The sequence below is a fragment of the Actinomadura bangladeshensis genome (assembly GCF_004348335.1).
GTDB classification, from domain to species: domain Bacteria; phylum Actinomycetota; class Actinomycetes; order Streptosporangiales; family Streptosporangiaceae; genus Spirillospora; species Spirillospora bangladeshensis.
In genome coordinates this window covers 1-41,398 of the sequence record NZ_SMJW01000041.1, presented here as the reverse complement: position 1 = coordinate 41,398, position 41,398 = coordinate 1, and the positions used below count along the sequence as shown (strand labels likewise).

40 protein-coding genes, 3 tRNA genes and 1 pseudogene are annotated in these 41,398 nt (G+C 72.8%); 16 read left to right on the top strand and 28 right to left on the bottom strand.

Translation table 11 applies throughout. The features are described 5' to 3' along the window. Nucleotides 1-448: alpha-amylase family glycosyl hydrolase (locus E1284_RS10995; RefSeq protein ID WP_243714396.1), on the bottom strand; the 448-nt coding region annotated here is incomplete at its 3' end. 637 nt (nt 449-1,085) lie between these two features. Between E1284_RS10995 and E1284_RS10990 the strand changes: the two genes are divergently transcribed. After that, entirely contained in the window at nt 1,086-1,406 is a 321-nt protein-coding gene (locus tag E1284_RS10990; RefSeq protein ID WP_131938927.1) for a hypothetical protein, read from the top strand. A gap of 3 nt (nt 1,407-1,409) precedes the next feature. Next, entirely contained in the window at nt 1,410-2,267 is an 858-nt protein-coding gene (locus tag E1284_RS10985) for an STAS domain-containing protein (RefSeq protein WP_131938926.1), read from the top strand. A gap of 16 nt (nt 2,268-2,283) precedes the next feature. Here the strand turns inward: E1284_RS10985 and E1284_RS10980 are convergent, their stop codons facing one another. From E1284_RS10980 to E1284_RS10950, 7 genes are all read right to left on the bottom strand, one after another. Continuing rightward, complete coding sequence (locus tag E1284_RS10980; protein ID WP_131938925.1) at nt 2,284-4,404, bottom strand: alpha-1,4-glucan--maltose-1-phosphate maltosyltransferase; 2,121 nt, start codon at nt 4,402-4,404, stop codon at nt 2,284-2,286. 201 nt (nt 4,405-4,605) lie between these two features. Then, the gene (locus tag E1284_RS10975) at nt 4,606-5,349 is read right to left on the bottom strand and encodes a copper homeostasis protein CutC (RefSeq protein WP_131938924.1); all 744 of its coding nucleotides are present in this window, start codon (nt 5,347-5,349) and stop codon (nt 4,606-4,608) included. Then, on the bottom strand, nt 5,346-6,287 hold the full coding sequence (locus tag E1284_RS10970) for an asparaginase (RefSeq protein WP_131938923.1): 942 nt from the start codon (nt 6,285-6,287) through the stop codon (nt 5,346-5,348). Before E1284_RS10970 ends, E1284_RS10975 begins: the two co-directional genes overlap by 4 nt. A gap of 9 nt (nt 6,288-6,296) precedes the next feature. Beyond that, the gene (locus E1284_RS10965; protein WP_131938922.1) at nt 6,297-7,151 is read right to left on the bottom strand and encodes an amino acid ABC transporter permease; all 855 of its coding nucleotides are present in this window, start codon (nt 7,149-7,151) and stop codon (nt 6,297-6,299) included. Beyond that, the gene (locus tag E1284_RS10960; protein WP_131938921.1) at nt 7,148-7,792 is read right to left on the bottom strand and encodes an amino acid ABC transporter permease; all 645 of its coding nucleotides are present in this window, start codon (nt 7,790-7,792) and stop codon (nt 7,148-7,150) included. Before E1284_RS10960 ends, E1284_RS10965 begins: the two co-directional genes overlap by 4 nt. A gap of 11 nt (nt 7,793-7,803) precedes the next feature. After that, nucleotides 7,804-8,739, bottom strand: coding sequence for a glutamate ABC transporter substrate-binding protein (locus E1284_RS10955; protein ID WP_131938920.1), 936 nt, complete (start codon nt 8,737-8,739; stop codon nt 7,804-7,806). 53 nt (nt 8,740-8,792) lie between these two features. After that, nucleotides 8,793-9,521, bottom strand: a complete 729-nt coding sequence (locus tag E1284_RS10950; RefSeq protein ID WP_131938919.1) for an amino acid ABC transporter ATP-binding protein — start codon at nt 9,519-9,521, stop codon at nt 8,793-8,795. A gap of 116 nt (nt 9,522-9,637) precedes the next feature. On the opposite strand from E1284_RS10950, the gene E1284_RS10945 reads away from it, so the two are divergent. After that, entirely contained in the window at nt 9,638-10,795 is a 1,158-nt protein-coding gene (locus E1284_RS10945) for an ROK family protein (RefSeq protein WP_207923683.1), read from the top strand. Between the two features lie 12 nt (nt 10,796-10,807). On the opposite strand, the gene E1284_RS10940 is transcribed toward E1284_RS10945, so the two are convergent. Then, entirely contained in the window at nt 10,808-11,164 is a 357-nt protein-coding gene (locus tag E1284_RS10940) for an STAS domain-containing protein (RefSeq protein ID WP_131938918.1), read from the bottom strand. Nucleotides 11,165-11,497: 333 nt separating this feature from the next. Between E1284_RS10940 and E1284_RS10935 the strand changes: the two genes are divergently transcribed. The 3 genes from E1284_RS10935 (at nt 11,498) to E1284_RS10925 (ending at nt 14,347) form a co-directional block, all read left to right on the top strand. Continuing rightward, on the top strand, nt 11,498-11,773 hold the full coding sequence (locus E1284_RS10935; protein ID WP_131938917.1) for a sulfurtransferase TusA family protein: 276 nt from the start codon (nt 11,498-11,500) through the stop codon (nt 11,771-11,773). Nucleotides 11,774-11,871: 98 nt separating this feature from the next. Next, complete coding sequence (locus E1284_RS10930) at nt 11,872-13,341, top strand: flavin-containing monooxygenase (RefSeq protein WP_131938916.1); 1,470 nt, start codon at nt 11,872-11,874, stop codon at nt 13,339-13,341. A gap of 1 nt (nt 13,342) precedes the next feature. Beyond that, a complete protein-coding gene (locus E1284_RS10925) occupies nt 13,343-14,347 on the top strand; it encodes a transglutaminase-like domain-containing protein (protein ID WP_131938915.1) in 1,005 nt (334 codons plus the stop codon). Between the two features lie 22 nt (nt 14,348-14,369). On the opposite strand, the gene E1284_RS10920 is transcribed toward E1284_RS10925, so the two are convergent. Then, complete coding sequence (locus E1284_RS10920) at nt 14,370-14,984, bottom strand: FMN-binding negative transcriptional regulator (protein WP_131938914.1); 615 nt, start codon at nt 14,982-14,984, stop codon at nt 14,370-14,372. Nucleotides 14,985-15,035: 51 nt separating this feature from the next. Here E1284_RS10920 and E1284_RS10915 point away from each other — a divergent pair, with 51 nt between their 5' ends. Then, nucleotides 15,036-15,992, top strand: a complete 957-nt coding sequence (locus E1284_RS10915) for a DNA polymerase domain-containing protein (RefSeq protein ID WP_131938913.1) — start codon at nt 15,036-15,038, stop codon at nt 15,990-15,992. Nucleotides 15,993-16,029: 37 nt separating this feature from the next. On the opposite strand, the gene E1284_RS10910 is transcribed toward E1284_RS10915, so the two are convergent. Further along, on the bottom strand, nt 16,030-17,244 hold the full coding sequence (locus E1284_RS10910) for a cytochrome P450 family protein (RefSeq protein WP_131938912.1): 1,215 nt from the start codon (nt 17,242-17,244) through the stop codon (nt 16,030-16,032). A gap of 308 nt (nt 17,245-17,552) precedes the next feature. Continuing rightward, nucleotides 17,553-18,401 carry a PaaX family transcriptional regulator gene (locus tag E1284_RS10905; RefSeq protein ID WP_131938911.1) on the bottom strand — a complete coding sequence of 283 codons (849 nt, stop codon included), beginning with the start codon at nt 18,399-18,401 and terminating at the stop codon, nt 17,553-17,555. 153 nt (nt 18,402-18,554) lie between these two features. Here E1284_RS10905 and E1284_RS10900 point away from each other — a divergent pair, with 153 nt between their 5' ends. From E1284_RS10900 to E1284_RS10885, 4 genes are all read left to right on the top strand, one after another. Then, on the top strand, nt 18,555-19,463 hold the full coding sequence (locus E1284_RS10900) for an SDR family NAD(P)-dependent oxidoreductase (RefSeq protein ID WP_131938910.1): 909 nt from the start codon (nt 18,555-18,557) through the stop codon (nt 19,461-19,463). Beyond that, nucleotides 19,460-20,356 carry an amidohydrolase family protein gene (locus E1284_RS10895; RefSeq protein ID WP_131938909.1) on the top strand — a complete coding sequence of 299 codons (897 nt, stop codon included), beginning with the start codon at nt 19,460-19,462 and terminating at the stop codon, nt 20,354-20,356. The genes E1284_RS10900 and E1284_RS10895 overlap by 4 nt, the downstream gene beginning before the upstream one ends. After that, complete coding sequence (locus E1284_RS10890; protein WP_131938908.1) at nt 20,353-20,805, top strand: MaoC family dehydratase; 453 nt, start codon at nt 20,353-20,355, stop codon at nt 20,803-20,805. Before E1284_RS10895 ends, E1284_RS10890 begins: the two co-directional genes overlap by 4 nt. Nucleotides 20,806-20,948: 143 nt before the next feature. Beyond that, nucleotides 20,949-21,749 carry an IclR family transcriptional regulator domain-containing protein gene (locus E1284_RS10885; RefSeq protein WP_131938907.1) on the top strand — a complete coding sequence of 267 codons (801 nt, stop codon included), beginning with the start codon at nt 20,949-20,951 and terminating at the stop codon, nt 21,747-21,749. Here the strand turns inward: E1284_RS10885 and E1284_RS10880 are convergent. Genes E1284_RS10880 through E1284_RS10860 form a run of 5 tightly spaced genes read right to left on the bottom strand, consistent with a single transcriptional unit; the run spans nt 21,736 to nt 25,898 of the window. Next, a complete protein-coding gene (locus E1284_RS10880; protein WP_131938906.1) occupies nt 21,736-22,692 on the bottom strand; it encodes a quinone oxidoreductase family protein in 957 nt (318 codons plus the stop codon). The genes E1284_RS10885 and E1284_RS10880 overlap by 14 nt on opposite strands. A 4-nt stretch (nt 22,693-22,696) precedes the next feature. Then, a complete protein-coding gene (locus E1284_RS10875; RefSeq protein WP_131938905.1) occupies nt 22,697-23,059 on the bottom strand; it encodes a hypothetical protein in 363 nt (120 codons plus the stop codon). Beyond that, entirely contained in the window at nt 23,056-23,919 is an 864-nt protein-coding gene (locus E1284_RS10870; protein WP_131938904.1) for a DODA-type extradiol aromatic ring-opening family dioxygenase, read from the bottom strand. Before E1284_RS10870 ends, E1284_RS10875 begins: the two co-directional genes overlap by 4 nt. Next, nucleotides 23,912-24,730 carry a citryl-CoA lyase gene (locus E1284_RS10865; RefSeq protein WP_131938903.1) on the bottom strand — a complete coding sequence of 273 codons (819 nt, stop codon included), beginning with the start codon at nt 24,728-24,730 and terminating at the stop codon, nt 23,912-23,914. Before E1284_RS10865 ends, E1284_RS10870 begins: the two co-directional genes overlap by 8 nt. After that, nucleotides 24,723-25,898 carry a CaiB/BaiF CoA transferase family protein gene (locus tag E1284_RS10860; RefSeq protein WP_131938902.1) on the bottom strand — a complete coding sequence of 392 codons (1,176 nt, stop codon included), beginning with the start codon at nt 25,896-25,898 and terminating at the stop codon, nt 24,723-24,725. The genes E1284_RS10865 and E1284_RS10860 overlap by 8 nt, the downstream gene beginning before the upstream one ends. A gap of 210 nt (nt 25,899-26,108) precedes the next feature. Here E1284_RS10860 and E1284_RS10855 point away from each other — a divergent pair, with 210 nt between their 5' ends. After that, nucleotides 26,109-27,545 carry an amidohydrolase family protein gene (locus tag E1284_RS10855; RefSeq protein ID WP_424923482.1) on the top strand — a complete coding sequence of 479 codons (1,437 nt, stop codon included), beginning with the start codon at nt 26,109-26,111 and terminating at the stop codon, nt 27,543-27,545. Between the two features lie 48 nt (nt 27,546-27,593). Here the strand turns inward: E1284_RS10855 and E1284_RS10850 are convergent, their stop codons facing one another. From E1284_RS10850 to cobO, 6 genes are all read right to left on the bottom strand, one after another. Continuing rightward, nucleotides 27,594-27,872, bottom strand: a complete 279-nt coding sequence (locus E1284_RS10850; RefSeq protein WP_131938901.1) for a DUF6295 family protein — start codon at nt 27,870-27,872, stop codon at nt 27,594-27,596. Between the two features lie 11 nt (nt 27,873-27,883). Then, on the bottom strand, nt 27,884-28,627 hold the full coding sequence (locus E1284_RS10845) for a dienelactone hydrolase family protein (RefSeq protein ID WP_131938900.1): 744 nt from the start codon (nt 28,625-28,627) through the stop codon (nt 27,884-27,886). A 69-nt stretch (nt 28,628-28,696) separates the two neighbouring features. Continuing rightward, the gene (locus tag E1284_RS10840; protein WP_131938899.1) at nt 28,697-29,533 is read right to left on the bottom strand and encodes an undecaprenyl-diphosphate phosphatase; all 837 of its coding nucleotides are present in this window, start codon (nt 29,531-29,533) and stop codon (nt 28,697-28,699) included. Between the two features lie 160 nt (nt 29,534-29,693). Continuing rightward, complete coding sequence (locus E1284_RS10835; protein ID WP_131938898.1) at nt 29,694-33,023, bottom strand: serine hydrolase; 3,330 nt, start codon at nt 33,021-33,023, stop codon at nt 29,694-29,696. Next, the gene (locus tag E1284_RS10830) at nt 33,020-34,141 is read right to left on the bottom strand and encodes a 5-methyltetrahydropteroyltriglutamate--homocysteine S-methyltransferase (protein WP_131938897.1); all 1,122 of its coding nucleotides are present in this window, start codon (nt 34,139-34,141) and stop codon (nt 33,020-33,022) included. The genes E1284_RS10835 and E1284_RS10830 overlap by 4 nt, the downstream gene beginning before the upstream one ends. Before the next feature lie 154 nt (nt 34,142-34,295). Further along, the gene (gene cobO / locus E1284_RS10825; protein ID WP_131938896.1) at nt 34,296-34,898 is read right to left on the bottom strand and encodes a cob(I)yrinic acid a,c-diamide adenosyltransferase; all 603 of its coding nucleotides are present in this window, start codon (nt 34,896-34,898) and stop codon (nt 34,296-34,298) included. A 499-nt stretch (nt 34,899-35,397) separates the two neighbouring features. On the opposite strand from cobO, the gene E1284_RS10815 reads away from it, so the two are divergent. After that, nucleotides 35,398-36,243 (top strand): LLM class F420-dependent oxidoreductase, encoded by an 846-nt coding sequence (locus E1284_RS10815; RefSeq protein ID WP_131938895.1) that lies wholly within the window; start codon nt 35,398-35,400, stop codon nt 36,241-36,243. Nucleotides 36,244-36,301: 58 nt separating this feature from the next. Here the strand turns inward: E1284_RS10815 and E1284_RS10810 are convergent, their stop codons facing one another. Continuing rightward, nucleotides 36,302-37,549 carry an extracellular catalytic domain type 1 short-chain-length polyhydroxyalkanoate depolymerase gene (locus E1284_RS10810; protein ID WP_341770390.1) on the bottom strand — a complete coding sequence of 416 codons (1,248 nt, stop codon included), beginning with the start codon at nt 37,547-37,549 and terminating at the stop codon, nt 36,302-36,304. Nucleotides 37,550-37,804: 255 nt separating this feature from the next. Here E1284_RS10810 and E1284_RS10805 point away from each other — a divergent pair, with 255 nt between their 5' ends. The 3 genes from E1284_RS10805 (at nt 37,805) to E1284_RS10795 (ending at nt 40,788) form a co-directional block, all read left to right on the top strand. Next, the gene (locus tag E1284_RS10805; RefSeq protein ID WP_131938894.1) at nt 37,805-38,374 is read left to right on the top strand and encodes a TerD family protein; all 570 of its coding nucleotides are present in this window, start codon (nt 37,805-37,807) and stop codon (nt 38,372-38,374) included. Between the two features lie 7 nt (nt 38,375-38,381). Further along, on the top strand, nt 38,382-40,043 hold the full coding sequence (locus E1284_RS10800) for a TerD family protein (protein ID WP_131938893.1): 1,662 nt from the start codon (nt 38,382-38,384) through the stop codon (nt 40,041-40,043). Nucleotides 40,044-40,161: 118 nt separating this feature from the next. Then, nucleotides 40,162-40,788 carry a TetR/AcrR family transcriptional regulator gene (locus tag E1284_RS10795; RefSeq protein WP_131938892.1) on the top strand — a complete coding sequence of 209 codons (627 nt, stop codon included), beginning with the start codon at nt 40,162-40,164 and terminating at the stop codon, nt 40,786-40,788. Between the two features lie 94 nt (nt 40,789-40,882). Here the strand turns inward: E1284_RS10795 and E1284_RS10790 are convergent. The 4 genes and pseudogenes from E1284_RS10790 to E1284_RS10775 all read right to left on the bottom strand — a co-directional run. Then, a tRNA-Val gene (locus E1284_RS10790) sits at nt 40,883-40,954 on the bottom strand. A 14-nt stretch (nt 40,955-40,968) separates the two neighbouring features. Then, nucleotides 40,969-41,039 (bottom strand) — tRNA-Cys (locus E1284_RS10785). A gap of 27 nt (nt 41,040-41,066) precedes the next feature. Then, nucleotides 41,067-41,139 (bottom strand) — tRNA-Gly (locus tag E1284_RS10780). Between the two features lie 44 nt (nt 41,140-41,183). Continuing rightward, a pseudogene (locus E1284_RS10775) lies at nt 41,184-41,398 on the bottom strand (CHAP domain-containing protein); the annotation flags it as partial.

Below are 41,398 nucleotides of genomic sequence, written 5' to 3'. Positions count from 1 at the left end.
TCCAGTTGGAGGACTCGGTGTCGACGAAGATGATGCGGGCCTCGGGGTAGCCGGTGTCGTCGTCGGCCCACATGTAGAAGTCCCCGAACGGCCCGTCCGGATCGGTCCGCGACGCCTGGAACCACGGGTGCTGGTCCGAGGTGTGGTTCATCACCAGATCCGCGATCACCCGGATACCGCGCGCATGCGCCTGCTCGATGAGTTCGACGAAATCCCCGAGTTCCCCGAAGTCCGGCAGGATGCTGGTGTAGTTCGCGATGTCGTAGCCGCCGTCTTTGAGCGGTGACTGGTAGATCGGCAGCAGCCACAGGCAGTCGATGCCCAGCCATTGCAGGTGGTCGAGTCTGGAGATCAGGCCGCGCAGGTCGCCGTAGCCGTCGTTGTTGGAGTCGGCGAAGCCCCGCACCGACACCTCGTAGAACACCGCCGTCTTGAACCAGTGGGGCATGCGCGGTGTGTCGTCGTCGAACGGGTCGGGGACGGCCCCGGCGGCGGGCGCCCCGCCCGGTGGCCGGCTCGCGCCGCGGGCGGCTGCGATGTCCGCCTCCGGCGTGGTGACCTCGTCGGACGTGCTGCTGCGGGCGGTGTTCTTCGGCTGGCCGTGCATGGGTCACCCCGGGTGTGTTGGAGACATCTAGATCAGCAATTCCCGTCGCCGGGGCGAGTGACGTTCGCGACAGGCAACCATCCGTAAAAGATTCAGTACGCACCGTGACCATCCGGTCGGTTTCGGGACCGCGGCGCCCCACCCGGCCGGACGTGCGGCGACCCGGCGCGGACGCGTTCCGCGCCGGTGCGGCATCGCGCCGCGGGGCCGTCCCGCGTCCGGACGGTCAGCCCCCGGGCGGGGCCGGGGAATGCGGCGGGAAAGTGGCGCAAAAACCCGGCCGTGCACGGCCCGTTCGCTGGCGCGGCGGCTTCCGAAGACTTGCTTCGCGACGGTTGTGTCATGTCCGTGTTTTTAGGTTCGTCGCTTTTTCTGTCGCAGGCCCCGGGTAGGTCATTTCCAAGCTCAGAACCCGCCTTACCGGCGGGTTCTGATCAGTTCGGACGGAAAGCGTCCGTCCAAAGCGATCGGAGGGACAGTGGAGCGCTGGGAGAAGTCGCCATCGGTCGTACCGACGCGCGATGAGCTCGTAGCGCGGCTGCGCGTTCGCTTCGCCGACATCCCGGCTGAGAACGTGCGCCGCTGCGTCGACGACCTGTGGTGCTGCTGCACCCATCTCGGGGTGCGGCCCGAGGAACGGACCATCGAGCGCCTCGCGGCGTCCCGGCTGACGGGCGTCGTGCGCGGCGGCCGGCCGCCCTATCCGGACGGCCGGACGGTGGCCAGACCGCCCGGCTCCACCCTGACCGCCCCGCCCCGGCCCGCGCGCGCGGCCGCCAGAACCCCGATCGGGATGTGACGTATGAAGGACACGACCGTGCCGGGCCTGAGCATCGAGACCCGGCGAGGGTTCATCGTGCTGAGCCTGCCCGCGCAGATCAGCTGGCAGAACTACGCGGGCATCCGCGAGGGCGTGAGCAAGGCCCTCGCGCTGGCCGCCGGGACGCAGGCGGGCGGCGGCCCCGCCCGGGGACGGCGGCGCACCTGCGTCGTCGTCGACTTCGGTGACGCGGTGCTGCTCGACGCGGCCGGGCTCGTCCTGCTGGCCCGCGCCGAGACGCGCGCGCAGCTGCTCGGCTGCCCGCTGCGCGCCGTGGTGCCCGCCCTGTCCGCGCACGTGCGGCGGGCGCTGCACCTGACGGGGCTGGCGCAGCTCGTCCCGGTGTTCCCGGACGTCGCGTCGGCGACCGGCACGCCCGTCCCGGCGGGGACGGCGCGCGATGTCGACACCACCCACGTGCTGGACGCGATCCGCGCCCTTCACCCGGGGGACGCCGGGCTCACCCCGACGCCGCCGGCGCCGTCCGAGCTGATGATCACCACGACGGGGGCCGGCGACGGGGACCACACGGTCGTGCACCTGTCGGGGGTGCTGGACGAGGTGACGGTGCCGCGGCTCGGGGAGACGCTGACGACGCTGGTCGAGGGCAACCTGCGGCACCTGATGGTGCGGATGCACGAGCGCCTCGGGATCCGCTGCGACCCGCTGCCGATCCTGCTCGGCATCCGCTGGCGGGTCGCCGCCGAGGGCGGCTGCCTGGCGCTGCCCGCGCTGCCGGCCCGGCTCCGCGAGATCATCGACCGGGAGGGCCTCGGCTCGGTGTTCACCGGCTGCCGGTCCATCGAGGACCGCCTGCTCGGCGGCGCCGGACCGGCCTGACGGCCCGGCCGCGGGCTCAGCTCCCGCTCGGGCGCCGCCGGTTCCGGGCGGGCCGCGGCGAGGCCCGGCGCGACCTCGCGGTCGTCCCGTCCGCCCCGGCCATGGTCCCGTCGGACCGGCGGCTCCCACCGGCCCGCACACGTCCGCCGTTCCGCTGGAACGTGAGGATGTGTGCGGGCCTCGTGCGCGGGTCGAGCCGGACGTAGTTGGCCTGGGTCCAGGTGTAGGTGGCGCCGTCGAGTTCGTCGGTGACGGTGTGGGGGTGGTGGGGGTCGTCGGGCAGGCCGAGGGCGGGCAGGTCGAGGTGGACGGTGGCTTCGCGGGGCTGGTGGGGGTTGAGGTTGACCACGGCGAGCACGACGTCGTCCATGTGGCGTTTGGAGAAGGCCAGGAGTTCGGGTTGGTCGATGTGGTGGAAGTGCAGGTTGCGGAGTTGCTGGAGGGCGGGGTGGGTGTTGCGGAGGGTGTTGAGCCGGGTGATCAGTGGGGCGATGGTGGTGGCGTCGCGGTCGGCGGTGTCCCAGTCGCGGGGCCGGTACTGGTATTTCTCCGAGTCGCGGTATTCCTCGCTGCCGGGGCGGACGGGGGTGTTCTCGCACAGTTCGTAGCCGGAGTAGATGCCCCAGGTGGGTGAGAGCAGGGCGGCGAGGACGGCGCGGATCTCGAACGCGGGCCGGCCGCCGTGCTGGAGGTATTCGTTGAGGATGTCGGGGGTGTTGGTGAACAGGTTGGGTCGCATGTAGGCGGCGGCGGGGCCGGTGAGTTCGGTGAAATATTCGGTGAGTTCGTCGGCGGCGTTGCGCCAGGTGAAGTAGGTGTAGGACTGGTGGAACCCGGTTTTGGCCAGGGTGTGCATCATGGCGGGGCGGGTGAAGGCCTCGGCCAGGAAGAGGACGTCGGGGTCGGTGGTGTTGATGTCGGCCAGGAGCCGTTCCCAGAACGCGACGGGTTTGGTGTGGGGGTTGTCGACGCGGAAGATCCGCACGCCGTGGTCCATCCAGTGGTGCAGGAGGCGTTTGACCTCGGTGTAGAGGCCGTCGGGGTCGTTGTCGAAGTTGAGGGGGTAGATGTCCTGGTACTTCTTGGGCGGGTTCTCGGCGTAGGCGATGGTGCCGTCGGCGCGGGTGGTGAACCATTCGGGGTGCTCGCGGACCCAGGGGTGGTCGGGGGAGCATTGCAAGGCCAGGTCCAGGGCTACTTCCAGGCCGTGGTCGGCGGCGTAGGCGACGAAGGCGTCGAAGTCTTCCAGGGTGCCCAGGTCGGGGTGGATCGCGTCGTGGCCGCCGTCGGGTGAGCCGATGGCCCAGGGGGAGCCGGGGTCGTAGGGGCCGGCGTCCAGGGTGTTGTTGGGGCCTTTGCGGTGGGTGGTGCCGATGGGGTGGATCGGGGGGAGGTAGACCACGTCGAAGCCCATGTCGGCGATCGCGGGCAGCCGTTTCATCGCGGTGCGGAAGGTGCCCGAGGTCGGCCCCCGCCGCCCCATCGGATCGAACGAGGCCCCTTCGGAGCGGGGGAAGAACTCATACCACGCCCCGTACAGGGCGCGCTGGCGGTGCACCACCAGCGGGTACCAGTCCGACACGGTCAACAGATCCCGCAGCGGATGACGCTCCAACACGTCCAGCACGGTCGGGGCACTGGCCGCGGCGAGCCGTTCGAGCACGTCCACGTCCTCGTCCGGCAGGAGCCGCGTGAGCCGGGTCAGGACGCGGCGGTCCTTCGCCGGCACCTCGCGCGCGGCCCGCGTGAACAGCGCCGCGCCCTCGGCGAGCATGAGTTCGACGTCCTGGCCGCGCGGCACCTTGATCTGCGCGTCATGCCACCAGTGCGCGATCGGATCGCCCCACGCCTCCACCCGGAACGACCACGACCCCAGCTCCGTCGGCGTCACCCGCGCCGACCACCGGTCCAGACCGACCCCGACCTCGGCCATCCGCTGCCCCGGCAGCTCCTCGCCATCGGGCGTCCGCAGCACCACCGCCGCACCCAGCATCTCGTGCCCCTCACGGAACACCGTCGCCGACACCTCGACCGTCTCACCCACCACGGCCTTCGCCGGCCACCGGCCACACCCCACCACCGGTGCCACGTCCAGGATCGGAATGCGACCGAGCTCGCCCTCCAGCTTCACCTGCATGTGCCCGCTCCCGCTCGTCGGCGCCGTCCCCCGTCTTCGGTCCCAGACATCCATGCCCCGTCCGCAACCCGCGGCCATCTCCGCCACCACAAGATCATGTAAAGAACTGCCGTGCCAGGGGGAGCGATGCCCCGAATGCGCGAGATCCCGGCAGGTCGCACCTGCCGGGATCTCGTCCCCCCCCGGGCCCGCTCGGCCGGGCTAGCCGGCCGCGCGGATGACCGAGTCGACGCCGGCGGCGGTCGTGACGAGCCGCCGGTACTCCGGCTGCCGCAGCTCGCCGCCCATGAACGGGTACGGGTTGCGGTGCACGGCCGGGCTCGGCTGCTCGCTCAGCGCGGCGAAGTGGATCTCGCGGGCGCCGGTCGCCGCGACGACCCGGGCCACGTTCCGGTCGGTGACGCCGCCGCCGGGCATGACGATGATGCGGTCGCCCGCGCGCCGCACCAGCTCGGCGATCAGCGGCGCGCCCTCCAGCACGCTCACGTCCTGCCCGGAGGTGAGGACGCGGTCGACGCCCAGTCCGATGAGCTCCTCCAGCGCGGCGAACGGGTCGGCGGCCATGTCGAAGGCGCGGTGGAAGGTGACGGGCAGGCCGCCGGCCGCCGCGAGGAGCCGCTCGACGACGGGCCGGTCGATCGCGCCCGCCGGGGTCAGCGCGCCGATCACCACGCCGTGCGCGCCGGCCTCGCGGATGAGCGCGACGTCGTGCTCCATCGCCGCGACCTCGTGCTCGTCGAAGATGAAGTCGCCGCCGCGCGGGCGGACGATGACGTTCACCTTGATGGACGACACGGCGGCGAGCGCCGCGCGGACCGTGCCCAGGGTCGGGGTGAGCCCTCCCTCGAACAGCGCCGCGCACAGCTCGACGCGGTGCGCGCCCGCCTTCTCGGCGGCGATGGCGCCCGCGACGCTGTCGATGCAGATCTCGTAGGTGAGGCTCACTGACGTCCTTCCTCGGTGGTGCGGATCTCGCCGACCGGGCGTCCGCCGCCGAGCACGGGGACGGCGCCCAGCGCGCCGGCGGGTCCGGTGTCGGCGCCGAGCGCGGCGAGCGCGCGCAGCGCGATGGCGGTGGTGGCGCGGGGGCTGCCGTCGATGACCTTCACCGCGACGGCGCGGCCATCGGCGGTCGCGGCGATGAACACGCCCTCCGCGCCGCCCTTGGCGAGGGTGCCGGGCAGCGCCCGCATGAACTCGGTGTTGGCGTGGCCGGTCCCGCCGACGTACTCGGGGTGGGCGCGCATGGCGTCCGCGACCGGGCGCGACCCCTCGGACAGGACGAGGGAGCGGGCGGCCCGCGCGAGACCGGTCAGCGTGAGGCCGAACAGCGGCGCGCCGCAGCCGTCCACCGCGACGGGCGCCGGCTCCTCGCCGGCCGCGTCCGCCATGACCTGCCGCACCGCCCGCTGGAGCGGGTGCGACGGGTCGAGGTAGGTGTCGACCGGCCAGCCGTTCGCGACGCAGGCGGCGAGCATGGCGGCGTGCTTGCCGGAGCAGTTCATCCGGACTCGCGATTCGCCCTCGCCCGCCCGGATGAGCGCGGCCCTCGTCGCCTCGTCCTCCGGCCAGGACGGCGGGCACCGCAGGGCGTCCACGCCCAGGCCGGCGTCCGCGAGGATCGCCTCCACCGTCTTGACGTGGAAGTCCTCGCCGGTGTGGCTGCCCGCCGCGATCGCGAGCCGCTCGCCCGCCAGCGGCGCGCCCGCCCACAGGCACGCCAGGGCCTGGAACGGCTTGGTGGTGGAGCGCGGCAGGACCGTCTCCTCCGGGTTGCCGCGCGCGTGGGCGAGGGTGCCGTCCGGGGCGAGCCCGGCGACGCTGCCGTAGTGGCGGCTCTCGGCGAAGCCGTTCCGGACGACCTCGGCCAGCACTTCGTACATCACTTTCCCTCAGGGTTTCGCGGTGGGGACGGCCTCGCGGACGGCCCGCGAGGGACGGGTGCGCTGCCGCGCCTCCAGCGTCCGCGCGAGCTTGGCCAGCGACGCGTTGATGACCAGGTAGATCAGCGCGACCACCAGGTAGGTCTGGATGAGCAGGTGGTTGTAGTTGGCGAGGACCTTGCCGCTGTAGAGCAGCTCGGCGTAGCTGACGACGTACCCGAGCGAGGTGTCCTTGAGCAGCCCGGCGGACTGGCTGACCAGCGACGGCAGCACCCGCCGCGCCGCCTGCGGCAGCACGATCAGCCGCATCGCCCGGCCGCGCGTCAGGCCGAGCGCGAGGCCCGCCTCCAGCTGGCCGCGCTCCACCGACCGGATCCCGGCCCGGAAGATCTCCGCGAACGCGGCGGCGTTGGACACCGACAGCGGCACGACGAGCTTCCAGAACAGCGGCAGGTCGACCCCGTACTTCGGCAGCGCGAACAGCACGACGTAGACCAGCAGCAGCGCCGGGATCGTCCGGACGATCTCGACATAGGCGGCGGCCGGGACGCGCAGCCAGCGCGACGGCGACACCCGCCCGAGCGCGAGCAGGATGCCCGCCGCCATCGACAGCGCGATCGACACGACCGCGGCGTACAGCGTGGAGCGCAGGCCCTCCAGCAGGTACCGCCACATGACCCAGGTGCCGTACGGGCGCCAGCGGTCGGCGGCGAGCTGGCCGTTGTCGGCGAACTGCCGCAGCGCGAGCGCGACGAGGACGGCCCCGGCGAGCACGGTCAGCGCGGTCGTGATCCGGATGCGCCGCCGGGCGCGCGGGCCCGGCTCGTCGAACAGCAGCCGCGCGGAACTCCCCTTGCCGCTCATCGCAGGATCGCCAGCTTCCGTTCCAGACCGCCGGTGACGAGGCCGAACACCCCCGACAGCGCCATGTACATCAGGCCCGCCGTCACGAAGATCCAGATCGGCTGGGCCTCGGCGAGGTTGACCTGGTTCGCGGCGGCGGTCAGCTCGACCACGCCGACCGCCGCCGCGAGCGCGGTGTTCATCAGCGTCATGATCGCGATGTTGCCGAGCGGCTGGACGACCGTCCGCAGCGCCTGCGGGAGGACGACCAGCCGCAGCGACTGGACGAACGTCAGCCCGAGGGCCCGGGCGGCCTCGCCCTGGCCGGCCGGCACCGCGTTGATCCCGGACCGGATCGCCTCGGCCGTGTACGCCCCCTGGTAGAGGGCGATGACGACGGCCGAGGTGGTGAACAGCCCGGCGATCACCCCGATCTCGGGGAGCCCGAACACGGCGATGACCAGCCAGACCAGCAGCGGGATGTTCTGCAGGACCTCGACGTAGGCCATCCCGGCGGCGCGCAGCACGCGCACCGGGCTGACCCGCATCGCGGCGACGAGGATCCCGGCGGCGAGCGCGCCGGCGAGCGACAGCAGCGTCAGCTCGACGGTGAGCAGCAGCCCGTCGCCGAACTCCCCGAGGTGGTCGGTGATGACGTCCATCGGAGGGGGACTTACTCCGAGCCGGGCGCGGAGCCGATCGCGGGCGGCTGCGGGGCCTCACCCTGGACGACCGTGCCGATCGAGTTCTTCCAGACCTTCGCCCACAGCCCCGACTTCTGGATCTCGGTGAGCCAGTCGTTGACGAACTGCTTCATCTGGGCGTCGCCGTGCTTGAGTCCGATCCCGTACGGGTCGCTGGTGAACGGCTTGCCCTGGATCTGGATGGACGGGTCCTGCTCGGCGGTCGCGAGCAGCACCGCCTCGTCCTGGACGTAGGCGTCGCCGCGGCCCTGCTTGAGCGCCTGGACGCACTCGGGGTCGCTGCCGAACGTGACGATCTTCGCGTCCGGGGCGACCTTCTTGATCGCCGGGATCGCCGGGGTGTTGGCGCCCGCGATGATCGTCTTGCCCTTGAGGTCGTCCGGGCCCGTGATGCCCGTCGTGTCCTTCTTGGTGGCGATGACCAGGCCGGAGCTGTAGTACGGCCCGGCGAACGCGACCTGCTCGGCGCGTTCCGGCGTGATGCTGTAGGTCTGGAAGACCACGTCCACCGTGCCGTTGGACAGCAGCGCCTCGCGCGTCTCGGACGCCGAGTTGACGATCTTCACGTTCGGCTTGCCGATGATGTACTTGGCGAGCAGCCGGCCGAAGTCGGCGTCCAGGCCCTCGACCTTCTTGGTCGCCGGGTTCTGCTGCGACAGCAGCGGGGCGTCCAGCGAACCGCCCACGACCAGCTCGCCGCGCTGCTTGATCTTCTCCATGGTGGAGCCGGCCGGGATGTCCGCCGCGACCGGCGCCGAGGCGAGCAGGTCGTCGGTCGCGCCGCCGCCGGCGCCGGGCACGGCCGAGTCGGAGTCGCCGCCGGAGCAGGCCGCCAGGCCCGTCAGCGACAGCGCGGCGACCGCGGCCACCGCCGCCCGCCGCAGCCCCGCAGGGGTACGCACCATGATCATCAACCTTTCTCGGGTGGCGCGCCATGGGCGGCGCGCCGGGGGTGCCACTAGTGGCTGAGGACCTTGGCCAGGAAGTCCCGGGCCCGGTCGGTGGCGGGGGAGTCGAAGAAGGCGGCCGGGGTGCCGGTCTCGACGACCTCGCCGTCCGCCATGAACACGACGCGGTCGGCGACCTTGCGGGCGAACCCCATCTCGTGCGTGACGACGACCATCGTCATGCCGTCGCGGGCGAGGCCGGTCATCACGTCGAGGACCTCGCCGACCATCTCAGGGTCGAGCGCGGACGTCGGCTCGTCGAACAGCATCGCCTTCGGCCGCATCGCGAGCGCGCGGGCGATCGCGGCGCGCTGCTGCTGGCCGCCGGACAGTTGCGCGGGCAGCTTGTCCGCCTGCTCGCCGATGCCGACGCGGTCGAGCAGCTCGCGCCCGCGCTCGTCCGCCTCGGCGCGCGACAGCCCGCGCACCCGCGTGGGCGCGAGCGTCATGTTCTGCAGGACGGTCTTGTGCTGGAACAGGTTGAACGACTGGAAGACCATGCCGACGTCGGCGCGCAGCCGGGCGAGGGCGCGCCCCTCGGCGGGCAGCTCCTCGCCGTCGATGCGGATCACGCCTTCGTCCGGCGTCTCCAGCCGGTTGAGGCACCGGCAGAGCGTCGACTTGCCCGACCCGGACGGGCCGATCACCACGACGACCTCGCCGTGCGCGACGTCCAGATCGACGTCGTGCAGGGCGGTGTGCCCGCCGAAGCGCTTGCTGAGGCCGCGCACCTCGATCATTCGGTCACCTACGATCCAACTTCCTTCGAAATCGAAGCCAAGTCGGACGATAGTTCGTCAAATCGATGTAAGTCAACGCGTTGCTGTACCAAGTTCGCGCATGCTATCTATCTGTGGTGCGCAACAAGGGAGACGACGGACCGGCGGCGCTCGTGCGGCTGGTGGCGACCGGCCGGGCGGAGTCGCGGGCCGAGCTCGCCCGGCTGTCCGGGCTCGCCGCCTCCAGCGTCTCGCTGCGGGTCGAGCAGCTCATCGCGGCCGGCCTGTTCGCCGAGGAGGGCGCCGGGGCCTCGCGCGGGGGCCGGCGGCCCCGCCGCCTCCGGCTCGCCCGGGAGGCGGGCGTCTTCCTCGTCGCCGACCTCGGCGCGCACCACGCCCGGCTCGCCGCCGCCGACCTCGCCGGGACGCCGCTCGCGGTGTCCGACCTCGCCTGCGACATCGCCGTCGGGCCCGAGGAGACGCTGACCGCGGTCACCCGGAGCCTGCGCGGCCTCGCCCGCGAGCACGGGCTGGCGGACGTCCCCGTCCGCGGCATCGGCATCGGCCTGCCCGGACCGGTCGACCCCGCGACCGGCCAGGTCGTCTCACCGTCCCGGATGCCGGGCTGGAACGACTTCCCCGTCCGCGACTTCGTGACCCGGCACGCCGGCGTCCCCGTCCTGGTCGAGAACGACGCCAACCTCATGGCCGTCGGGGAGCACCGCGCGTCCTGGCCGTCCCTGGACAACCTGATGGTCATCAAGCTCGGCAGCGGCATCGGCTGCGGCGTCATCGTGGACGGCCGGCTGCACCGGGGCCGCGGCGCCGCCGGCGACATCAGCCACGTGCGGATCCTGTCCGAGGCGACCGTCGACTGCTCCTGCGGCCACCCCGACTGCCTGGAGGCCCACGCCAGCGGAGCCGCGCTCGCCGCGTCCCTCGCCGGGCACGGCATCGCGGTGGAGCATCCGTCCGAGATCGTCGACCTCGTCGCCGACGGCGTCCCGCAGGCCACCAGCGCCGTGCGCACCGCGGGCCGGCTCATCGGGGACGTGCTGACCGGCCTCGTGAACTTCTTCAACCCGGACGCGCTCGTCATCGGCGGCAGCCTGTCCAACGCCGAACCGCTCGTCGCCACCATCCGGGGCGTCATCTACGAGCGCTGCCTGCCCCTCGCCACCCGCAACCTGGAGATCGCCACGTCCCGCGCGGGCCGCGACGCCAGCGTGCTCGGCGCGGGGCAGCTGATGCTGGAGAACTCCGACGCATGGATCGACCGCGTCCTCGAACGCTGACCAGGGCGCGGGTCAGCCGTGCGCGGCGATCGCCTCGCGCGCCGTCGTCACGTCCGGCGCGATCGCGACGCGGCGCTGCAGCCCGGCGACGTCGGACACCCGGCGGACGAGGCCGCGCGGCGGGAGCACCACCCACATGGGGACGCCGAGTTCGCTCGCCCGCATCTGCGACCGGGTGATGACGTTGAGCCCGTTGGAGTCGCAGAACGCGCAGTCGGTGAGGTCGAGGATCAGGGCCGGTGCCCCGGAGTCGAGGAGCCGAATGGCCTGCGCGAGGATCTCCTCGCCGTTGCTCAGGTCGACCTCGTCGGGGAACGTCAGCGTCCCGCAGGTCTGCGTGATCTCCACCCGCGCTGCTCCGAGATCCATGGTTCGCCCCAAAGTCGGTTTCCTCACCTGAGTGACAACGGGGGGTACTTCACTGCGACTGTAAGCGTTGATCCTGGACGAAACCTCAAAGGAAGGGTCAAGTCTAGGACGTCCCTCCCTCATATCGGGGACGGACGCGTTCCCTGGCGTTTCATCCTGTTCTGTCGCTTTTGAACGCCCGGATATCACGCCCACCTCCGGTGCGCCCGGGCGCCGTCCCGAGGGGGAGGGGAGGACGGTCGTGTGCCCCTGTCTGCTGATATGTCGTGGCAAAGCCCTATATTTCACCCTGTGGGCTGCCAGAACCGGGGTGTGAGTGAGCGGGGTGCGGGAGTGAGCGCGGAGCCGGTGGTGATCGACGGCGGCGACCGCTCCTGCGTGCGCCTCCTGCTGGAGTTGCGGGCGCATCTCGCGGAGCTCGCGCCCGGCACGGTCGTCCACCTGATGGCCGCCGATCCGGCGGCTCCCCTCGACCTTCCCGCATGGTGCCATCTGACCGGGCACGTCTACCTCGGCCCCGTCGCGCAGGCGCCGACCCCCACCTACGCCCTCCGGGTCAGCGCCGACCCCCGTCCCACGTCCCCGGAATCGCCCTGGCGGCCGCGCTGACCCGACGGCCGGGCGAGGTCGCCGGGGTCTCGTCCGCGGCACTATTGGCGGGTCGCCAATGAGAGGTTAGGGTGGCATGGGCGTTGAAGGGACGTGCCATGGGCGGACCGTCGGTCGCGATCGTGGGGAGCGGGTTCAGCGGGCTGGGACTCGCCATCGGCCTGAAGCGCGCGGGCCTCACCGGCTTCACCGTGTTCGAGCGGGCCGGGGACGTCGGCGGGGTGTGGCGCGAGAACACCTACCCGGGCGCCGCCTGCGACGCGCCGTCGCACCTGTACTCCTACTCCTTCGAGCCGAAGCACGACTGGTCGCGCAGGTTCGCGCCGCAGCCGGAGATCCTCGACTACCTGCGGGCGTGCGCCCGCAAGTACGGCGTCATGGAGCACATGGCGTTCGGCACGGAGATCACCGCCGCCGAGTTCGACGCCGGGTCCGGCCGGTGGACCCTGCGGACCGCCGGCGGGGAGACCCGCGAGGCGGACGTGCTCGTCTCCGCGTGCGGGCAGCTCAGCCGGCCGTCCGTCCCCGACATCCCGGGCCTGGAGTCGTTCGGCGGCACCGTCTTCCACTCCGCGGAGTGGGACCACGGCCGCGACCTCTCCGGACGCGAGATCGCCGTCGTCGGCAACGGGGCGAGCGCCGTCCAGTTCGTCCCGCGGATCGCGCCGGAGGCGGCCAGGCTGACCGTGTTCCAGCGCGAACCGCAGTGGGTGGGCTGGAAGTGGGACCGCCGCTACCCCCGCGCCCGGTCCTGGCTCAACCGCCGCGTCCCCGTCCTGCAGCGGCTGTCCCGGCTCGGGGTCTTCGTCTGGTTCGAGGTGCTGCTCAACCCGATGCTGATCTCGCCGCGCGGACGCCGGGTGCTGTCGGCGCACATCCGCGCGCTCTGCCGCACCACGCGGTGGTCGGTGCGCGACAAGGAGATGCGCAGGAACCTGACGCCCGACTACGAGCTGGGCTGCAAGCGCGTCCTGGTCTCCAGCGACTACTACCGCTCCCTCAACCTGCCGCACGTGGACGTCGTCACCAGCGCGATCGTCAAGGTCACCCCGGACGCGGTCGTCACCGCCGACGGGAGGTCGCATCCGGCCGACACCATCATCATGGGCACCGGCTTCCGGTCGCACGGCTTCGTCGCGCCGATGCGCGTCACGGGACTGGACGGCCGCGCGCTGGAGGACGCCTGGCGGGACGGGCCGCGCGCCTACCTCGGCCTGGCCGTCGCCGGTTTCCCGAATTTCTTCCTGATGTACGGGCCCAACACCAACGTCGGTTCCGGGTCGGTGGTACACATGCTGGAGAGCCAGATCGCCTACATCGTGCAGGCCGTTCGTGCGCTGCGCGACCCGGAGGTGCTGTACATGGACGTCCGCGAGGGCGTGCTCTCCGCGTTCGACGAGCGCCTCCAGCGCCGCCTCGGCCGGACGGTCTGGAACGCCGGCGGCTGCGGCAGCTGGTACCTGCGGGGCGACGGCCGCAACGCCAGCAACTGGCCGGGCTCGATGCTCGACTACCGCCGCCGCACCCGCCGCCTCGACCCGTCCGACTACCGCTTCGTGCAGCGCTGACATGGCCCGTGCCGCCGCTCACCCCCTGCTGCGCACGCTCGACGGCATCCTCGTCATCCCCCCGGAGCACCGCCGTCCCGACACCGGCCGGGCCGAGGCCGCCGCGATGCTCGCCTGCGACGACCGCACGCTGTCCGACCTGATCCGGCACGGGCTCCCGGCCACCGGCGACCGCGGCCGCGAACGGCTCGACTCCCGCGACATCTTCAACCTGGCCCTGTACTCCGGCTCCGGGCGCACCGGGATCGAGCGGGGCGTCGCGGCCGCCCTGGGCTGGACCCGCTCGTCCTGCGAGGACCTCATGGCGCCCCGCATGTCCCGGTTCGAGCTGCGGGTCGCCTGCGGCGCCCCCGACGGCTGCGCCCCCGGCGCCCGCAACACCCTCGCCCGGCCGCGGACCGGCGCGTACGGCGGGAAGGTCCGCCAGGTCCGCGCGCATCCGGCGGGCGCGGCGCGCAACGTCCCCGCCGGGACGTCGGCGACCGCCCGCGCGTCCGGCCCCGCGCTCACCCTGTCCGCCGTCCTGCGGACGGTCGGCGACTGCCCGGTGCTGCGCTCGCCCGCGCTCCGCGCGATCCTGCGCGAGTTCATGGGCGCGGAGCTGCGCTGGCTGCGCCTCCCCGAGGCGATGCGCAACGACGAGTCCCTCATCCCGCGCGGGTTCGCGAGCTGCGGCTCCGCCAGCCGCTACATCGCCCGCCTCTGCCGCGAGGAGGGCATCCCCGCGACGACGCGGATCGGCTGGCTGGTCGGCCTGCCCGACCTCGTGCACGCCTGGGTGGAGGTCGAGGACGAGGACGGCGCCACCAAGGTCATCGACCCGACGTTCGTGCTGCTCTCGGAGGTGGTCCCGGGCGCCAACCCGATGCTCCGCGACCCCGGCATCGCGTTCCGCACGAACCGCCTCATCCCGACCGCGCTGGGCGTGGGCGCCGACGTCGCGTCCCACACCTGCGCCGCCGGCCACGTCCCCCACGTCACCACGACTCTCGACCTGCTGGGCTGAGGGAGACGCGCCGGCGAGGGGGCTAGGCGTCGCGGACGGCCTCGGCCATCGTGGTGTCGCCCTCGGCCAGGTAGCCGTCCACGACCCCGGCGCGGTCGGCCTCCGGCCGGTTCTGGCTCATCTTCGCCTTGGCCTCGATCCGGGTGATGACCAGTTCCAGGCCGACGATCGCGCGCAACTGGCCCGCGATGTAGCTCGGCGGGGCGTCGTCCACCGACCACGAGGGTTCGCGGCCGCTCTCGTGGCGCTCGGTCAGGCGGCGCACCATCGACTCCACCCAGGCGGGGTCGTCGTGGACGACGAGCCGGCCGTAGACGTGCGCGGTCAGGTAGTTCCACGTCGGCACCGCGCGCCCGTGCTCGCGCTTGGACGGGTACCAGGACGGCGACACGTACGCGTCCGGGCCGTGCAGGATGAACAGTGACTCTCCGGCGGCGGGCTCGCGCCACTGGTCGTTGTTGCGGGCGACGTGCGCCAGGATCGCGCCGTGCTCGCCCGCCGACGGGTCGTAGAGGACGGGCAGGAACGTGGCGATGAGCCCCCGCGGCGTGCTCGTCACCAGGTCGGCCGCGTCGCACCCGGCCAGCAGCTCCCGGACCTCGGCGTCGCCTGCGGAGAAATGCGCCGGAACGTACATGGACGCGACGCTACACCCGGCGTTGTCGGACGCACGTGCGAAGGTGGTGGGGTGAGCGCCGAAGAGGAGCGTGCCGGGGTCCGGCTGACCAACCTGGACCAGCCCCTGTTCGAGGGGGCCGGCGCGACGAAACGCGACCTGGTCGACTACCTGGACGCCGTCGCCGGGCGCATCGTCCCGCAGCTCGCCGGGCGCCCGCTGTCGGTGATCCGCGTGCTGCGCGGCCAGAAGCCGTTCATGCAGAAGAACACCCCGAAGTACACGCCGGAGTGGGTGCGGACGGTGCAGGTGTGGGCGGAGACGTCCCGGCGCGAGGTGTCGTACGCGCTGTGCGACGACCGCCGCACGCTGCTGTGGTTCGCCAACCAGCGCGCCGTCGAGTACCACCCGCCGCTGTTCCGCGCGGACGCGCCCGACCGCCCCACCCACCTGGTCATCGACATCGACCCGCCGGGGGCGGACGCGTTCGGCGCCGCCGTCCGCGCCGCGCACCTCGTCCGGCGGGCGCTGGACGACTCCGGGCTGCGGGGCGCGGTGAAGACCAGCGGCGCCAAGGGCGTGCACGTGTTCGTACCGCTGGACGGCCGGACGCCCGCCGAGGACGTCGCCGCCGCCACCCGCGCGCTCGGCGTCCGCGCCGAACGGCTCGACCCCGGCCTCGCGACGACGGCGTTCATCCGCGAGGACCGGGGCGGCAAGGTGTTCCTCGACTCGACCCGCGCTGGCGGCGCGACCGTGGCCGCCGCCTACAGCCCGCGCATCCGCCCCGGCACGCCCGTCTCGTTCCCCGTCGCGTGGGACGACCTCGACGGCGTCGCCCCGGCCGACTTCACGATCAGGACCGCGCTCGGCGTCCTCGGCGACCGCGACCCGTGGTCGGAGCTCATGCCCGAACCGCAGGCCCTGCCCGCCGAACTGATCGAGCACGGGCACACGATTCCGATCGCGCGGGTCCAGGCCATGCACGAGGGGAAACGCCGGGCGAGGGCGCGCCGCGCCCCCGGCTGACCGATCCCGGTGAGCCGGGGAGAACGCGGCGGGAACCCTACGAATTCAACGTGACCGGCAGCGAGCGGTGGCCGTTGGAGATGAACGACTCGACCGGAGGCAGTTCCGGCGGATCGACCGCCAGCTCCATATCCGGGAAGCGCTCGAAAAGCGCGGGCAGCGAGATCTCGGCCTCCATTCGCGCCAGATGCGAACCGACGCAGAAGTGCACGCCGTGGCCGAAGGAGATGTGCTCCTTGTTCGCGCGCTCGACGTCGAACAGGTCGGCGTCGTCGCCGTGCAGGGAAAGGTCGCGCCCGGCGGCCGCGTAGGCGGCGAGGATCGCCTCGCCCTTCCCGATCGTGACGCCGTCGACGTCGATGTCCTCGACGGCGTAGCGGAGCGGCAGGTTCGCGACGGGCGCCTGCCAGCGCAGCGCCTCCTCGATCACCTCGGTCCACGGCACCCGGCCGGACCGGACGAGTGCGCGCTGCTCCGGGTGCGTCAGCAGCGCGGTGATCACCTGGTCGAGCAGGTTCACCGTCGTCTCGTGCCCGGCCGAGATCATCAGGATCAGCGTGTCGACCAGCTCGGTCTCGCTGAGCTGCGAGCCGTCCTCGTCGCGGGAGGAGATGAGGACGCCGGCCAGGTCGTCGGCGGGCTCGCGGCGCCGGAACGCGACGAAGTCCTGCAGGATGCCGTACATCTCCATCTGGTTGGCGACCGCCTCCTCCTGCGTCAGCGCCGTGTTGAAGATGCCGTCCACGCAGCGCCGCAGCGCCGGCCGGCTCGCGTCCGGGACGCCGAACAGCCGGCAGATCACCTCGATCGGCAGCGGGTAGGCGAACGCCTCGCGCAGGTCGGCGCGCCCGCCGGGGGAGGCGGCGAGCCCGTCGAGCAGGCCGGCGGTGATCCGCTCGACGTCCGGCCGGAGCACCTCGGTGCGGCGCGGGGTGAACGCGCGGGAGATGATCGCGCGGAGCCGGCGGTGCTCCTCGCCGTAGGCGGTGAACATGTTCTTCACCGACACCCACAGGCTGAGCGGCCATTCCTCGCCGACCTCGCCGCTGATCCATTTCGCCCAGTGCCGGTTCGGGTCCTTGGAGACGCGGGGGTCGGCCAGCAGCCGTTTGAGCTGCTCCTGGCCGGTGACCGCCCACGCGACGACGCCGCCCGGCAGTTCCACGGGCGTCACCGGGCCCCTGGCCCGCAGTTTCGCGGCCTCCCCCTGGACATCGCTGCCGGTCGGGTCGATGACGAGCGGATTCTCCATTGCGGCCCTTTCTGCGGACGCGTGGGAGCGCGCCCGTGAACGGGCGGCTCTCCGATGAGCACGGCGCCGATGACGAACTCGTACTGCTGACGAGCGCGGCGATGCAGCCAAAGTACGGTGCGCCGCGCCCGTCCGCTAGATCGTCTCGGCGACTCGCCCCGCGATTCCGCTTTTCGGCCATTCCATAAATGGCTGCGCGGAAATCCGCTGTGCGGATCTCGGCGGTCCCGGGATCGGCGTGCGTTCCGGCGGGGCATCCGCCGCAGGCCCGTACAGGTAGGACGCTGCGCGCCACCGCCGGGGCGGGTTCAGCGGCGCCCGGCGTCGTCGGCGAGGAGCCTGCCGAGCTGCGCGGCCGCGTCCGGTTCGAGGACGGCGAACCGCTCCCGGTACAGGGCGGTGGACGCGGCGGCGGGCCAGCCGTCCGGGAGGTGCTCGGCGGGCAGGCCGGGGTCGGTGCGCAGCAGCTGCAGCCAGTCCGCGCCGAGCAGGGTCAGCCGGGTCAGCGGGCGCCCGGTCCGCTCGCGGTCCGGCGTCCAGGTCGCGATGAACGCCTCGTGCTCGGCGCGGATCGCGTCGACGTCCCATGCCCGGCGCAGCAGCCGCGGCACGTCGGTGCCCTCGACCGGGACGGAGTAGAACGCGTCGGCCAGCTCGCCCAGCCCGGCGAACTCGGGCCCGTCGAAGATCGCGGCGATGTCGACCCGGCCGGGCGCGATCCACAGCCCGTCCCGCAGCCCGCCGAACCCGGCCCAGATCAGCCGGGCGCGGATCTGGTGCCGCAGGTCGCGGCGGCTCTCCGGCATCGAGTAGCTGAGCAGCGTCCACTCGCCGCCCGGATGGGTGAACGGCCGCGCGGAGCGGACCCGCGGCCTCGCCTCGCGCAGCAGCTCCTCCGCCCACGGGGTGAGCGAGAACCGGGCGGTGCGCCCCTCCCGGACGCGGGCGAGCAGCCCTTTGCGGGTCATCCTGGCGAGGGTGGCGCGGCCCGCCGCCTCCGCGACCCCGAGGTCGTCGAGCAGGTGCAGGAAGACCCGCGAGCTGATCGGCGGGTGGCCTCGGTCGAGGACGAGCGACCCGAGGAAGCTGAACAGCAGCTGCTGCGGAGCGCGCCGGCGCGGCCGTGCGCTCGTGGACGCGTCCAGGTCGGCGGTCATGCCCGTCCCTCCGTCGCCGTCGTCGCCATCGGGGGACATCACACCATGCCGCGCGGCCCTCCCGCTGTCACCAAGCTTATTCGATGAAATCTTGACGCACGACAAGGCTGAATCTAACTTCTAGGGAACGGAAGCGGATTCGGGAAGGTGGCAATGGAGCTGAACGGGAAGGTGGCGGTGGTCACCGGCGCCGGGCGCGGCCTCGGCCTCGCCTACGCCGCGGAACTGGCCCGCGCGGGCGCGGCCGTCGTGGTCAACGACGCGGATGCGGCCACCGCCGAGGCCGCGGCGAAGCAGATCGGCGACGCGGGCGGGCGGGCCGTCGCGCACCCCGCCGCGGTCGGCCCCGCCGAGACCGCCGACGCGCTCGTCGCGCGGGCGGTGGCGGAGTTCGGCCGGCTCGACGTGATGGTGACCAACGCCGGCGTCCTGCGCGACCGGGTGCTGTGGAAGATGACCGACGACGACTTCGACACCGTCGTCCAGGTCCACCTCCGGGGGACGTTCACCTGCGCCCGCGCGGCGGCGCGCCGGTTCCGCGAGCAGGGCGACGGCGGCCGGCTCATCCTGGTCGGCTCCCCGGCCGGGCAGCGCGGCAACTTCGGGCAGACCAACTACGCGGCGGCCAAGGCCGGGATCGTCGGCTTCGTCCGCACCTGGGCGATGGAACTGGCCCGCGCGGACGTCACCGTGAACGCGGTCGTCCCGGTCGCGGCGACCGCGATGACCGAGACGATCCCGGCGCTCGCCCCCTACGTCGAGGCGATGCGGCGTGGCGAGGAGATGCCGCCGTTCGCCCGCCGCGCGCTGGCGTTCGGCACGCCCGAGGACGCCGCCGGGCTGGTGGCCTTCCTCGCCTCGGACGCCGCGTCCGGCATCACCGGGCAGGCGATCGGGGTCGGCGGCGACCGGCTCTCGCTGTGGACGCACCCGACCCAGGCCGTCGCCGCCTACCGGGACGGCGGCTGGTCCGCCGCCGACATCGCCGCCGCCTGGCCCACGATTTTCGCCGAGCACCAGCAGAGCGTCGGAGAGAACCTGCCCCGGGAGCAGACCCGATGAGCGGGCTCGACCTGGACGCCCTGGAGGCGATCGACGTCCACGTGCACGTGGAGTCCGACCTGCACGGGCACCTGTCGCTGCCGGACGACTTCATGGAGGCGTCCGCGAAGTACTTCGGCGCGGACCAGAACCGGACGCCCACGATCGACGAGATCGCGTCCCACTACCGCGAGCGCCGCCTGGCCGCGGTCGTGTTCACCGTCGACATCGAGAACGCCACCGGGCATCCGGCGCTCTCCAACGAGGAGATCGCCGAGCGGGCCGCCGCGCACCCCGACGTGCTGATCCCGTTCGCGAGCATCGACCCGGCCAAGGGGCGCGCCGGCGCCCGGACGTTCCGCCGGCTGATCGAGGACCACGGGATGCGCGGCATCAAGTTCCACCCGTCCCTGCAGGGGTTCGCGCCCAACGACCGCAGCGCGTACCCGCTGCTGGAGGTCGCCGCCGAGCACGGCGTCCCGGCCCTGTTCCACACCGGGCAGACCGGGATCGGCGCGGGCATGCCGGGCGGCGGCGGCATCCGGCTCGGCCTGTCGAACCCGATGCTGCTCGACGACGTCGCCGTCGACGTCCCCGACCTGACGATCATCATGGCGCACCCGTCCTTCCCCTGGCAGGACGAGGCGCTCGCCGTCGCCACCCACAAGCCCAACGTCTACATCGACCTGTCCGGCTGGTCGCCGAAGTACTTCCCGCCGCAGCTCGTCCGGTACGCCAACGGCCTCCTGCAGGACAAGGTGCTGTTCGGCTCCGACTACCCGGTCATCACCCCGGACCGGTGGCGGCGCGACTTCGACGCGCTGGAGATCAAGCCGCACGTCCGTCCCAAGATCCTCAAGGAGAACGCCGTCCGGGCCCTCGGCCTCGGCGGCGGCAAGGAGAAGAAGGCATGAGCACGACCGTCGCGTTCGCGGACCTGAAGAGCCTGGCGGGCGGTTCGCTCGGCACGAGCCGCTGGCTGGAGGTGGACCAGGCCCGGATCAACACGTTCGCCGACGCCACCGGCGACCACCAGTGGATCCACGTCGACCCCGAGCGCGCCAAGGACGGCCCGTTCGGCGGCCCGATCGCGCACGGCTACCTGACGCTGTCGCTGGTCATCCCGCTGTGGACGGAGCTGCTCGACGTCACCGGCGTCACCACGAAGATCAACTACGGGCTGAACAGGGTGCGCTTCCCGGCCCCGGTCCCGGCCGGCTCCCGCATCCGCCTCTCCGGAACCCTCGCCGACGTGACGGACATCGCCGGCGGCGTCCAGGTCACCGCCGACCTGACCGTGGAGATCGAGAACCACGAGAAGCCGGCCTGCGTCCTCCAGGGCATCTTCCGCTTCCTCCGTTGATCTGCGGCGTGTTGTTGTTATGCGGGCCCGCATAACAACAACACGCCGCAAGTCAACGATGCGCGGGGGGCGTCCGGGGGCGGGCGGTCACTTGTCCGTATGATGGACGAATGATGGCGCGGCCGGCGGCGAGGGGATGATCGATGCCACGGGAAGGCACCGGACCGGATTTCATCGAGGCGCTGGCCCGGGGCCTGGAGGTCATCACCGCCTTCGAGGCGCGGCGGCCGGTCATGTCGCTCGCCCAGGTCGCGGAGGCGACCGGGCTGGCCCGGCCGACCGCCCGCCGCATCCTGCTGACGCTGCGGGAACTCGGCTACGTGCGGGCCGCCGACGGCGGCTACTCCCTGACCCCGCGCGTCCTCGACCTCGGCGTCGCCTACGTCCGGTCCATGGGCCTGTGGGACGTGGCCCGCCCGCACATGGAGCGGCTCGTCGCCCGGACGAACGAGTCGTGCTCCATCGCGCAGCTCGACGGGTCCGACATCGTCTACGTCGCGCGCGTCGCCGTCCCGAAGATCGTCGCGCTGGCGGTGCAGATCGGCACCCGGTTCCCGGCGCTGCAGACCTCGCTCGGCAAGGTGCAGCTCGCCGCGCTCGACCCCGCCGAGGTCGACCGGATCCTCGCCGAGCCGACCCGCTCCGGGCTGGAGCCGCGCGTCCACCTCACCAGGGCGGAGCGGGACGCGGAACTGCGCGAGGTGCGGGCGCGCGGCTGGGCGCTGACCGACGAGCAGCTCGCGCGCGGCATCCGCTCGGTCGCGGCGCCGCTGCGGGACGGCTCCGGCACGGTCATCGCGGGCATCAACGTCAACACGCACGCCGCCGAGACGCCCGTCGAGCAGCTCCTGGAGGAGCACCTCCCGCTGCTGCTGCAGACGGCGGGGGAGATCAGCGCCGACTTCGCCCGCCTGGAGACCGTCCCCCAGGTCACCGCGGGGTGAGGACGATCCGCCCCGCCGCCGTCCCCTCGCCCTGGCGCCGCCACGCCTCCGCCGCGTCCTCCAGGGGCACGGTCTCGTGGGCGACGGCCAGCCTCCCGGACGCGGCCTGCTCCGCGACGAACACGATCGACGCCGCGCGCTGCCCGGCCGACAGCTCGTTGTTGGTGTAGCCGAGCAGCCGCAGCGACTTCCCGCGGAGGGTGGCGGAGTCGATCGGGCACGTCTCGCCCGCCGAACTCCCGAGGTTGACGAGCCGCCCGCCCGGACGCAGCGTCCGCGCCGCCGCCGCCGCAGGGGCGCCGAACAGCGGATCGAGCACCAGGTCCACCGGCCCGTCGGCGGCGCCGGCGAACCGCCGGGCCAGCTCGCCGACGTCGCCGGTGTCGAGCGCGACGACCGCGTCCGCTCCGGCCCGCGCCGCCCGCGCCCGCGCCCGCGGCGACCGGGCGCCGGCGACGACCCGCCGCGCACCCGCCGTCCGCGCGAGCTGCACCGCGGCCTGGCCGACGACCCCGCCCGCGCCGAGCACGACCACCTGCTCACCGGCGGCCAGCTCGCCGCGCCAGGTCAGCGCCATGTGCGCGGCGACGGCCGACAGCCCGAGCGCCGCGAGCCGCACCGGGTCGACGCCGTCCGGCAGCTCGACGAGCGCCGCCTCCGGGACGGCCGCGACCTCGGCCATGCTTCCGTCGCCCGGCGCCATTCCGGCCGGGCTCGGGAACCAGACCGTCCGGCCCCCGGACGTCCCGACGCCCTGCACGCCCGGCACGTACGGCGTCGCGGGCGTCCCGAAGTAGGACGTGCCGCTCGCGCACAGCAGGTCGAGCGGCGTGATGGGTGCGGCGAGGACGTCCACCAGGACCTCCCCGCCGCCCGGCACGGGAGGCTTGCGCTCCGCCACCACGGGCGGACGTCCGCATTCCCTGATCTCCGCAGCGCGCATCGGCTCAGGTCGCGATGTCGGGGTAGGGCAGCGTGACGTGCGAGACCCGCCGCGCATACTCCAGCTGGAATCCGAGCGGCTCGTCGTAGTCGCGCTCGAACATCGCGATGAACAGCGTCAGCGTGAGGAACGGGTGCGCGCCCAGCTCGAACAGCTTCGGGTAGTCATGCCCGGCGAGCGCGGCCCGCTCCACATCGTCGAACTTCAGCCAGGTCGACGACTCGCCCCCATGGCAGTTGATGATCCGGTTGGCCTGTTCCTCCTCCCACCACGCCACGGTCGCCTCCGGCTCGTTCCGGTAGCGCTCGACCAGCTCAGGATCGCGGTCGACGGTGAAGAGGAACTTGTTCAACAGATACTTGCTCACTCGCCCGCTCCGTTCGGGTACCAGGTGAAGTAGGCCTCCATCGTGTGGAACAGGTCGTAGGTGTCGACGTAGTCGGCCTTCTTGCCTTCGCCCGCTACGCCCATCATCAGCATGAAGTCCATGAAGCCGTGGGTGGCGTTGCCGGGGGCGTGGAGGCTGTCGAGGGTGACCTCGGACAGGCAGCCCTCGATGTCGCCGGAGGAGATCCATTCGACGGCCTTCGCGTCGAACTCGGGGTCGGGGCCGTGCGGGCCGAACTGGCGCGGGCCGCCCAGTTCGAGGGACAGGTGGCCGGTGCCGATGACCGCGACGCGCTGGTTCCCCGGCCACGACTCCACCAGCTCCCGGATCGTCCGTCCGAGCTGCACGAACCGCTTGGGCCGCGGCAGGGGCGGGGCGAAGATGTTGGTGTAGACCGGGACGATCGGCAGGTCGTTCTGCGGACGCAGCGTGATGATCGGGCACGTGATCGAGTGGTCGATGCGCAGCTCGTTGGAGAACGCCAGGTCGAAGCCCGCGTCCAGGCCTTCGCGCAGCATGTACTCGGACAGGTCCTCCTGCCCGGTGAACAGCATGCGCGGCAGCCCGAACTCGCGTTCCTCGTTGTACCAGTTGGCGTCGTAGAACGGCGCCTTGCCGATGAGGAACTGCGGCATGTTGTCCAGCCACAGCTGGTGGAAGTGGTCGGAGCCGACCATGACCAGGACGTCCGGGCGGGCCCTCGTCAGCGTCTCGCGGAACGCCTCGATCTTGCGGACCCACTCGTCGGCGAAGTCGGGGCGGTCCTCGGCGGTCGCGGTGCTCGCGCGGTGGTAGAAGGGGTGGTGGGTCGAAGCGATCACAGCGACCAGTTCAGCCATGACGGTCCTCGGGGGTGTAGGGGTCGGGGGCGATGGACCGGTTGTTGAGGTCCACCGACAGGAAGATCTCGTTGCCGACGGGGTTGCGCAGCTCCTCGGCGAGCTGCCCGATGAGGCCGGCGGTGCGGGCGAGGAGCGCGAACCCGCGCAGCAGCTCCAGCGGCAGGCCGAGGTCGGCGAGCGCGGCGCCGCACACGCCGGCGCCGTTCAGCGGCAGCGTCCTGCCGAGCACCTCGGGGTGGACGCGGCCGATCGCGGCGAACAGCGACAGGTGCGGGCCGTACAGGTTCTCCTCGGTGGCGATCTGCATCAGCCGCGGGGTGCGGGGGTCGCCGTCCTTGTGGACGTGGTGGCCGAGGCCGGGGACGAACCGCTTCGCCTCCCGCTCCCGCTGGACGGTCCGCAGCGCCAGCGCGTCCCAGCCCGCGCCGTCGGACGGCAGGTCGCCGTCCACCGAGGTCAGGACGTCGTGCAGGAAGCGGCCCGTGTCCTCGGTGACGCCGAGGAACCGGGACCCGCCGCCCAGCAGCCCGGCGGCGAGCGCGCCCTGCACCGAGTCGGGTGCCGACAGGTACGTCAGCCTCGTCACGATCGCGGTCGGGGTGAAGCCGTGGTCGGCGAGCGCGGCGAGGACCGCCTCGAACACCCGCGTCTCGCCGGGCGTGGGCCGCCGCTGCGTCGCCAGCCAGAACGCCAGCTCGCCGAACCCCACCTCGCCCATCACGTCCCGCGCGAGGTCGCGGCCCAGCAGCGTGATCGCCTCCCGGCTGGACGCGCCCAGCGCGGTCGGGTACTCCGGTGTGTCAGCCACGGTCGTCCTCCTGCGGCTCCGACAGCCATTTACGCAGCTCGGCACCGTGTTCGTCCAGGTCCGGCGGCGGCAGCCGGTAGCACGCGGGCGTCTCGGAGAAGCGGATCGGGTGCCGGGTCGTCGGCACCGCGTGCTCGCCCTCGCCGACGACCACGACCGGGTCCAGCTCGAAGCGCTCGGCCATCGCGAAGCCGCCGTCGATCGTGTTGATCGGGCCGCTCGGCACGCCCGCGTCCACCAGCAGCTCGAACCATTCGACCGCGCCGCGCCGCTTCAGCCGCTCCACCAGGACCGGGCGCAGCTCGGCCCGGTTGGCGGTGCGGTCGGCGTTGGTCGCGAACCGCGGGTCGTCCGGGACGTCCGGGATGCCGAGCACCTCGCACAGCTTGCGGAACTGGCCGTCGTTCGCCGCGGTGACGATGAGGTCGTTGTCGGCGGTCGGCAGCGGCTCGTAGGGGAACACGCTCGGGTGCGCGTTGCCCATCCGGTAGGGGACGGTGCCGCCGGCGACGTAGGCGGAGCTGTGGTTGACGAGCCCGGTCAGCGCGGACGACAGCAGGTTCACCTCGACGAGCTGGCCCCGGCCGGTCGCGTCCCGGTGCCGCAGCGCCGCGAGGATGCCGATCGCGGCGTGGTTGCCCGCCATCACGTCGAACACCGAGATGCCCGCCCGGTACGGCGGGCCGTCCGGGTCTCCGGTGAGGCTCATCAGCCCGGAGATCGCCTGCACCATCAGGTCGTAGCCGGGGACCTTCCGCCCGGCGCCCGATCCGAACCCGGTGATCGAGCTGTAGACGATGCCGGGGTTGGCGACGCGGACCGAGTCGTAGTCGAGGCCGAAGCGGGCGAGGCCGCCCGGCTTGAAGTTCTCGATCAGGACGTCGGCGCGGCGCGCCAGCTCGCGGGCGGCCTCGGCGTCCCGCTCGTCCCGCAGGTCCAGCGCGATCGAGCGCTTCCCGCGGTTGACACCGAGGTAGTAGGTCGCGGCGTCGCCGCGCGCGGGCGGCGTCCAGGTGCGGGTGTCGTCGCCCTTCGGGCCCTCCACCTTGACCACGTCCGCGCCCAGGTCGGCCAGCAGCATCGTCGCGTAGGGGCCGGCGAGGATCCGGGAGAAGTCCGCCACCAGCACCCCCGAGAGCGGCCCGCCGCGCGTGGTGTCGTCAGTCATCCGGCTCCCTTGCTCATCGCTTGCGCGCATGTTCGTCCGTTCAACGGACATTCGTCCGTCACTGCGATTCTGGCACGTCCATATCCGTGGCGGTCAAGTGGTTGACACTTTGACTACCGGTGACGAGAGTGGCTGCATGCAGGTTTGACCGTATAGCGGACATCGGTCCGTGACTGCTCCCGGCGGTCGGGTCCCGAGACGAGGAGAACGATGATGAGCGAGTTCGAGCCGGGGCGTCCCCTGGTGCTGCGCGGCGGCATGGTGCTGCCGATGACCGACGGGCGCGAGGTCCTGGACGGCGCCGACGTCCTCATCGACGGCGACCGGATCAGCGCGGTCGGCCCGGACCTCCCGGTCCCGGACGGCACCGCCGAGATCGACGCGTCCGGCGGCATCGTCATGCCCGGCATGATCGACACGCACCGGCACATGTGGCAGACCGCGATGCGCGGCTACGGCGCCGACTGGACGCTGACGCAGTACTTTGTCTGGTACTACCTGGAGCACGGCAAGCGGTTCCGGCCCGAGGACGTCCACGCCGGGAACCTGCTCGCCGCGATCGAGGCGATCGACGCCGGCGTGACCACGGTCGTCGACTGGTCGCACGGCCTGCAGACCCCCGACCACGCCGCCGCCGCGGTGGACGCGCTGCGCTCGGTGCCCGGCCGGTTCGTCCTCGCCTACGGCAACATCCAGGCCCCGCCCGCCGAGTGGACCGCGACGCCCGAGTTCCGCGCCCTCGCCGGGGAGTTGAGCGGCGGCGACATGCTCGGCTTCCAGGTCGCATTCGACGTGGTCGGCGACCCGTCCTTCCCGGAGAAGCCCGCCTTCGAGGTCGCCCGCGACCTCGGCGTGCCCGTCACCACGCACGCCGGTGTCTGGGGCGCGACCAGCGACGAGGGCATCAGGCAGATGCACGACGCCGGGTTCATGACGCCCGAGACCGTGTACGTGCACGCCGCGTCCCTGTCGGCGGACTCCTACCACCGCATCGCCGCCACCGGCGGGTCGATCTCGGTGTCGACCGAGAGCGAGCAGAGCGCCGGGCAGGGCTACCCGCCCACCTGGGTGCTGCGCAACCACGACATCCCGGTGTCGCTGTCGATGGACACGAGCGTCTGGTGGAGCGGCGACCTGTTCTCCGCCATGCGGACCACGCTCGGCGCCGACCGCTGCCGCATGCACCTCGAGGCGCACGGCAAGGGCGACACCGTCACCCACTGCAGCCTGCGCGCCGACCAGGTCGTCGACTGGGCCACCCGCGGCGGCGCCCGCACGCTCGGCCGCGACGACCTCGGCAGCCTCGCGCCCGGCAAGAAGGCCGACGTGGTGCTGATCAAGAACGAGCACTCGCCGGTGTCGTTCCCCGTCCTCAACCCCTACGGGCACGTCGCGTTCCAGGCGCAGCGCGGGGACGTCCACACCGTCGTGGTGAACGGCCGCGTGGTCAAGCACGACCACCGCCTCGTCGACACCGACCTGGCCGCCGCCCGCCGCGAGGTCGAGGCGACCGTCGAGTACCTGCGCTCGTCGATGGGGGAGGAGGCGTGGGCGGCCGGGATGAACCCCGACGTCCCCGAGACGAAGATCCTCGACAACCCCTACACCTACACCGAGTTCCGCAGCGACGCCACGCGCGCCCGGTGAGGCGGAGGCTCGGCGAACTTCGCCTCCGGGCGCGGCGACCGCGTGCCGTCAGGCGGCGCCGCGGCCGGAGGCGAGGCCGGGCGGCGCGGCGGCCAGGGCCTGCTGGATGGCGTCGACCAGTGCCAGCGCCGCCTCCTCGGTCAGCTCGACCGCGACCCGCGCGGACGGGCCGTCGCCCGGGTTGGTGAAGTCGATGTTCACCGTGTGCTCGTGGCACGCGTGGTACGGGTGGTCGACGTAGACGGCGCCGTCGGTCACCGTGAACCAGCCGGCCGCGCCCTTCGCCGCGCCGTCCAGTTCCACCTTGACGGTCTGGTAGGTGCACATGGCGTCTCCTCTCAGGCGCTCAGGTGGCGGCCGTAGAACGCGAAGATCTTCGCCCAGCCGTCCTTGGCGGCGGCGGGCCGGAACGAGGGCCGTTCGACCGCGAAGAACGCGTGCCCGGCGCCGGGATAGCTGTGGAACTCGTGCTCCTTGCCGAGCTCGGTCAGCTCCGCGTCGAGCGCGGCGACCTCGTCCGGCGCGGGGAACTCGTCGTCCTCGCCGAACAGGCCGAGCAGCGGGCACGACAGGTCAGGCGCCTTCGACAGCAGCGACGTCATCTTCAGCGGCGAGCCGGCCGGGGGGTCGTTCACGACGAACGCGCCGTAGCAGTCGACGGCGGCGTCGAGGTCGAGGGAGCAGGCGGCGAGGAACGCGTGCCGCCCGCCCGAGCAGTGGCCGATCACGCCGATCCTCCCGTTGGCGTGGTCCAGCGCGTTCAGGTACGCGGCGGCTCCGGCGACGTCGCCGACGAGCTGCTCGTCCGGCACGCCGCCCTTCGCGCGGACGGCGGCGGCCTGGTCGTCGGGGGCGACGTCCGCGCCCTCCCGCGAGTACAGGTTCGGCACGATCGCGGCGTACCCGTGCGCGGCGAACGTGCGGGCGAACTCCCGCGTGCCGGAGTCGTATCCCGGCAGGTGGTGGATCACCACCACGCCGCCGCGCGGGGCGTCGCCCAGCGGCCGCGCGAGGTACGCCTCGAGCTCGGCGTCACCGTGCCCGGTGACGGCGACGGTTCCGGCCCACATCGCGTCGTTCATCGATCGTCAGGGCTCCGTTCCTCGTCGGAGGTGTGGACCGTGGCAGTCTTCCCCAATCCCCGCGGTCTTTCAGGCGTTCAGCGTCCCGGCGCCGAGCAGCCCGAACAGCAGCAGGCCGATGATGATCCGGTAGACCACGAACGAGGTGAAGGTGTGCCGCGCCACGAACCGCAGCAGCCAGGCGATGGACGCGTAGGCGACGGCGAACGACACGGCGGTGCCGACGGCCAGCGGCAGCGCGTCCACCCCGGAGCCGAGCGCGGTGGGCAGCTCGTAGAGGCCGGCGCCGGTCAGCGCGGGGATGCCGAGGAAGAACGACAGCCGGGTCGCGGCGACCCGGTCGAGGCCCAGCATCAGCCCGACCGACATCGTCGCGCCGGACCGGGAGAAGCCGGGGAACAGCATCGCGAGGATCTGCGACGACCCGATCAGCATCGCGTCGGTGAGGGACGTGTCGTCCTCGCCGCGCTTGTGCCGGCCGAGCCGGTCGGCGAGCCACATCACGACGCTGCCGGCGAGCAGCGACCCGGCGACCACCCACAGGGAGGCGAGCGGGCCCTCGATGAGGTCCTTGGCTGCGACGCCGACGACGACCACCGGGATCGTCGCGAAGACGACCCACCACGCGAACTTGTAGTCGTGGTGGTACCGCTCGGACGGGTCGACGATCCCGCGCCCCCACGCGGTGGCGATCCGGAGGATGTCCCGGAAGAAGTACACGAGGACGGCGGCGATCGCGCCGACCTGGATGACGGCGGTGAACCCGACGACGGCCTTGTCGTCCACCGGGATGCCCATCAGGCCCTCGGTGATCTTCAGGTGCCCGGTCGAGGACACCGGGAGGAACTCGGTCAGCCCCTCCACGATGCCGAGGACGATGGCCTGCCCCACATTGATCACGCTCACCGGCCCGGTTCCTCTCCCGCCCCGTCCCCGCCGCCGCCCTGCGCGGGGTCCGCCGCGAGCCTACTGCCGGCCGCGGAGCGCGATCCCCGCTCAGGGAGATAACTTCACCCATCATTAACCGAAAGGTCAGGCTCCGGTCGCGGGACGCGCCGGAGCCCGGTCAGCCGGTCTTGGGGGTGGCGCGCAGGCCGTAGTGCAGGTAGCGCTCGCCGGTCGGGAGGGCGTAGAACGTCACCGGCATCCAGTTGTCCGTGCCGGGGTCCCGGACGGCGAACACGTCCTCCTGGATCGCGGCCATCGGGTGCTCGCTCACCGTGTCGGGCAGCATCGAGGCCAGCGGCCCGGTCCGCGTCACCCGCAGGACGGGCCCGTCCTCGCCGCGGAGCACCTCCAGCCGCGAGCCGGCCCGCTCGTAGGTGCCGAGGTGCGGCCCGATGTCGGCGGCGACGGGGCCGGCGGGCGGGCGCAGCGGCGGGCGCATCGCGACGCCGGCGAGGTCGGCGAAGATCTCCCGGTACAGGTCCTCGTACAGCCCGTCGGTGTCGCCGCCGTTGGTGAGCAGGACGACGGCGAGGCCCGCGTCCGGCAGCAGCTGCAGGTAGGCGTTCTGCCCGATCGTCGAGCCGCCGTGCCCGATGAGCCGCCGGCCGTCCCAGGCGTCCCGGATCCAGCCGAGCCCCCACGAGTCGCCGAGCGTGCGGGTGTCGGGCAGCTCGGCGTGCCGGGCGGCCATCGCGGCGGCGGCCTCCTCGCTCAGCAGCCGCGCCCCGCCGGGCGCGAGCCCGCCGGTCAGGTGCAGGCGCGCGAAGGCGAGCACGTCGGCGGCGGACGCGCCGATCAGCCCGGCGGGTCCGATGGCCCTCGGCAGCTGCCACACCGGGGCGCGCTGCGGCTCGGCCCCGCCGGGGCTCACGTGGCCGACGGCGGCGCGGTGCAGCAGCGCCTCCTCGGGCAGCGTGATCGTGCGGCGAAGGCCGAGCGGCTCGAACAGCCGCGCCCGCACGGCCTCGTCCCACGTCGTGCCGGTCAGCCGCTCGATCACCCGTCCGGCCAGCGAGAACCCGGCGTTGCAGTACGACCAGGTGGCGCCCACGGGATGGTTCTGCGCGACGTCCGCGAGGACGGCCGCGTACTTCTCCAGGCAGTCGTCGCCGCGCCCGGTGTCGGTGAACACGTCGCCGTCGATGCCGCTGGTGTGGGTCAGCAGGTGCCGCATCGTCACGTTCTTGGCGGCGTCGCGGTCGGCCAGCCGCAGCTCGGGCAGCACCTCGGCGATGGGCGCGTCGAGGTCGAGGAGGCCCTCCTCCGCGAGCTGCATCACGACGGTCGCGGTCCACACCTTGGTGATCGACCCGATCTGGAACACCGAGTCGGTGGTGGTCTCCACGCCGGTGTCCCTGTTCAGGACGCCGTACGCGGCCTCGGCGAGCTCGTCCTCGCGGCCGTCCCGCAGCCGCAGGATGCCGAGGGATGCGCCGGGCACGCGGTGCCGCTCGGCGAGCGCGGCGAGCCGGCGCCGCCAGTGGGCGGCGTCGATGGGCGCGCGGTGCGGCCCCGCGGCCTCGCGGCCCGCGTACCGCTCGGCCCACTCGACGACGCGGCGGTTGTAGTCGATCCGGTGGGACGGCCGGCCGTCCAGGATGAACATGTGCGAAGCGCCCGGATAGAGCACCAGCCGGGACGGGACGTTCCGCTCGCGCAGCGCGGTGTGCCACTGCTGGGCCTGGCCGGCGGGGCAGGCCAGGTCGTCCGCGCCGTGCAGGATCAGCGTCGGCGCGGTCACCCGGTCGACGTGCGTCAGCGGCGACATCGCGGCGTGCCGGTCGGGGCGCGTCCAGAACGGGCCGCCCAGCTCGAACTCGCTCAGGTCGTGGCCGCCGTGCGCGGCGCCGCCGAAGCTCGTGAGGTCGGCGACGACGCCGCCCGCGACCGCCGCCTTGAAGCGGCCGTCCCGGCCGGTGAGGTAGCAGGTCATGAACCCGCCGTAGCTGTAGCCGGTGACGGCGAGCCGGTCCGGGTCGGCGATGCCGGCGGCGACCAGGGCGTCGATCGGCTCCAGCAGGTCCGCGGCGTCGGCCGTGCCCCAGGCGCCCTCGACCGCACGCCAGAACCGCTCGCCGTAGCCGTCGCTGCCGCGCGGGTTGACCAGCAGCACCGTCCAGCCGGCCGCGGCCAATTCCTGGTGGTAGAGGTGCACGTCGTCGGCGGCGCCGTTCCACGCGTTGTGCGGGCCGCCGTGCACGTCGAGCAGGAGGGGCTGCGGTCCGGCCGCGTCCGGGTCGCGGACGAGCCAGCCGTGCACGACCGTCCCGTCGGAGATCGTGAACTCGCGCTCCTGCCGGGCGAACGGGACGATGCCGGACACTCCGGCGCCGTGCTCGGTGAGCACGGTCTCCGCCCCCGTGGCGAGGTCGACGGCCACGATCTCACCGAACGACGCGGGCGTGGCGAGGGCGATCACGGCCGTGCCCCCGGCGACCGACATGCCGGACACGACACGTCCCGCGCCGGTGACCACCGGACGCGGCTCGCCGCCGTCCGCGGGCACCGAGTAGACGTGCGTGCAGCCCCGGTCGCGGACGCAGAAGAACACGCTGCGGCCGTCGCCGCCGAACTGGGGCACCGCGCCCGGGTAGCCCGTGTGACCGGTCATGACGTTGCGGTCCAGCGGTGCGGACAGGTTCGCGGCCGTCCCGCCGCCGAGCGGGACCCGCAGCAGCCCGGCATGGCCCACCGGCGGCCCCGTCCTGCCCGCGACCAGCAGCGACCGCCCGTCCGGCGCCCACGCGACCGTGCCGGCGACCCCTTCCGGAAGACCCGCGACCTCGGGGGACGCGCCGTCCCGGGCGACGTCGACGACGTGCACGGGTGTGCGGAGCGTCAGGTCGGCATCAGGGTCCGTCGCGGCGGTGAACGCCAGCCGCGCCCCATCCGGCGACCAGCACGGGTCGCCGGCGTGCCAGTCCCCATGAGTGACCTGCCGGCACCGCCCGGTCGCGACGTCGACCACGTGCAGGTGCCGCCGCAGGGAGCCGACGAGCCCGTGGCCGTCGGCCTGGTAGTCGAGCCGGTCGGCCACGACCGGGCCGCCGGCCCCGCCGGCCGGGCGGGTGGGAGCGGTGAACGCGATCGCCGAGCCGTCCGGGCACCACACCGGCGCCCCCGCGCCGAGCGGCAGACCGGTGAGCGGCTCGGGCTCGCCGCCGTCGGCGGGGAGCAGCCACACCTGGGGCGGGCCGTCCTGCGCGCGCAGGAACGCGATCCGCGTCCCGTCCGGGGACCAGGCGGGCGCGGTGTCGTCCGGGCCGCGGGTCAGCCGCCGGGGCCGCCCGCCCGGGACGTCCACCCGCCAGAGTGCCCGCGCGTTCCGGTCGGCGCCGGTGTCGCCGGTGCGCAGCACGTAGACGGCCCGCGCGCCGTCGGGGGACAGCGCGGGCTGCTCGGGGACGGCGATGGCGGCCAGGTCGTCGATGCGCGGATGCCGCGTCAACCCCAGATCTCCTGCGCGGTCTCGGCGATGAGGCGCAGCTTGGCCGCCTGCTGCTCGGCGGTCAGCACATTGCCCTCGACCGTCGAGGAGAACCCGCACTGCGGCGACAGGCAGATCTGCTCCAGCGGCACGAACCGCGACGCCTCGTCGACGCGGCGCTTCAGGTCGTCCTTGGACTCCAGCTCGCCGCGCTTGGTGGTGACGAGCCCGAGCACGACCATCTTGCCCGGCGGGACGAACCGCAGCGGCTCGAAGCCCCCGGACCTGGCGTCGTCGTATTCCAGGAAGAACCCGTCCACGTCCAGCTCGCCGAACAGCGCCTCGGCGACGAAGTCGTAGCCGCCCTCCGCCGTCCAGGACGAGCGGAAGTTGCCCCGGCACATGTGCGTGGTGACGTTCATGCCCGCCGGCCGCCCGGCCACCGCGGCGTTGATCTGCCTGATGTAGCGCAGGTGCAGGTGCTCGGCGTCGTCGCCGCGCTCGGTGATCATGGCGCGCTGCGCCGGGTCGTTGAGGTAGGCGAGGCTGGTGTCGTCCAGCTGCAGGTACCGGCAGCCCATCTCGCCGAGCCGCCGCACCTGCTCGGCGTAGGCGGCGGCGAGGTCGGACCAGAACTCCTCGATGTCGGGGTAGACCTTCGGGTCGATCGAGGCCGGGCCGCCGCGGTAGTGCACCATGTTCGGCGACGGGATCGTCAGCTTCGGCGTCACCCCGTCCCCGGCCGCGCTCTGCAGGAACGCGAAATCGTCGGCGAAGATCGTCTCGTCCAGCCGGACCCGGTCGTGCACCCGCAGCGCCGCCGTGCTGAACTCGATGTCGCCCGACGGGTTGTGGAACCGCACCTTGATCTTCTCGTCGGCCGGGCTGATCCCGCCGAGCCGGTAGATGAAGTCCATGTGCCAGGACGTGCGGCGGAACTCCCCGTCGGTCGCCGACCGCAGCCCCGCCTCGCGCTGCATGGCGACCGCGTCGCGGATGGCGGCGTCCTCGGCGGCGGCCAGCGCGGCGCCGTCGATGCGGCCCTTCGCATGGTCCTCGCGTGCGGCCAGCAGCCCCGGCGGACGCAGCAGGCTGCCGACATGGTCGGCGCGGAACGGCGGCTCGGTGCGCAGAGACAAGACTTGCTCCTTCCGCGGAAGCGACACGCTCCTGCCAATCTAGGCACGACCACGACAACGATCAACGACTTGTCCGGATTACCGCACGTGTGATGGCCGGAGCGGCGGACATCCCCGGACACCCGTGCGCGGTGCACGCGATCAAGCCGCGGGATCACCACTCGATGCCCCGCTGCCCCTTCTGGCCGGCGTCCATCGGATGCCGGACCTTCCCCATCTCCGTCACCAGGTCGGCGGCCCCGATGAGCCGCTCCGGCGCGTCCCGCCCGGTGACGACGACGTGCTGCGCGCCGGGGCGGGACGTCAGCGTCCCCACCACGTCGTCCAGGTCCAGCCAGCCCCACTTGATCGGATACGTGAACTCGTCCAGCACATAGAAACGGTACGTCTCGGCGGCGAGGTCCCGCTTGATCTGCGCCCAGCCCTCCCGCGCGTCCGCCGCGTGGTCCGCCTCCGAGCCGGGCCGCCGGATCCACGACCAGCCCTCGCCCATCTTGTGCCAGGCGACCGGGCCGCCCTCGCCGCTGTCGCCCAGCACCCGCAGCGCCCGCTCCTCGCCGATCCGCCACTTCGCCGACTTCACGAACTGGAACACCCCGACCGGCCAGCCCTGGTTCCAGGCTCGCAGCGCCATCCCGAACGCGGCCGTCGACTTCCCCTTCCCCGTCCCGGTGTGGACGATCAGCAGCGGCCGGTTGCGGCGCTGCCGGGTGGTGAGTCCGTCGTCGGGGACGGACACGGGCTTCCCCTGGGGCATGTCGGGCCGCCTTCCTGTGCTCGCGCACGATTCCATCGAGATCTCCGAGCGGGACGAGCCGCGCGCCCGCGCGGCGGCTTACCATGCGGCGGCCTAGTGGCGGGGCACGCCGAGCAGGTGCCGCCCGTCGTGCATCAGCTCGTGGAGGTAGCCGATCAGCAGCGGCGCGGGCACCGCGAGCAGCCAGGGGACCAGGCGGGGAAGGGGATGGTGCGAGCTGACAGCGTGCTCACGGAGCCTCCGTAGGGAATCGTGCGCGTCCCGGACAATGAGGTCGCGGCCACCCGAGCGACCTGGCTCCCGGGATCGTCGTCCCGGATACAGTGGCGCGTCCGCACCGGCATCTCACCGGATTTCCCTCGGGCAACCGTGAATCAAGCGAACCGTACGGTCTGCTGACAAGGGTGTCAATATCGCCAAGGTGCGCCGCGCCGCCGCCCGCGCCTTGCGGCGCCCGGCCGCTCCCCGCGTCGGTAGAACACGTTCTACTATCGGACGCATGCGCCATGGCATCGTGCTCTTCACCAGTGACCGGGGCATCGCGCCCGCCACCGCCGCGAAGGCCGCCGAGGAGAACGGGTTCCACTCCTTCTACGTCCCCGAGCACACCCACATCCCCGTCAAGCGTGAGGCCGCCCACCCCGGCACGGGCGACGAGACCCTCCCGGACGACCGCTACATGCGCACGCTGGACCCGTGGGTCTCGCTCGCGTCGGCCGTCACCGTCACGTCCACCATCCGGCTCGGGACGTCGGTGGCCCTGCCGGTCGAGTCCGACCCGATCACCCTGGCCAAGACGATCGCCTCGCTCGACCACCTGTCCGGCGGCCGCGTCACGCTCGGCGCCGGGTTCGGCTGGAACACCGACGAGCTCGCCGACCACCACGTCCCCGCGGGCAAGCGCCGGACCGTGCTGCGCGAGTACGTCGAGGCGATGCGGGCCCTGTGGACGGAGGAGCAGGCGTCCTACGCCGGGGAGTTCGTGTCGTTCGGGCCGTCCTGGGCGTGGCCGAAGCCCGTCCAGTCCCGCGTCCCGCTGATGATCGGCGCGGGCGGAGGCCCGAAGACCCTCGCCTGGATCGCCGCCCACGCCGACGGCTGGATCACCACCCCGACCGAGCGGGACATCCTCGCCAAGGTCGCGGCCCTGCACGCCGCCTGGTCGGATGCGGGCCGCGCCGGCCGCCCGGAGATCTCCGTCCTGGCGTCGATGCGCCCCTCGGCCGAGGACATAGCGGCCTGGGAGGAGGCCGGCGTCACCGAGATCATGTGGGGCCTGCCCGACAAGCCCGAGGAGGAGGTGCTCGCCTTCCTCTCCCGCCACGCCGGGCGCCTCGGCCTGTGAGCCGCGAGGCCGTTCCCGCGCGGAGCACGCGCCGGGTGCTCCGCACGGGAACGGACGCTCACCCGGCAGTGCAGGCGGCGCCGTTGAGGGTGAACCCGCCGGGCGCGCCGGTGTTGCCGGTGTGCGTGGCCTGCAGCCCGATGCCGATGGAGCCGCCGGCCGGGATCGCGGCGTCGTAGGACACGTTCGTCGCGCTCACCGCGCCGCTCTTCGGCTGGTAGTCGGCGCCCCAGCCGGACGTGATCGTCTGCCCGGCGGGCAGGGTGAAACTGAGCGTCCAGCCGTTGACCGCGGTGGACCCGGTGTTGGTGATCGTGATGCTCGCGACCAGGCCCGTGTTCCAGGCGTTGACCGAGTAGGCGACGCGGCACGCCGCGGAGCCGTCACCGTCGCCGGGCGGCTCCGTCGTCCCGCCCTGGTCGAGCCCGAAGAACTCGATCGCCCGCCGGGCCATGCCGGACGCCATCAGGTTGTGCCCGACGCCCTGCAGGGAGTACGCCTCGACCTTGTCGCCGTAGCGGGTGCGCGTCCAGCCCTGCTGCGGCTGGTCGGTGGAGGTCGGCGTGGCCGGCAGGCCGTGGACGTTCGTCCACTGGTCGATCTCCTCGCCGAAGTTGGGGTAGCGCAGCGTGTCGTCCGCCGTGCCGTGCCACAACTGCACGCGCGGCCTCGGCCCGGAGTAGCCGGGGTCGGCGGAACGGGCGATGTCGCCCCACTGCTGCGGCGTCTTGAGGACGGTCCCGTTGGCGCACGCGCTGTTCCAGCCCGAGCCGTCGGTCGTGGCGAAGCACCCGTCCGGGACTCCGGCGAACGCCGCGCCCGCCGCGAACACGTCGGGATAGTTCGCGAGCATCACGTTCGTCATCATCGCGCCGGACGAGACGCCGGTGACGAACACCCTGGAGGCGTCCCCGCCGTACCGCTGCAGCGTGTACCGGACCATCGACATGAGCCCGACCGGGTCGCTGCCGCCGTCGCGCCTCAGCGCCTGCGCCGACGACACGTCGAAGCAGTTGCCGCTGCGGGTCGCCGACGGATAGACCACGATGAACCCGTACTGGTCGGCGAGCCGCGCGAACTCCGTCCCCGAGTACATCGCCGGCCCCGACCCCGTGCACCAGTGGACCGCCAGCAGCACCGGCGGCCTCTCCTGGACGCGGTCCGGAACGTACAGGTGCATCCGCAGCCCGGTCGGGTTCGTCCCGAAGTTCGTGACCTCCGTCAACGCCGCCGCCGAGGCGGGCGGCCCGACCAGGACGGTCATCGCGGCGACCAGCGCCGCCACCAGCACACCCAAGGCCCTCACAAAACCACCTTTTCCCGTTCGCGAGTCGCCCGGCGAAGGTCACTATCCGGCCGCCCGCGCACGGCGGGCAAGGAGCCTTCCACCCGTTTCACGTGCGGGCCGGTCTGGCGCGGAACGGCGGAACGAGGTGACAACAGGGTGGACGGCCTGCAAGGCTTTGCTCGCACCTGGCCGTTCCGTGGTGACCGGGTGCGTTTGGGGCCGGCGCGCTCTCGGGGTCAGCGCGGCATGGGGACAGCAGGGAGGGCGACGGCTGTGACCGTCTCGATGGTGAAGGGCCAGCGGATTTCGCTGGAGAAGCCCGGCGGTGCGCTGAGCATGGTCCGGATGGGCCTGGGCTGGGACGCGGTGAAGAAGAAGGGCTTCTTCGGCTCCCGCGAACGGGACATCGACCTCGACGCGTCCTGCGTCCTCTTCGCCGACGCGAACCTCGCGGACGTGGTCTACTTCGGCAAGCTCGTCAGCGACGACGGCTCCGTCCGGCACACCGGCGACAACCTGACCGGTGCGGGCGACGGCGACGACGAGTCGGTCATCGTCGACCTGAACCGCCTCCCGGTGCACGTCACCTCACTGGTGTTCACCGTCAGCTCGTTCAACGGCCAGACCTTCAACGAGGTGGAGAACGCCTTCTGCCGGCTCGTCAACGAGATGGACGGCGGCGAGCTCGCCCGGTACACGCTGACCGGCGGCGGCGCCCACACCGCCATGATCATGGCGCGGCTCTACCGGCACGGCGGCGGCTGGAAGATGAACGCCATTGGGGAGCCGTGCCACGGCCGCACCTTCCAGGACATGCTTCCGGCGATCGCCGCGCACGCCTGACCCGCCGATGACCGAACTCACCCGGGGCGCCAACGCGGCGCTGCCCGCGCGGCGGGTGACCGCGACCGCGGCCTGCTCCGCGCCGGTGGACGTCAGCGCGCTGCTCGTCGGCGCGGACCTGCGCGTCCGCTCCGACGCGGACCTGGTGTTCTTCAACGCGCCGCGGGCGCCGGGCGTCCAGTGGTCCGACGGCGGCGGGCAGCGCATCGAGCTGGACCTGGACGCGGTCCCCGGCGATGTCACCGCGGTGCTGATCGCGGTCAGCCTCACCGGCACGGCCGACTTCGGGACGGTGCCGCCGCCGCGCGCCGTCCTCGCGGCCGCCGGCGGCGCCGCGGTCGCCGAGTTCACCGTCCCGGGCCTCGGCCCGGAGCGGGCGATCATCGCCCTGGAGGTCTACCGCCGGGCCGAGCGGTGGAAGGTGCGCGCGGTCGGCCAGGGCTACGCGGGCGGCCTCGCCGAACTGGTCGCGGCGCACGGCATCGAGGTCGACGACCCGGGCGAGCCGGAACCCGCGGCCCCGGCGGCCCCGCCCGCCGCCGCACCGCCTCCGGCCGCCGCACCGCCTCCGGCCGCCGCACCGCCTCGGGCCGCCGTTCCGCCGCCCGCGCCGCCGCAGCCGCCGCCGGGGCCGGGGGCGCCTCCGCCGCCGCCCGGCACGGAGGTCGACTACCTCGAACGCTGCTGGCTCGTCTGGGAGGACGCGAGCCGCTCGGTGGCCGCGTTCCGCGCCGCGACCGAGCACGCGCTGACCGTCCGCAACGAGGAGATCGCCGGACGGCGGCCCCGCGGCCGCTTCGACGAGCTGATGGCCGCCGCCGACGAGCGGCTGCGCTCCGACGCCGCCCAGCTCCGCGACGAGCTGGCCCGGGTCGAGCCGCACGTCGACGCGGAGGTCGCGCCGTTCGACGCGCCGTCCTGGCTGACCTGGCGGCCCCGCACCGACCTCGCGGGCGGTGTGCTGCTCGGCCGGCTGTCCACCGACGAGCTGCCCGACCTGCGGATACCGCTGGTCCTCCGGCTGCCCTGGCGGCGCGCCGTGTGGATCTCGCGGGGTGCGATGCCCGCCGACTCGACCGCCTACGCCTGGTCGCTGGCGACCCGGTTCCTCGCCGCCGCCCCGCCCGGGCTCGTCGGCCTGGAGGTGATCGACGCGGCGGGCCTGTCCGGCGCGGGCTGGCTGCAGGGCTTCGACCCGGCCACGTCCGCCCGGCTGCTCGGCGGCGGCGTGGCGGTCGGCACCGGCGCGGCCGAGCGCGTCCGCCGCCTGCTCGACCTGGTCGACCTGCGCCAGATCGGCGGCGGGGACGAGGACCTGCCCGGCGGCGGCCCGCCCGTCCGGCTGGTGGTCGTCCTGGACGCGGGCGCCGCGCTCGACGGGGAGGACGCGCACCAGCTCCTGCGCCTGGTGGAGGACGGGCCGACGGCCGGTGTCCCGGTGCTGCTCGTGGAGACCGACACCCCGGCCGCCGAGTCCGTCCGCACGATCCGGCTGCGGCAGTCCTGCAACAACCTGCCGTCCAGCGCGGACAGCATCGCCGACAACTGGGTCGGCGCCGACTGGACGCTCACCCCCGACGTCCTCCCCGACGCCTCAGGCGGGCAGGCCCCCGCCCTGCTGGCCCACGTCCTCGCCCTGCACGCCCGCACCCTGGCCTCCTACGACTGAAGCCCGCCGCCGGGCAGGGCCACCTCGCGGCCAGGCTGACGGAATGATTGCCATGGCTTGACCGATCGGTGACGCGGGGGCGCATTGGGCATCGCCGGAGCATGCATAGCGTGACGGCATGGCGAGTGCCATTTCACGGCAGCAGGTCATCGACGTGGCGACCAGGCTGTTCAGCGAACTCGGCTACGACGGAACGTCCCTGCGCCTCCTGGCGGACGCGACGGGGGTCGACCCTGCGGTGATCATCGAGGTCGCCGGGGACAAGCGGGAGCTCTACCTGGAGGTGATGGGCCGGGCCTTCGATTCCGAACGCACCATGCTGGAGGCGGTCGTGGCCGAGGCCGAACCGGGCCGGGCCGCCGTCCACCGGATGGTCGACGCCTACTTGGACTTCCACCTCGCGCATCCGCCCAACCGCTCCCTGTGGGCCCACCGCTGGGTCGACGACGCGGCCGACATCTCCGAGCTGGAGGACCGCTACGTCCGCCCGCTCCTGAAACTGGCCGCCAGAAAGATCCGCGACGAGGTCCCCCCGGACGTGGACCCCTATTACCTCCTGGGCACCATGGTCTGGTGCGTCCACGGCTTCCTGGGCTCGGGCGTCCTGAACCGAACCCAGGGCATGCGCAGAGCCGACGACGCCGAAGCGGTAGCGGGCTTCCGCCACCACCTGCACGTCCTCATGGACAAACTCCTGGCCCCACCCGCCCACACAGGCGGTGGCCGCAATGTCAGGGGGATGTAGGGGCGGAGCCCCCACAGCGGGGGTCGCCCCCCGGGAAAACAGTGCGGGCCCCGGCGAAGCCGCCCGAAGGCGGCGAGCACCAGAGCCCGACTCGTGGGCGATACTGGGATTGAACCAGTGGCCTCTACCGTGTCAAGGTAGCGCTCTCCCACTGAGCTAATCGCCCTTGCGCGTGCTGCGAGGTGGAGACGGGATTTGAACCCGTGTACACGGCTTTGCAGGCCGTTGCCTCGCCTCTCGGCCACTCCACCAGAGCGAGACCTGATGGGGCCTCTCAGAGCGGACGACGGGATTCGAACCCGCGACCCTCACCTTGGCAAGGTGATGCTCTACCAACTGAGCCACGTCCGCGTGTCGTGCCCGGGGGTCGCCCCCCTGGGCTCGCACGGACAACTCTAGCGGAATCCTGGAGTGCTTGCGTACTGAGCGGGCTCGGAGTCGGTGAGCTCGGCGTGGAGGGTGTTCCAGAAGTCGAGTTCCCTGTCCTCTTCGAGGTGGGCGATGCGGCCCCAGAACTCGCGGTCCTCGGCGGCGTGGGCGGCGGCGAGGGAGATGGCGGGCATGAGGGTGGTGCCGGCCTCGGCCGCGTCGAGGTCGGCGGGGGTGACGT

What these genes read in the sequence shown, in the direction of transcription:
- E1284_RS10985 (WP_131938926.1), top strand. Translation starts at nt 1,410, where the DNA reads ATGAAGGACACGACCGTGCCGGGCCTGAGCATCGAGACCCGGCGAGGG.
- E1284_RS10980 (WP_131938925.1), bottom strand. Translation starts at nt 4,404, where the DNA reads ATGCAGGTGAAGCTGGAGGGCGAGCTCGGTCGCATTCCGATCCTGGAC.
- E1284_RS10970 (WP_131938923.1), bottom strand. Translation starts at nt 6,287, where the DNA reads ATGTACGAAGTGCTGGCCGAGGTCGTCCGGAACGGCTTCGCCGAGAGC.
- E1284_RS10965 (WP_131938922.1), bottom strand. Translation starts at nt 7,151, where the DNA reads ATGAGCGGCAAGGGGAGTTCCGCGCGGCTGCTGTTCGACGAGCCGGGC.
- E1284_RS10960 (WP_131938921.1), bottom strand. Translation starts at nt 7,792, where the DNA reads ATGGACGTCATCACCGACCACCTCGGGGAGTTCGGCGACGGGCTGCTG.
- E1284_RS10955 (WP_131938920.1), bottom strand. Translation starts at nt 8,739, where the DNA reads ATGGTGCGTACCCCTGCGGGGCTGCGGCGGGCGGCGGTGGCCGCGGTC.
- E1284_RS10950 (WP_131938919.1), bottom strand. Translation starts at nt 9,521, where the DNA reads ATGATCGAGGTGCGCGGCCTCAGCAAGCGCTTCGGCGGGCACACCGCC.
- E1284_RS10940 (WP_131938918.1), bottom strand. Translation starts at nt 11,164, where the DNA reads ATGGATCTCGGAGCAGCGCGGGTGGAGATCACGCAGACCTGCGGGACG.
- E1284_RS10930 (WP_131938916.1), top strand. Translation starts at nt 11,872, where the DNA reads ATGGGCGGACCGTCGGTCGCGATCGTGGGGAGCGGGTTCAGCGGGCTG.
- E1284_RS10925 (WP_131938915.1), top strand. Translation starts at nt 13,343, where the DNA reads ATGGCCCGTGCCGCCGCTCACCCCCTGCTGCGCACGCTCGACGGCATC.
- E1284_RS10920 (WP_131938914.1), bottom strand. Translation starts at nt 14,984, where the DNA reads ATGTACGTTCCGGCGCATTTCTCCGCAGGCGACGCCGAGGTCCGGGAG.
- E1284_RS10910 (WP_131938912.1), bottom strand. Translation starts at nt 17,244, where the DNA reads ATGGAGAATCCGCTCGTCATCGACCCGACCGGCAGCGATGTCCAGGGG.
- E1284_RS10905 (WP_131938911.1), bottom strand. Translation starts at nt 18,401, where the DNA reads ATGACCGCCGACCTGGACGCGTCCACGAGCGCACGGCCGCGCCGGCGC.
- E1284_RS10900 (WP_131938910.1), top strand. Translation starts at nt 18,555, where the DNA reads ATGGAGCTGAACGGGAAGGTGGCGGTGGTCACCGGCGCCGGGCGCGGC.
- E1284_RS10895 (WP_131938909.1), top strand. Translation starts at nt 19,460, where the DNA reads ATGAGCGGGCTCGACCTGGACGCCCTGGAGGCGATCGACGTCCACGTG.
- E1284_RS10890 (WP_131938908.1), top strand. Translation starts at nt 20,353, where the DNA reads ATGAGCACGACCGTCGCGTTCGCGGACCTGAAGAGCCTGGCGGGCGGT.
- E1284_RS10885 (WP_131938907.1), top strand. Translation starts at nt 20,949, where the DNA reads ATGCCACGGGAAGGCACCGGACCGGATTTCATCGAGGCGCTGGCCCGG.
- E1284_RS10880 (WP_131938906.1), bottom strand. Translation starts at nt 22,692, where the DNA reads ATGCGCGCTGCGGAGATCAGGGAATGCGGACGTCCGCCCGTGGTGGCG.
- E1284_RS10870 (WP_131938904.1), bottom strand. Translation starts at nt 23,919, where the DNA reads ATGGCTGAACTGGTCGCTGTGATCGCTTCGACCCACCACCCCTTCTAC.
- E1284_RS10860 (WP_131938902.1), bottom strand. Translation starts at nt 25,898, where the DNA reads ATGACTGACGACACCACGCGCGGCGGGCCGCTCTCGGGGGTGCTGGTG.
- E1284_RS10855 (WP_424923482.1), top strand. Translation starts at nt 26,109, where the DNA reads ATGATGAGCGAGTTCGAGCCGGGGCGTCCCCTGGTGCTGCGCGGCGGC.
- E1284_RS10850 (WP_131938901.1), bottom strand. Translation starts at nt 27,872, where the DNA reads ATGTGCACCTACCAGACCGTCAAGGTGGAACTGGACGGCGCGGCGAAG.
- E1284_RS10845 (WP_131938900.1), bottom strand. Translation starts at nt 28,627, where the DNA reads ATGAACGACGCGATGTGGGCCGGAACCGTCGCCGTCACCGGGCACGGT.
- cobO (WP_131938896.1), bottom strand. Translation starts at nt 34,898, where the DNA reads ATGCCCCAGGGGAAGCCCGTGTCCGTCCCCGACGACGGACTCACCACC.
- E1284_RS10815 (WP_131938895.1), top strand. Translation starts at nt 35,398, where the DNA reads ATGCGCCATGGCATCGTGCTCTTCACCAGTGACCGGGGCATCGCGCCC.
- E1284_RS10800 (WP_131938893.1), top strand. Translation starts at nt 38,382, where the DNA reads ATGACCGAACTCACCCGGGGCGCCAACGCGGCGCTGCCCGCGCGGCGG.
- E1284_RS10795 (WP_131938892.1), top strand. Translation starts at nt 40,162, where the DNA reads ATGGCGAGTGCCATTTCACGGCAGCAGGTCATCGACGTGGCGACCAGG.